Consider the following 52968-nt stretch of genomic DNA (forward strand, 5'->3'; position numbering starts at 1 on the left):
AGGTGTCCATCAGGGGGTAGGCGCGTAGCGCCGTGCGGCGAAGCCGCATACATCGAGAGGAGGTGCAGCGAAGCAAACCGTAGGCGATGCCCCCTGATGGACACCGTAGCGAGGGAACACTGAGCCTAAGCGAAGTGCCGTACGCCGGGGCTCAGCCTTTTTGGTTACTTTTTCGGCGTTTGGAAAAAGTGACCCGCCGTAAGGGCGGAACCCTGAGAAGCCGTTACCGCAGCAACGGATATACCCCCAAAACTCAAGCACAAACCCAAAACACCAAATCCCAGACAAACAAAAACGCCCGGCATTAAGCCGGGCGTCTTGTATTGACTTGATTAGCGAGCGCGGTAAGTAATACGCCCTTTGCTCAAGTCATAGGGCGTCAGCTCGACGCGCACTTTGTCACCGGTAAGAATACGAATGTAGTTCTTGCGCATCTTGCCGGAAATATGCGCGGTTACGACGTGCCCATTTTCCAACTCCACACGAAACATGGTGTTGGGCAGGGTGTCGACGACAGTGCCTTCCATTTCGAAGCTGTCTTCTTTCGACATGCAGTAAAGCCCTCGGTATCCAATGAATGGCCCGGTGCAACTGCGCCAGGCAAAAGCGGCGTGCATTGTGCCCGAAAAATGGGGTTTACGCCAAGGGGTTTAGGGTTTGCATTCAGTTCAGGATGACCCAGCGCTGATTAATGAGCAGTTCAATGGGCCGATATTGGGTCTTGTAGTTCATCTTTTTGCAGTTTTTGATCCAGTAGCCCAGGTAAACCGCCTCAAGCCCCAGGCGCTGGGCTTCGGCGATTTGCCAGAGGATGGCGTAGCGCCCCAGGCTGCGGCGTTCTTCCTGCGGCTCGTAAAAGGTGTAGACCGCGGACAGGCCGTTGGGCAGCAGGTCGGTGACGGCGACTGCAAGTAACCGTCCGTCGAGCCGGAACTCGTAGAAGCGTGAGAAGGGCAGGTCGCGTACCAGAAAAGTCGAGAATTGATCGCGGCTGGGCGGATACATGTCGCCGTCGGCGTGGCGCTGTTCGATGTAGCGCTGATAGAGATCGAAATATTCTTCGCTGAACGCCGGCTTGACCGGACGTACCTGCAAATCGATGTTGCGCTTGAAAATGCGTTTTTGTTGGCGGTTGGGGTTGAACTGCGCCACAGGAATGCGCGCAGGCACGCAGGCATTGCAGTTCTGGCAATGCGGGCGGTAAAGATGATCGCCGCTGCGACGAAAGCCCATTTCTGACAGATCTGCGTAGACATGCACATCCATGGGCTGGCTCGGATCGAGAAACAGGGTCGTCGCCTGTTCCTCGGGCAGATAACTGCAAGAGTGAGGCTGAGTGGCATAAAACTTCAAACGCGCCAACTCGGTCATGATCAACCCTCAAGGGTAAGCTGGTGAATTAAGTGTAAGCCACGCGCGCAAAAGTCGCTCAGCAAACCCAGGTCGCATGATTGGGTTGATCGAGGTGTCGGGCCAGATAGTCGGCGAATGCAGAACGGGAAATTGCCCGGGCGCCAAGGCTGTGCAGATGATCGGTAGGCATCTGGCAGTCAATCAATACGAAGCCCGCTTCCTTCAGATGTTGCACCAGCGTCGCAAAACCGTACTTGGACGCGTTGTCCGCGCGGCTGAACATCGACTCACCGAAGAATAGTTGCCCCATCGCCAGGCCGTACAGACCGCCGACCAGTTCGCCCTGATCCCAGACTTCCACCGAATGGGCAAAGCCGCGTCGATGCAGTTCGATATAGGCGTCCTGCATCGCTTCAGTGATCCAGGTGCCGTCGGCGTAATCCCGGGGAGCGGCGCACGCTCGGATCACGGCGTCGAAATCCTGATCGAAGGTCACTTGATAACGCTGTTTGCGCATCAATTTGCCGAGGCTGCGCGAGACGTGCAGTTCGTCGGGAAAAAGCACGGTGCGCGGATCCGGCGACCACCAGAGAATCGGCTGACCCTGGGAAAACCACGGAAAACAGCCGTGGCGATAGGCCTGGATCAGGCGATCGGCGGACAGGTCCCCGCCGGCCGCCAGCAATCCGTTGGGATCGCGCATGGCCTTTTCCAGTGGCGGGAAAGTCAGTGAGTTGCGTTGTAACCAAGTCAGCATGGCGTCCAGGCTTGCAGAAGGGGAGGGCGGTGGGCGCTGGGCCCGCGGTAAAGTGTGCCGGGAAATGAGGCGAATGTCCTCCATTGCGGTGCTGCGTTTGTGCCGCTGCAACTTGAGCATCCGGATGCGGTCGTAATCGGGCGTTGCACCGGTGCAGGCAAGGTTGCCGATGCCAATGTGTTGCACTCAGGGGAGATGAGGCGCGAATGCTTCGCTACGTTCATCAAATACACCTCATAAGCCTTTGTCACAAAAGGTAATGCATGCTCAAATTGAACGCCGGGTGTTGTGCGTTTGGCTATGCTTGAACCTGGGGCTTCGAAGCATGGCATCGAACGCGCAAACCCGTACAATGCCGGGCTGTTACAGAATATTCGCCGCGTGCCGTGTTTATAAAAGGCGGGGCGCAGTGTTAAAAGTAGTCTCCGTTGCGCCCGTCAATTTTTTTACCTGCCTGGATTGGGCAGTTTTTTATCGTCATTCAATAGATGGACGCGCCTCTGGCGCAGGAAAAGAAGCGTTTTGAAGAAATCCACGGAAGCACCAAAAACAGTCGTTCCGCTCTGGCGTCAACAGTTGCACTACCGGCTCAAGGAAGGTGCATTGATCGCCATCGGCGCCTTGTGCCTGTTCCTGATGATGGCCTTGCTGACTTACGGCAAGGACGATCCGGGCTGGAGCCACAACAGCAAGATCGATGACGTGCAGAATTTCGGTGGCCCGGCGGGCTCCTACAGCGCCGACATCCTGTTCATGGTGCTGGGTTACTTCGCGTACATATTCCCGTTGCTGCTGGCGATCAAGGCGTATCAGATCTTCCGTCAGCGTCACGAGCCGTGGCAGTGGAGCGGCTGGCTGTTTTCCTGGCGCCTGATCGGTCTGGTGTTTCTGGTGTTGTCCGGCGCTGCGCTGGCGCACATTCATTTCCATGCAGCCACCGGATTGCCGGCCGGCGCGGGTGGTGCGCTGGGTGAAAGCCTCGGTGACCTGGCCCGCAACGCCCTGAACATTCAGGGCAGCACGTTGCTGTTTATCGCGCTGTTCCTGTTCGGCCTGACGGTGTTCACCGACCTGTCGTGGTTCAAGGTGATGGACATCACTGGCAAGATCACGCTTGACCTGTTCGAACTGTTCCAGGGCGCGCTAAACCGCTGGTGGTCGGCTCGTACCGAGCGCAAGCAACTGGTCGCGCAGCTGCGTGAAGTCGACGATCGCGTGCATGACGTGGTTGCACCGACGGTCACCGACAAGCGCGAGCAGGCCAAGGTCAAGGAACGTCTGATCGAGCGCGAGCAGGCCCTCAGCAAACACATGTCCGAGCGTGAGAAACAGGTGCCGCCGGTCATCGCCCCGGCCCCGGTCAAGGCGCCGGAGCCAAGCAAGCGCGTGCAGAAAGAGAAGCAGGTGCCGTTGTTCGTCGACAGTGCCGTGGAAGGCACCTTGCCGCCGATCTCGATTCTCGATCCTGCGGAAAAGAAACAACTCAATTATTCGCCTGAATCCCTGGCGGCGGTCGGCCACTTGCTGGAGATCAAGCTTAAGGAATTCGGCGTCGAAGTCACCGTGGATTCGATCCACCCCGGTCCAGTCATTACTCGTTACGAAATCCAGCCTGCTGCGGGCGTGAAGGTCAGCCGAATCGCCAACCTGGCGAAAGACCTTGCACGTTCGCTGGCCGTGACCAGTGTGCGGGTGGTGGAAGTGATTCCGGGCAAGACCACGGTCGGCATCGAAATTCCCAACGAAGACCGGCAGATCGTGCGCTTCTCTGAAGTGCTGTCGACCCCTGAGTACGACAACTTCAAATCGCCGGTCACCCTTGCCCTGGGCCACGACATCGGCGGCAAACCGGTCATCACTGACCTCGCGAAGATGCCGCACCTGCTGGTGGCCGGTACTACCGGTTCCGGTAAGTCGGTGGGCGTGAACGCGATGATCCTGTCGATCCTGTTCAAGTCCGGCCCGGACGACGCCAAGCTGATCATGATCGACCCGAAAATGCTTGAGCTGTCGATCTACGAAGGCATTCCGCACCTGCTGTGCCCGGTCGTGACCGACATGAAGGACGCCGCCAACGCCCTGCGCTGGAGCGTGGCCGAGATGGAACGTCGCTACAAGCTGATGGCGAAGATGGGCGTGCGAAACCTGTCCGGCTTCAACGCCAAGGTCAAGGAAGCCCAGGACGCCGGCGAGCCGCTGAGCGATCCCCTGTACAAACGCGAAAGCATCCACGACGAAGCGCCGCTGTTGCAGAAGCTGCCAACCATCGTCGTAGTCGTGGACGAATTCGCCGACATGATGATGATCGTCGGCAAGAAGGTAGAAGAATTGATCGCCCGTATCGCCCAGAAGGCGCGTGCGGCCGGTATCCACCTGATTCTTGCGACCCAGCGGCCATCGGTGGACGTGATCACCGGTCTGATCAAGGCGAACATCCCGACGCGGATGGCGTTCCAGGTATCGAGCAAGATCGACTCCCGGACCATCATCGACCAGGGCGGCGCCGAGCAACTGCTCGGCCACGGTGACATGCTCTACATGCCGCCGGGCACCAGCCTGCCGATCCGGGTTCACGGCGCATTCGTGTCCGACGATGAAGTTCACCGGGTGGTTGAAGCCTGGAAACTGCGCGGCGCGCCGGAATACAACGACGACATCCTCAACGGTGTCGAAGAGGCGGGCAGTGGTTTCGAAGGCAGCAGCGGCGGCGGTGACGGCGACGATCCGGAAGCCGACGCGCTGTACGACGAAGCCGTGCAGTTCGTGCTGGAAAGCCGCCGTGCCTCCATCTCCGCTGTACAGCGCAAGCTGAAGATCGGCTACAACCGTGCCGCGCGCATGATCGAAGCCATGGAAATGGCCGGGGTCGTGACGTCGATGAACACCAACGGTTCCCGCGAAGTCCTGGCCCCTGGCCCGGTACGCGACTGATTCGATACCCTGATCCAAATGCAATGGACGGTGCATGAAGCGCCGTCCACTTTCCCACGAGTATTCAAGAGGACTCCCATGCGTCTTATCCGCATGTTGCTGCCGGTACTGGCTCTGACCACCCTCACGGCTCACGCCGATGACAAGGATGTGGCTCGCCTGACCCAATTGCTCGAAACATCCAAGACCCTGACCGCCAATTTTTCCCAGTTGACCCTCGACGGCAGCGGCACCCAGTTGCAGGAAACCACCGGCGACATGACCCTGCAGCGTCCGGGCCTGTTCTACTGGCATACCAATGCGCCAGCCGAGCAGACCATGGTGTCCGACGGCAAGAAAGTCACGCTGTGGGACCCGGACCTGGAGCAGGCCACCATCAAGAAACTTGATGAACGCCTGACCCAGACGCCGGCGCTGTTGCTGTCTGGCGACGTATCGAAGATCAGCCAGAGCTTTGACATCACCGCGAAAGAGGCCGGCGGCGTGATCGACTTCACCCTGAAGCCGAAAACCAAGGACACGCTGTTCGACAGTCTGCGCCTGTCGTTCCGCAACGGTCTGGTCAATGACATGCAACTGATCGACAGCGTCGGCCAGCGCACCAACATCCTGTTTACCGGTGTGAAGGCCAACGAAGCGGTCCCGGCCTCGAAGTTCAAGTTCGACATCCCCAAGGGTGCCGATGTGATCCAGGAATAAACACAGAGGTTTCAACGGTACGTGATGGATCTGTTTCGCAGTGCACCGATTGCCCAGCCACTGGCCGCCCGTTTGCGGGCGACCAATCTGGATGAGTACGTCGGTCAGGAACACGTGCTCGCTCGCGGCAAGCCTCTGCGCGAGGCGCTGGAGCAGGGTGCCCTGCATTCGATGATCTTCTGGGGCCCGCCGGGCGTGGGCAAAACCACGTTGGCGCGGTTGCTGGCGGAAGTCTCGGATGCGCACTTCGAAACGGTTTCGGCGGTGCTGGCCGGGGTCAAGGAGATCCGTCAGGCGGTGGAAATCGCCAAGCAGCAGGCCGGCCAGTACGGCAAGCGCACGATCCTGTTTGTCGATGAAGTGCACCGCTTCAACAAGTCTCAACAGGACGCCTTCCTGCCGTACGTTGAAGACGGCACCCTGATCTTCATTGGCGCCACCACCGAAAACCCTTCGTTCGAACTGAACAACGCATTGCTGTCGCGCGCGCGGGTCTACGTACTCAAGAGCCTCGACGAAGCGGCGTTGCGCAAGTTGGTGCACCGCGCGCTGACTGAAGAGCGTGGCCTGGGCAAGCGACATCTGACCCTCAGTGATGAAGGCTTCCAGATGCTGCTGTCCGCCGCCGACGGCGATGGCCGGCGTCTGCTGAACCTGCTGGAAAACGCCTCGGACCTGGCCGAAGACAATAGCGAGATGGGCACCGAGCTGCTGCAAAGCCTGCTCGGCGACACTCGCCGGCGTTTCGACAAGGGCGGCGAAGCGTTCTACGACCAGATTTCTGCGCTGCACAAATCGGTGCGCGGTTCCAATCCGGACGGCGCGCTGTACTGGTTTGCGCGAATGATCGACGGCGGCTGCGATCCGCTGTACCTGGCCCGGCGGGTGGTGCGCATGGCCAGCGAAGACATCGGCAACGCCGATCCTCGCGCCCTGAGCCTGTGCCTGGCGGCGTGGGAAGTGCAGGAACGCCTCGGCAGCCCGGAAGGTGAGTTGGCAGTGGCGCAGGCCATCACCTATCTGGCCTGTGCGCCGAAAAGCAACGCCGTGTACATGGGCTTCAAGACTGCGCTACGCGCCGCCGCCGAACACGGCTCGCTGGAGGTGCCGCTGCACCTGCGCAATGCGCCGACCAAATTGATGAAGCAATTGGGCTACGGCGACGAATACCGTTATGCCCACGACGAACCGGACGCTTACGCTGCCGGCGAAGACTATTTCCCGGAAGAACTCGACCCGATTCCGTTCTACCAACCGGTGCCCCGTGGCCTGGAATTAAAGATCGGCGAAAAGCTCAACCACCTCGCCCAACTTGATCGTTTAAGCCCCCGGCAGCGGAGAAAATAGTGGTTCCATTGATTGTTGCAGTCTCCGTCGGCGGGATTGCCGGCACTTTGTTGCGCTTCGCTACCGGCAATTGGGTCAACGCCAATTGGCCGCGGCACTTCTATACCGCGACGCTGGCCGTTAATATCGTGGGCTGTCTGCTGATTGGCGTGTTGTACGGCCTGTTTTTGATACGCCCGGAAGTACCGATCGAGGTACGTGCCGGGTTGATGGTCGGCTTCCTCGGGGGGCTGACGACATTTTCATCCTTTTCACTGGATACGGTGCGCCTGCTGGAAAGCGGGCAAGTGCCGCTGGCCCTGGGCTATGCGGCCATCAGCGTATTCGGCGGGCTGCTCGCGACCTGGGCTGGCCTGTCCCTGACCAAACTTTGATAACGAGAAACCGAGATGCTCGATTCCAAACTGTTACGTAGCAACCTCCAGGACGTAGCGGACCGCCTGGCTTCCCGTGGCTTTGCCCTGGATGTCGCGCGCATCGAAGCGCTGGAAGAACAGCGCAAGACCGTCCAGACCCGCACCGAAGCACTGCAGGCTGAGCGTAACGCGCGTTCCAAATCCATCGGTCAGGCCAAGCAGCGCGGCGAAGACATTGCGCCGCTGATGGCGGACGTCGAGCGCATGGCGGGCGAACTGAGCGCCGGTAAAGTCGAGCTCGACGCGATCCAGACCGAACTGGATTCGATCCTGCTGGGTATTCCGAACCTGCCGCACGAATCGGTACCGGTTGGCGAAGACGAGGACGGCAACGTCGAAGTGCGTCGCTGGGGCACGCCGACCGCCTTCGATTTCCCGGTTCAGGACCACGTGGCTCTGGGCGAGAAGTTCGGCTGGCTCGACTTCGAAACCGCCGCCAAGCTGTCCGGCGCACGTTTCGCCCTGCTGCGCGGCCCGATTGCCCGTCTGCACCGCGCACTGGCGCAGTTCATGATCAACCTGCACGTCACCGAGCATGGCTACGAAGAGGCTTACACGCCTTATCTGGTTCAGGCCCCGGCGCTGCAAGGCACCGGTCAACTGCCGAAGTTCGAAGAGGACCTGTTCAAGATCGCGCGCGAAGGCGAAGCCGATCTGTACCTGATCCCGACCGCCGAAGTGTCGCTGACCAACATCGTGGCCGGTGAAATCGTCGATTCGAAACAGCTGCCGATCAAGTTCGTTGCCCACACTCCGTGCTTCCGCAGCGAAGCCGGCGCGTCGGGTCGTGACACTCGCGGTATGATCCGCCAGCACCAGTTCGACAAGGTCGAGATGGTGCAGATCGTCGAGCCGTCGAAATCGATGGAAGCGCTCGAGAGCCTGACCGCCAATGCCGAGAAAGTCCTGCAACTGCTGGAGCTGCCTTACCGCACCCTGGCGCTGTGCACTGGCGACATGGGCTTCAGCGCAGTCAAGACTTACGACCTGGAAGTGTGGATTCCGAGCCAGGACAAATACCGCGAAATCTCGTCGTGCTCCAACTGCGGCGATTTCCAGGCCCGCCGCATGCAGGCGCGTTTCCGCAACCCGGAAACCGGCAAGCCTGAGCTGGTGCACACCCTGAACGGTTCCGGTCTGGCAGTCGGTCGTACCCTGGTGGCCGTGCTGGAAAACTACCAGCAGGCCGACGGTTCGATCCGTGTGCCGGACGTGCTGAAGCCGTACATGGGTGGCCTTGAGGTCATCGGCTAAATGAAATATCTGCCGCTGTTTCACAACCTGCGCGGCAGTCGTGTGTTGGTCGTCGGTGGGGGGGAGATTGCCTTGCGCAAATCCCGCCTGCTGGCCGATGCCGGTGCGCTGCTGCGGGTGGTCGCACCTGAAATCGAAGCGCAACTGCGCGAACTGGTCGCCGCCAGCGGTGGCGAATGCCTGCTGCGTGGCTACGCCGAAACGGATCTGGATGGCTGCGGGCTGATCATTGCCGCCACCGACGACGAAGCGTTGAATGCGCAGGTCTCTGCCGATGCCCATCGGCGCTGCGTGCCGGTCAACGTAGTCGATGCGCCGGCGCTGTGTAGCGTGATCTTTCCGGCAATCGTCGATCGTTCACCGCTGATCATCGCGGTCTCCAGCGGCGGCGATGCGCCGGTGCTGGCCCGGCTGATCCGCGCCAAGATCGAAACCTGGATTCCTTCGACCTACGGCCATCTGGCCGGTCTGGCCGCGCGGTTTCGCGATCAGGTCAAAGGCCTGTTTCCGGATGTGCAGCAGCGTCGCGGTTTTTGGGAGGACGTGTTCCAGGGGCCGATCGCCGACCGGCAGCTGGCAGGACAGGGCGCCGAAGCCGAACGTTTGCTGCAAGCCAAGATTGACGGCGAGGCGATGGTCACGACCGGTGAGGTGTATCTGGTTGGGGCAGGGCCCGGTGATCCGGATCTGCTGACCTTCCGCGCCTTGCGCCTGATGCAGCAAGCCGATGTGGTGCTGTACGACCGCTTGGTCGCTCCGGCGATTCTTGAACTGTGCCGCCGCGATGCCGAGCGGGTTTACGTTGGCAAGCGTCGCGCCGATCACGCCGTGCCGCAGGATCAGATCAACCAGCAATTGGTGGATCTGGCCAAGGCCGGCAAGCGTGTGGTGCGGTTGAAGGGCGGGGATCCGTTCATCTTCGGCCGTGGCGGCGAAGAGATCGAGGAACTGGCGGCCCATGGCATCCCGTTTCAGGTGGTGCCGGGGATCACGGCGGCCAGCGGTTGCGCGGCATATGCCGGGATTCCGCTGACTCATCGCGACTACGCTCAGTCGGTGCGTTTCGTCACCGGGCACTTGAAGGACGGTTCGACCGATCTGCCGTGGTCGGACCTCGTCGCGCCGGCTCAGACGCTGGTGTTCTACATGGGGTTGGTGGGATTGCCGATCATCTGCGAGCAGTTGATCAAGCATGGTCGTGCGGCCGATACCCCGGCAGCGCTGATCCAGCAGGGCACCACGGTCAATCAGCGGGTCTTCACCGGCACGCTGGCCGATCTGCCGCGGCTGGTGGCGGAGCATGAAGTGCATGCGCCGACGCTGGTGATCGTCGGCGAAGTGGTGCAATTGCGCGAGAAACTGGCGTGGTTCGAGGGCGCTCAGGGTCAAATCTGACGACTCTGAAAGGATCGTTCCCACGCGGTGGGAACGATCCTGCTCTCAACCTCTGCGCCAAACCCCTTTCCCGCCCAACCGGTCCCGGTCATGGGCAACACTGAAATCCTGCTCCGGCCCTTTCGGCACCACCCCGGTCGGGTTGATGGTCTTGTGGCTGCCGTAGTAGTGATTCTTGATGTGCTGGAAATCCACGGTCTCGGCAACGCCCGGCCACTGGTACATCTCACGCAGCCAGTTCGACAGGTTCGGATAATCGCTGATCCGCCGCAGATTACATTTGAAATGCCCGTGATACACCGCATCGAAGCGAATCAGCGTGGTGAACAAGCGCACGTCCGCCTCGGTCAGGTATTCGCCCGTCAGATAACGGTTGGCGCCCAGCACCTGCTCCAGATGATCCAGTTCGGCAAACACGTCATCGAACGCTTCTTCATAGGCTTTTTGCGAGGTGGCGAAACCGGCGCGATACACGCCGTTGTTCACGGCAGGGTAGATCCGCTCGTTCAGCGCATCGATTTCGCTGCGTAACGGTGCCGGGTAGAAGTCCAGATCGTTGCCGGTCAAGTCATCGAACGCACTGTTGAACATGCGGATGATCTCCGCCGATTCGTTGCTGACGATGCGCTTGAGCTTTTTGTCCCACAGCACCGGCACGGTGACGCGGCCGGTGTAGTCGGCGGTGTCGGCGGTGTAGCGCTGGTGCATGAAATCGAAATGGTCGAGTTTGTCGCCGGTCGAGCCGAGGTTCTGATCGAAGGTCCAGCCGTTTTCCAGCATCAGCCAGCTGACGACTGAAACGTCGATCAGGCTTTCCAGGCCCTTGAGCTTGCGCAGGATCAGCGTGCGATGCGCCCACGGACAGGCGAGAGAGACATAAAGGTGATAACGCCCGGCTTCGGCGGCAAAACCGCCTTCACCGCTCGGGCCCGGCTCGCCATTGCGAGTGACCCAATTGCGGCGCTGCGCCTGTTCGCGCTGGAACGCGCCGTCCTTGCTGCTTTCGTACCACTTGTCCTGCCAGCGGCCGTCGACGAGTAAACCCATGATCAAGACTCCAGAAACCAATAATTCGTTGGAGTTGAGTCTATTCCGATGAGTTCGAACAAAAAGCGCAAAGATCGGGCGTTAATGATCGGTTAAATCGATTTATCCCGCGCGGCCCAGTATTGCTCCGCGGTTTCAAAAGCCTGTTCACGGCTTTGGCCGAGGCCGCGCAGCGCCAACGCCATGGTCGAGATCAACGCCATTTGCGGGTAACTGTCGACCACATCGCCGCGCCAAACGGCCTTCAAATGCTCGATATCCAGCGACGCCGGTTTGACGTGACGCTGCGCCGACAGCTGCGGCCATTCCTCGTCCCAGCTCTCGCCGCCGGTGGTGCCGTACAAGTGGCTGTCGGCATCCGGGTTGATCTCGATCTCGCCGCCGTCGCCCTTGATCACGATCGCCGTGTCGCCGAGCAGGCCGCTGGCATCGCGGTGCACCGCCTGATAGCCGGGGTGGAAAATACTCTGCAGGCCGCAACGCGCGCCCAGCGGATTGAGAATCCGCGCCAGTGAGTGAATCGGCGAGCGCAGGCCGAGGGTGTTGCGCAGGTCGATCATCCGTTGCAATTGCGGCGCCCAGTCCACCAGCGGCATGAACGCCAGACCACCGTTGTCCAGCGCCGCGCCAACCTGTTGCCAGTTGCGGCACAGCGGAATGTTCAGCTCACCGAGCAATTGTTCGGAGTACAAGCGCCCGGCGGTGTGTGCGCCGCCGCCGTGCATGAAAATGCGCAGGCCGTTCTGCGCCAGGCACTTGGCGGCCAACAGATACCACGGCAGGTGACGCTTCTTGCCGGCGTAAGTCGGCCAGTCCAGATCGACGTTCAGCGCCGGGGCCTGCAAGCGCTCGCGAAGGGCCTCGGTGAAACCGGCCATCTCCTCGGCGCTTTCTTCCTTGTGCCGCAGCAACATCAGGAACGCGCCGAGCTGGGTTTCTTCGACCGCTTCGTCGAGGACCATGCCCATGGCTTGCCGGGCTTCCTCGCGGGTGAGGTCGCGGGCGCCGCGCTTGCCCTTGCCGAGGATGCGCACGAACTGGGCGAATGGATGCTCGGCGGGCGTTTCGAGGGTCAGCGCTGGATAGTCGGTCATAGGCAATTCGTCGGTTTGGGCAGGCCCGCCAGTTTCGCGGCGAGTTTGGCAGGGGTGCCTTTGAACAGTCGGTTCAGGTGCAGGCTGTTGCCTTTCTCCGCGCCGAGCTTGAGTGCGGTGTACTTGATCAGCGGCCGGGTGGCCGGTGACAGCTGGAATTCGGCGTAGAAGCTGCGCAGCAATTCGAGGACTTCCCAGTGTTCCGGGCTCAGTTCGATATCTTCGGCAGCGGCGAGGGCGCTGGCGACTTCGGCCGACCAGTCGTTGAGGTCGACCAGAAAGCCGTCCTTGTCCAGTTCAATGGCGCGGGCGCCGATGGTCAACGCATTCATAGCCAGCTGTTGACCTTGTCGTGGTGGATCGACAGCTCGACGAAGGCCGGATAATCGATGGCTTCGGCCCAGTCCGGAACCTGCACGGCACGGGCTTGCGCGTCTTCGGCCAGCACGAACAATTTCACCTGACGTATTTCCAGCGCACTGAACGGCGCGGTGCCAGGCTGCAGCGCATAAACGGCATCGCCAGACAGCAACAGTGCATCGGCAGAACCGAGCAGGCGCAGGCAACTGGTCAGGCGTTCGTCGCCGAACGGGGAGTGGGACAACACATGCAAAGTCGACATCAGAGGGTGATCACCTGGTCGTAACGGTCAATGAGGGCGGTGATTTGCTCGGCGGCCAAAGGCTGCGCCTCGTCCAGCGAACGATCGCCGAGGCCGCGAACACTGGCGCTGTCGGCGCAGTAGAACAGCTCTTCGACGCCAAACATCGGCAACGCTTGCAGGTTGGCGCTCAGGTCTTTCTGTTGCAGGGCCTTGGCGTTTTGCCCGGCTGCCAGTTGCAGCACGCCGTCGTCGAGAAACAGCAGACCGATCGGCAGATCGAAGGCGCCGCCGGCCAGCACGATGTCCAGCGCTTCGCGGGCGCCGGGACCGGACCACGGCGATTGACGGCTGATAATCAGAAGGGATTTGGCCATGTCATGCGCCTCCGAAACAGATGAGGCGGTCGGCATCCTGCACCGCGTCATGCAACTGACCGAGGCCGGACAATTCCCACGGCGCGCTGACGGCCACGGCATCACGCTGATAACGCCCGGCTTCCTCGGCATTCAACACGCCACGGCGCAGGGCGGCGGCGATGCACACCACGCCATCGAGGTTCTGTTCGCTGATGAAGGTTCGCCACTGTTTGGGCAGGTCCAGTTCGTCCTGCGGCGTGACCACGGCGTCGGACGCGTTGTGGACCCCGTCCTGATAGAAAAACAGCCGGACAATCTCATGCCCGCCGGCCAGCGCAGCCTGGGCGAACAGCAGGGCGCGGCGCGAGGAGGGCGCATGGGCGGCGGAAAACAGCGCAATGGCGAACTTCATGACGGACTCGATCAGCAAAACTGCGGCCATGATAAAGCTTTCTCGGCGGGGCGGCGAAGTGGATGTTTCCCGCGCCCGTCTCGATACGAGCAGGCGTCCGTCAGCGCGGCATGTAGCCCAGCTGCCAGCGCCGCGGAATTTTCAGGGTCAGCAGCCCCAGTACGGCGGCGAACATACCGCTGACCAACATGGCCTTGAGTCCCAGATGATGTTCCAGCGCTGCCCCCAGAATGGCGCCGACCAGCATTCCGCTCCACGGCACCAGTTGCACCCGCCAGCCGCTTCGCCGTTCGCCGAGCACCCAGCGGCCCAATCCACGGCCGAATCGGGACAGGGCGCCGGTGACGTACGTCAGCCCGACCGGCAGGCCGTTCACTTCTTCCACCGCCGCGTTGAGCATGCCCATCGCAATGATCGCCGCCAGCAGGGCCGGCAGTTGCGTGTCAAAGGGCCAGGCTGCCAAGCAGAGCAGAGCGGCGATGGACAACAACAAGGGCAGCGCCCGCCGACCACCCAGTCGGCTGACCACAACCCCGAGTGCATTACCGACAATGAACGTCGCGACCAGCAGGATCAGCCTTAATGTCAGTCCGCTGTCGCCATCACTGATCGCCACCGCCAGCCGCGTGGTGTTGCCGCTCATAAAGGAAACGAAATCGCCGCTGGCCATGAAGCCGATGGCGTCGGTCATGCCGGCCAGTACCGACAGGCTGGCAACCAGCGCCAGGCCCACACGGCCGCGCCATTTCTGTATGTGAAGATGTCCGGGGCTGGCGCGGTGGGTCGAGGTGGAAGGCAGCATCGAGGCAGCGTCCTTGAGCGGGGTTTACGGTTCTATGCCATACAGATCGCAATATTCCAGCCAGTCCATCCCGGCCATTTCCGCCACTTCACGATGCACTTCCAGGCGTTGCGCCTGATACTCCTCGGGCGTCGCGGCGGTGAGCTGCAACGTCAGTTCCCAGGCAAACAAACCTTGGCTTTCGGCCTCGGCTTCGAAGGCTTCGTGCAGGCGTTCTTCGCGGTACTGCGCCGGAGTTTCGCCCTTGGCTTGGGCCAGCAGCGGGTTGAGGTGGTCGAGGGCTTCGCGCAGCTCGGGGCGTGCATCGAGAAACAGTTTCAAGGCTTGTTCGTGTCGCTGGTCAGTAGGCGCCATGGGCTTTCCTTGTGAGGCTGGTCACCGTTAATGTGCCGCAGGCGCCGGCATGTGTCGCGTTTTAAATGCAGTAAAGCAGAACGATTTTTGCCGGTGCGGTGATACAGTCCGCTTTTTTCCGAATGAGCGAATGCAATGCGAATGCTGATGGTGGCACTGGCGGCAGCCCTGCTGGCCGGTTGCGCGGGTTCGGCGATGGAAGACGCCCGCACGCAAACCCCTTACAAGACCCTGAATTCGGACAAACCCGAAAAAGTCGTGGCCCAGTGCGTGCAATTTGCCTGGCAGGACGAAGCGGTGTTCGGCGTGGACGCGGCGGCGTATCTGCAACCGGGCAAGAAGGGCGGTTCCACGGTCTATACGCGCTCGGCGGAGTCGTTTGTCGACTTGAGCACGGATGCGTCCGGCACGGTGCTGAATTATTACGCGCAGAAGGATGATTTTGTGGCCAAGCGCCGCTTGGCGGCGCTGGCGACCTGTCTGTAACGGGCGGCTGGATGCGTTGATTTTGCGACCCTCACCAGCCTGCGGGCGAGGGTCGCTGAAATCAATCAATCAAGCGTTTCTGGAAGAAATGCCGCTTGTGCCCCAGCGGATAATCCACAATCTCGCCACACTCGCTATAACCCAGTTTTTTGTAGAACCCGGGCGCCTGAAAATCAAAGGTATCGAGCCAGATCCCCACGCAGTCTTTTTCCCGGGCGAATTCCTCGACCATGTTCATCAGCTTCGAGCCGATGCCCTGTCCCCGGCCTTGTTCCGGCACCGCCAGCAACTCGATAAACAGCCATCGATAGAACGTGTGCCCATAGAGGCCACCGAGGATCGCGTCGTTGTCGTCGCGCACCAGCAGCGCGACCGGTTCGTACAGCGACGGCCCGGCCTTGGCAATGTTGTAGGCACGCAGCGGCGCCAGGATGGCCGCGCGCTGTTCTTCGGTGGGGTCCTGCGACAGCTCGATCCGCAACGTCATGTTGTCTTCCTTGTAGTAATGAATCGGCAGCCTATCGCGCCACAGCCGATTGAAGCAATCGCTTGGAACCGTCGCTCCTGCGCCGCGGTCTAGCCCTTCAGGGCGTCCATCCGGTACGCGTTTGCCTGGGAGATTCCATGAACATTTTCGAAGCCCTGCGTGAAAGCCACGATCGTCAGCGGACCTACGCGAAATCGTTGATCAAGACCAGCGGTGACACCCCGGAAAGGGTTGAGGCCTACAAACAGCTGAAAGCTGAGCTGCAGGCCCACGAAACCGCCGAAGAGCGCCACTTCTATATCCCGTTGATGGAGATCGACAAGGGTGTCGACCTCAGTCGCCATGCCATTGCCGAACACCATGAAATGGACGAGATGATGGAAGAGCTCGACGAGACCGACATGTCCAGCCCGGCCTGGCTGGCGATGGCAAAAAAGCTCGCGGATAAGGTCCATCACCACTTGCAGGAGGAAGAGCAGAAATTCTTCCAGATGGCCGGCAAGCTGCTCGACGACAAGCAAAAGGAACAGCTCGCCGGGCAGTATGAAAAGGAGTTCAGAGCGCAGCTTCCCTGAACCGGTGAACGCAGGTGTTTGTAATGACGCGGTGTAGTCTTTTTGCCATGCGTTGAGTGAGCGTCGTCGCAATGAGCTGTGTTTATATACAGTGTTTTCGGCATTTTTGAAGTTTCGCCGAGGCCGACTGCGACAAAACCGCCGATGGACAAAAAATCCCCCTCCGTTAGCTTGAAGGCCTCTCCTCGGACTGGAGAGTTCTTAAATCAACGGAGTGAAAAACATGAACCAACCACAAGCTCAAACCCAACTGCGACACGGTCGCGTCATTTCCCCTGCAAGCCGCGGCGCGGTGGCCATCGAGCAAGGATTGCTCGGTGGCTGGCAGGTCAATGAAATGGAGGGCGGCAAGAACTTCCCGGCACTCGCGGCTGGTCCGTTCCCCGCGCCGTTCGAAAGCGACAACCCGAGCGTCGTACCGCCCGCTGACGGCTATATTCTCAGTGGCGGCAAGAACGACGCACGTGACTGTGTGAACTTCACCGCAGAAGAAATGAGCAAGAAACTCGGGCGCCCGTTCTCCTGGCCACTGCTCAATGTCACTCCCGGCCAGACCCTTGAGGTCAAATGGGAATACACCGCGCCGCACACCACTCGCGGTTACCGCTGGCTGATCACCAGAGATGGCTGGGACCCGAAACAACGCATCACCCGAGCGCAATTGGAAGCGCAACCGTTTGCCGAGGATTTCTATCCGCAAGTGCCGTACTACAGTCATGCGGCGGAATTGAAAGCCAAGGTCACCCACACGGTGCAACTGCCGGGCAACAAGCAGGGGCATCACGTCATCGTTCTGATGTGGATCGTCGCCAACACCGGCAACGCCTTCTATCAGGCCTTCGATGTGGACTTCAAATAAGTCCGCAACGTCCACCCACACGTTCTGAAGGATTAGAACATGTCAAACATTGACTTCACCCTATTGAATAACCAGGCCAGCGATGCGGCATCGCTGATGCCGAGCCTTGCCGGCAAGAAGATCCTCATGGGTTTCTGGCACAACTGGCCGGCCGGCCCGAGCGATGGTTACCAGCGCGGCCAGTTCGCCAACATCACCCTGGAAAACGTCCCGAAGGAATACAACGTGGTCGCGGTGGCCTTCATGAAGGGCAGCGGGATTCCGACCTTCAAGCCGTTCAACGTCTCCGATGCCGAGTTTCGCCGTCAGGTCGGCGTGCTCAACAGTCAGGGGCGGGCGGTGCTGATTTCCCTGGGCGGTGCCGATGCGCACATCGAGTTGCGCGCCGGTCAGGAGCAACCGCTGGCCAACGAAATCATCCGTCTGGTGGAAACCTACGGCTTTGACGGCCTGGACATCGATCTTGAGCAGAGCGCGATTGATTTCGCTGCCAACAAGACCGTCCTGCCGGCCGCGCTGAAACTGGTCAAGGATCACTACGCAGGCGAAGGCAAGCATTTCATCATCAGCATGGCGCCGGAGTTTCCGTACTTGACCGCCTCCGGCAAATACGTCGGATATCTGCAGGCGCTGGAAGGCTATTACGACTTCATCGCTCCGCAGTTCTACAACCAGGGTGGTGACGGGGTCTGGGTGCCGGAAGCCAATAACGGCAGCGGAGCGTGGATCGCCCAGAACAACGACGCGATGAAAGAGGATTTCCTCTATTACCTGACCGAGAGCCTGGTGACCGGCACTCGCGGTTTCACCAGGATCCCGGCGGACAAGTTCGTCATCGGCCTGCCGGCCAACGTCGATGCCGCCGCCACCGGTTACGTGATCGACAAGACCGTGGTCGGCAACGCGATGAAACGCCTGGCGGTCAAAGGGCATCCGATCAAGGGCCTGATGACCTGGTCGGTGAACTGGGACAATGGCACCAGCAAGGATCGCGTGCCGTACAACTGGGAGTTCTGTCGGCGTTATGGGCCGCTGATTCACGGCGCGCCCTCTGCGGCACAGGGTGCTGATGCAGCGACGGTGAACGTGGCACATCAGTAGTCAATGAAGGAAAGCCCGGTAGCGCTGCCGGGCTTTTTTTCGTCGGCGGTTCGCATCATTTCACCTACCATGGCCATCTTCCGATGACAAAAAAGGATCAGGCGTCATGTCTAACACAGCCGAGCGGGTCAACATCGTCGATACCCAGGTGTTGTCCCACGACTGGTATCTGCTGAAGAAAATCACCTTCGACTATCACCGCAACAACGGTGACTGGCAGCGCCAGACGCGCGAGGTCTACGACCGTGGCAATGGCGCGGCGATTCTGCTGTTCAACCGCGAGCAACGCACCGTGGTGCTGACCCGACAGTTCCGCCTGCCGGTGTTCGTCAACGGTCACGACGGTTTGCTGATTGAAGTGGCGGCCGGACTGCTCGAAGGCGCGGCGCCGGAGCAGCGCATCCGCGACGAGGCCGAGGAAGAAACCGGTTACCGCGTGCATGACGTGAAGAAGGTGTTCGAGGCCTACATGAGCCCCGGCTCGGTGACCGAGAAATTGCACTTTTTCATCGCCGAGTACGATGCCTCGTCAAAGGTCAGTGAAGGGGGCGGTCTGGAAGAAGAGACCGAAGAACTGGAAGTGCTGGAGTGGCGTTTCGACGACGCGCTGGCGGCGTTCCAGCGAGGCGAGATCTGCGATGCCAAGACCATCATGCTGCTGCAATACGCGGCGATGAATAACCTGTTTGGCAGTTAAAACAAGTCACCGGTTTTACCAATGTTCGACCACTGGCCACCCTCCAGGGTCAGCAGACGCTCCTTGGCTTCCAGGCCTCCGGCAAAACCGGTCAGTTTGCCTGAGGCGCCGATGACTCGATGGCACGGCGCAATGATCGAAATCGGATTGCGCCCGTTTGCCGCGCCGACCGCACGCACCGCACTCGGGTGGCCGATCTGTTCGGCAATCTGGCTGTAGGTGCGGGTTTCGCCAAACGGAATGGTCAGCAACGCGGCCCAGACCTTTTTCTGGAATTCGGTGCCGGCAAAGTCCAGCTCCAGATCGAACGCGTTTCGCGTTCCTGCAAAATATTCTTCCAGCTGTCGCGCGGTTTTCAGCAACAGCGGATTGTCCGGTGCCTCGCTCATCGGCCCCAGGCGCACCCGGTTCGGTTTGTCGTTTTCCCAGAGGATGGCGGCCAGACGTGAGCCGTTCGCGACCAGCTTCAACTCGCCGACGGGCGAGGGCAGGGTGATGAACGTGTAAGCCATGGGAAAAACTCCGGTACGGGGGCGAAAACTGCGCCCAGCATACTGCCGGATCAGGGAGGCGCAAACCGTAATCGCGACCATACTGGCTGATGCTCTTGAAGCGCTTTCCTACCTTATAAAAAGAAGAGACCGACTCATGAAGTACGAACCTTTTGCCAAATCGCTGATTGCGACCTCATTGGCGCTCAGCTGCCTTATGGCCCATGCGGCTTCGGTTGCCCCGGTGGCCGCCGAAAACGGCATGGTGGTCACCGCGCAGCACCTGGCCACTCACGTGGGTGTCGACGTGCTGAAAAGTGGTGGCAACGCGGTGGATGCGGCGGTCGCCGTGGGTTATGCACTGGCAGTGGTTTACCCGGCGGCGGGCAACCTCGGTGGCGGTGGTTTCATGACCATTCAACTGGCGGACGGACGCAAGACCTTCCTCGACTTCCGCGAAAAAGCCCCGCTGGCCGCGACGGCCAACATGTACCTCGACAAGGACGGCAACGTCATCCCTGATCTGAGCACCCGTGGCCACCTCGCGGTCGGCGTTCCGGGCACCGTGTCCGGCATGGAGCTGGCACTGAGCAAGTACGGCACCAAACCGCGCAAGGAAATGATTGCCCCGGCCATCAAACTGGCTGAAGAAGGGTTTGAACTGGAACAGGGCGACGTCGAGCTTTTGGAGTACGCCACGGACGTGTTCAAGAAAGACATCAAGGATTCCGGCGCGATCTTTCTGAGCAACGGCGAGCCGATGCAGGTCGGGCAGAAACTGGTGCAGAAGGACCTGGGTAAAACCCTGCGCACCATTTCCGAAAAAGGCGCCGACGGTTTTTATAAAGGCTGGGTGGCCGACGCCATCGTTACCTCCAGCCAGGCCAACAAGGGCATCATTACCCAGGCCGACCTCGACAAATACAAGACCCGCGAACTGGCCCCGGTGGAGTGCGACTATCGCGGCTATCACGTCGTATCGGCACCGCCGCCAAGCTCCGGTGGCGTCGTGATCTGCCAGATCATGAACATCCTCGAAGGCTATCCAATGAAGGATCTGGGCTTCCATTCGGCCCAAGGCATGCACTACCAGATTGAGGCGATGCGCCACGCGTACGTGGATCGCAACAGCTATCTGGGCGACCCGGATTTCGTGAAGAATCCGATCGAACACCTGCTGGACAAGAACTACGCGACCAAGCTGCGCAACGCGATCCAGCCGCAGAAGGCCGGTGTGTCGGCAGAACTCAAACCCGGCGTCGCGCCCCATGAAGGCAGCAACACCACGCACTATTCGATCGTCGACAAGTGGGGCAACGCGGTCTCGGTCACCTACACCCTCAACGACTGGTTCGGCGCGGGTGTGATGGCGAGCAAGACCGGGGTGATCCTCAACGATGAAATGGACGACTTCACTTCCAAGGTCGGCGTACCGAACATGTACGGCCTGGTGCAGGGTGAGGCCAACGCCATTGCTCCGGGCAAGGCGCCGCTGTCCTCGATGAGCCCGACTATCGTCACCAAGGACGGCAAAGTGGTGATGGTGGTCGGTACGCCGGGTGGCAGTCGCATCATTACCGCGACGTTGCTGACCATGCTCAACGTCATCGACTACGGCATGGGCCTGCAGGAAGCGGTCGACGCGCCACGTTTCCACCAGCAGTGGATGCCGGAGGAAACCAACCTCGAAGACTTCGCCGCCAGCCCCGACACGAAGAAGATTCTCGAGAGCTGGGGCCACAAGTTCGCGGGTCCGCAGGACGCCAACCACATCGCTGCGATTCTGGTCGGTGCACCGTCGCTGGGGGGTAAACCAGTCGGAAAGAACCGCTTCTACGGCGCCAACGATCCACGGCGCAACACCGGGTTGTCATTGGGTTACTGAGCGGAGTAAAAAGGGGGCGGGCACAGGTCCGCCCCTGTCCAAGGACCGATCAAGGAAGGCTCACCATGACCACCGCATTGCTGATCATCGATGTCCAGCGCGCCCTGTGCGCGGGCGAATACGAGTGCCACGACGCCAAACGGGTAATCGACACCATCAACGGCCTCAGCGCCCGTGCGCGCCAGTCGGGTGTGCCGGTGGTGCTGATCCAGCACAACGAAAAGGACAGCCCGTTCGCCCACGGCGCCGAAGGCTGGCAATTGGCTGAAGGCCTGAACACTGCACCTGGCGATCTGCGCGTCGACAAGACCGCCAACGACTCGTTCTACCAGACCAATCTGCAGAAACTGATCCCCCGGGAAGACTTCGACCGCCTGGTGATCTGCGGCATGCAAACCGATTACTGCGTCAACGCCACCGTGCGTCAGGCCCACCAGTTGGGCTACGACGTGGAGCTGGCGGCCGACGCCCATACGACGGTCGACAACGGCAACATGAGCGCCGAAGACATCATCGCCGAACACAACAAGGACTGGGCGCACCTGACCGGTTCCGTGGCGCGGATCGATGTGAAGCCGGCGGCCGGGATCACATTCTGACTCTTTCTTGCGCTAGAGCCCGGTTGTCCGCCAGCAACCAGTGAAAAATCCAGAGCATCGATAGCCCGAGCCCGGCATACTGCCGCCGCCTCAGGAATGGAATCTGTCGATGCTCGCTTTCAATCTCCGTCACGCCTTGCTGCTGACGTGTCTCGTATTTGCTACCACGTCCCACGCTGCCAGTTTTGACTGCGCCGGCGCTTCCAGCCCCGTTGAAAAGGCCGTTTGTGCGGATCCGTATACCTCGAGTCTCGATGAGAAACTCGGGGCGCTCTGGCGGACAACGTTGGCGCAGGTGGCTGACCCGCAAGCGCTCAAGGCTGATCAGCGTTCATGGTTGAAACAGCGCAATCAATGCGCTGCCAATAGCTCCTGCCTGCGCCGTGAATATTTGATGCGTCTGAAAGCGCTTGAATACGTGGCCAAGCCTTTCAGCTGGGATGCCACCTGGCAGATGATTCCGTGGGGCGTTTCATCGGCGGCAGAAGTCATAACCAAGCGTGTGGACGCCACGCATATTGCCTTTGATGTTTCTGCGTCAAATGGTGGCAACTCTGGTGACATGGACGGTGTGGCCACAATCGACGGTGCCGTAGCGCATTTCGCTGAAGGCAACTGCACCCTGAAATTCAGCGCCCTCAACGGTTTGCTGGATGTTGATTCCGATGGCGGTGAGGGGGCTTGTGGTGGCGGGATGGGCGTTTACTACGATGGAAGGTATGTGGCATCTGACCAACCGATCGCGATTGAATACGACTTGCTGAGCCTTGGCGTCGTGCGTACGCAGCAAGAAGATCAGGCATTACGCACGTTGCTCAAAAATGACTATCAGACGCTGCTGCAAAATAGCGGCTCAATGGCAGCCGGCGAGACCTCTAGTGATGTGCCGGGGGGTGAGGTCAATGAGTTCTGGCTGCGAGGTCTGGCTTCCAGCAACGCGGCGATTCTGATGAGCGCGCCGGGAGGCCGAGTTTGGCTGGTGCTATTGGTTTTCGATGAGCAACGCAAAGTCAGGGCGCGGTATTACACCAACGTTCCCAAATGGAAAAAGCGGGTGCCTGATGTGCTGCTGGCGTGGCATGAACGCTTGGCGGGAGAGGCGACACTGCCCCTGGACCTGATGCCCTGACTCTCACGTTCAGGTCGCAAACATCAACCTGCGAACATCACTCACCGGCTCGGACACGGCACCGCTCAACACCAGCCGCGTAATCGTCTGCGCCGCCACCGCATAATCCTCATCCTGCGGCACCTCCCGCCCGGTGATGCGCCCCATCTGCCAGCCAATGTTGGTGTAGGTGCGCGTCGCCGACCAGATGAACAACATCAAATGCTCGGGATCGACCGGCGCCAGCAGACCACGGTCGATCCAGCTGCGCAGGCACTCGACATTCCGCCGTGCCTCACCGTGCAATAGGTCGCGGCATTCGTCGGGCAACTGACGGCCGCCGAGCAGCAACTCACTACTGAAAACCTTGGCGATCGCCGGATGCTCGCGGGCGATGCGGATGCGGGCGGCAACGTAGGCGCGCAGGCCAATCAGTGGGTCGTCGCTTTCGCGCAGCACCGCCGAGGCTTCCAGCAACGGTTCGACGAAGCCGATCAGCACTTTGCCGTAGAGGTTTTCCTTGCTCTGGAAGTAGTAATACAGGTTGGCTTTGGGCACACCGGCGCGTGCGGCGATGTCGCGGGTCTGGGTCGCGTCGAAGCCGTTGGCGGCGAATTCTTCACTGGCGGCGGCCAGGATCAGTTGCTGGTTGCGTGCGCGGATGCTGCTCATGGACGGCATGGAGGTCTGGCCATTTCGGGTTCGAAATATACAAAACTATATAGCGATTAAGCCAGCGAACTCGTTTCTCGGCGCTATGCTGGTTTCAATTTCAATAACGTCAGGAAAAGGCCAATGACTCTCCGGGCCCTGCGCGCCACGACGACTCACCTCGACGCGGTGGCGAAGCTGTTCGACGCCTATCGCGGCTTTTATGGCCAGCCGTCGAACCTCGAGCAATCGCGAGCCTTTATTGCCGAGCGCATGGCCGGCAATGAATCGGCGATTTTTCTGGTGGAGGATGAAAGCGGTGAGGCGCTCGGATTCGTCCAGCTGTATCCGACGTTTTCCTCGATTGATGCCCATCGCACCTGGCTGCTCAGCGACCTGTTCACCACGCCGGCCGCCCGTGGCCGTGGAGTGGGGCGGCTTTTAATGAACACCGTCCGCGACTTCGCCGTCGAAACCGGCGCCAAGGGACTGGTGCTGGAAACCGCCACCGATAATTTCAGCGCCCAGGGTTTGTACGAATCACTCGGTTGGGTGCGCGATACGGGCTATTACACGTACACCCTCGATTTGCGCCAAAGCTGAGCTGGCGCACTCTTTTTCAGGTTTTTCCCGAATCAGGTCTTTTCCTGAACGTAGACGATCACTAGAATCCGCCCCGGTGCTCCGCAATGGAGGCTCTTTGATATCACTTTTAGGGAAGACATCATGCAATTCGGGAAAATCCTGGCGCTGGGTCTGGTGCTCGCGCTGGGCGGCTGTGCCAGTTTCACCCAGGACGAAGTGGCTCCGGTCACGCTGCCATCGATGGCCAGTTATGCCAACAAGCCAAACATCTATGTCGATTTCGACTTTTACCAGGGCGAGCCGAAAAGCGCTTCCGCCGTGGAAATGCCACAAGCTCGGGACATGCTCAAACCGCAATTGCAAACCGTCCTGAAGGATTCGGGTTTGTTCGGTCGTGTGACCTTCGACCAGTTCGAGAAGCAGCCAGGTGACTACAGCCTGCGTCTGAAAATGTACAACCATCCACCGAATGGCGGTCAGCTGGTGCTGGCGTTCATCAGTGGTCTGAGCATGACGATCATTCCAGCCTATGCCACCGACCAGTACACCATGAGCCTGGAAACCCTCGATCAGCAAGGCCAGCCGCTGTCCACCGCGAGTAACCACGACGCGGTCGGCACCTGGATGGGCATCTGGTTCCTCCCGCTGGCGTTCAATACGCCGAAAGCGGCGGTGACCGATACATTCACTCGGCAGGTCAATGCGTTGCTCAAGGAATGGGCCGATAGCAACCGTCCGAAGTATTCGGGTATCTGACTCACTCCAGCGAGTGGGCAAAAAAAGAGCCGCAATCGCGGCTCTTTTTTTTGCCCTTACTTCAGGGCCTGAATGAACTGTGGATCGCTGTACAGATTCTTCAGCAAGTCCTGCAGCATCGGGTTGTAGGCGTTGGTCGCGTTGGGAATCGCGATAAAGCCGAAAAAGCTGCTGTTCCACTGATGGCTGACATCTTTGGTGGCGTCGTACACCACATCGTTGCCATTGCGCAGGGTGAAGCGCGCAGCGATGGTGCCGTCTCCTGTGCCCATGCCGGCGTTCAACTGGTTTTTCACCACCAGCACTTGCAGATGACGGGTCGCCTGCGGGTCGAGCAGACCGGCCTTGCGCAGTTCTTCGGTGATCGCGTCCTGGATATGCGCCGGGATGCTGCCTGTCGGCGACTTGATCGGGTTGGCGCGGACCATCAACGAGCCTTCACCCGACTCGGCGGTAACCTGTGGATTGCTGATCGCGTGCAGCGGCGGGGTTTGCTTGAGCTTCTGAACGTTGTCGAAGCTTGGCTCGTAACGGGCCATGGTCATGCCACAGCCTTGCAGGAGCAGGGCAAACAACGGGATCAACAACAGCGATTTTTTCACGGCAGTTCCTTGCGCGTAGAGAAGAGGGGGGCGAATTATGGGCAGAGTGCCATCATTGAGCAACTCTGATTGCCGTCTCTCATTCACGTTGCCGCAACAAGCCTTCGATCTGCGCCAGTTCCCAGGTACTCAACAGACTGACCGGATCGGTGCCGAAGCGCTGCCGGGTGTCGAGCGTCCATTCGCGACCGTCCGGGCACAGACAATCAGCGCAGTGATGCAGGCGCTGGCCGTCGAAGTCCAGTTGCAAGCGCCAGCCTTCAATGTCGACCGCAACCTGATCCGCTCGCGCGTCCATCACCCGCAAGGCACACACGCCCAGCGCGGCATCGCGCAAGCGCTGGCACACTTCGCGGCTGGTCAATTCGCTCGGCATCCGAGGCTCCACTGGCAAAAACTGCGCGCCAGCATAAAGCGCGTGCCGACGGTTGTCAGCGATGACTGGCCCACGCCGGTGCATTTGCGTAACATCCGCAACCCTCTTTTTCCGCGGCGCTCTTTTGCGCCAATGCATGCGGCCGCGCCCGTCGGCCACTCTGTCAGGTAAGCCATGAAACCGATTCGTCTGCGCGCCGATGTCCTGGCCGGACTCACCACCTCGTTTGCCCTGTTGCCCGAATGCATTGCGTTTGCGCTGGTGGCTCACCTCAATCCGCTGATGGGCCTGTACGGCGCCTTCATCATTTGCACGCTGACCGCGCTGTTCGGTGGCCGGCCGGGCATGGTCTCCGGAGCGGCGGGTTCGATGGCGGTGGTGATCGTTGCGCTGGTGGTGCAGCACGGCGTGCAGTACCTGTTGGCGACGGTTTTGTTCGGCGGCTTGATCATGATGGCGTTCGGGCTGTTGCGGCTGGGCAAACTGGTGCGCATGGTGCCGCACCCGGTGATGCTCGGGTTCGTCAACGGTCTGGCGATCATCATTGCGCTGGCGCAACTTGAGCATTTCAAGAGCGGCGAACAGTGGCTCAGCGGCGCGCCGCTGTACCTGATGACCGGGCTGGTGCTGCTGACCATGGCCATCGTCTACATCCTGCCGCGCCTGACCCGCGCGGTGCCGCCGGCACTGGTGGCGATCCTCGGCGTAGGCTTGCTGGTTTATCTGCTTGGCCTGCCGACCCGCACCCTCGGCGACATGGCGCACATCGCCGGCGGCCTGCCGAAATTTGCGCTGCCGGACATCCCGTGGAATCTCGACACACTGCGCATCATCGCGCCCTACGCGATTCTGATGGCGCTGGTCGGTTTGCTGGAAACCCTGCTGACCCTCAACCTCACCGACGAAATCACCGAAACCCGTGGCTACCCGGATCGCGAATGCGTGGCGCTGGGGGCGGCAAACGTGGTCTCCGGTGCATTCGGCGGTATGGGCGGTTGCGCGATGATCGGCCAGACCGTGATCAACCTCAGTTCCGGCGGACGCGGACGGTTGTCTGGCGTGGTAGCGGGTGTGTTGATTCTGCTGTTCATTCTGTTTCTGTCGCCGCTGATCGAGCGGATTCCGCTGGCGGCGCTGGTGGGGGTGATGTTCGTGGTGTCGCAGCAGACGTTTGCCTGGGCTTCGTTGCGGGTGCTGAACAAAGTGCCGCTCAACGATGTGCTGGTGATCATCGCGGTAACGACCATCACGGTGTTTACCGACCTGGCCACGGCCGTGCTGTGCGGGATCATCATCGCCGCGCTGAATTTTGCCTGGCAGCAAGCGCGCGAGCTGTACGCCGATGAGCATCTGGAAGCGGACGGCAGCAAACTCTATCGCCTGCACGGCACGCTGTTTTTTGCCTCGACCACGCCGTTCCTCAATCAGTTCGACCCGGCCAGTGACCCGCAACGGGTGACGCTGGATTGCCGGCACCTGAGCTTTGTCGATTACTCGGCCATCGCTGCGCTGAAAACCCTGCGCGAACGCTACGCCAAGGCGGGCAAGCAGTTGCAGGTGTTTCACCTGTCCGAGCGCTGCAAGAAATTGCTGAAACGCGCCGGGGTCGATCACGACTGAGATCGACCCCGGTCACTGGTCAGGCATCGATAGCAGGGAAATCGATGTCGGTGAGTGCCGCGTTGTTCAGGTAGTTGGTGAGGGTTTGCACAGCGACGAGGGCGATCACTTCGATGATCTTCTTGTCGTCGATGCCGGCAGCGCGGGCGGCGGCAATCTGTTCATCGCTCAGATGACCACGGGTTTCGGTCAGTTGATGGGCGAGGGTGGCAAAGGCATTGAGCCGGCCATGACGCGCTTCGATGATTTCTTCTGCTGCCAGCCCGGCCTTGCTGGCGAACAGAGTGTGCGCCGCCAGGCAATAGTCGCAACCGTTGACTTGCGAGGTGGCCAGGTACACCGCCTCTTTTTCCTTGGCACTCAGGGATGTCTTGCCCAAGGTTGCCGAGATTTGCACGTAGGCATCCAGCGCGACAGGTGCGACGGCCAGGGTCTTGAACAGGTTGGGCAGGAAGCCGATTTTTTTCTGTACGCCTTCAAGCACTGGGCGAGTGGCGTCGGTGGCGGTTTCGAGGCTGAGAGGGGCGATGCGGCTCATGGTGATTCTCCGAAAGTCCGGTGCGAAGTGCGCCGGGGATGGAGGTCATGTTATTGAGCGCGGCTGGTGCTTTGGGTGCAAATCGTCGAGGATATGCGACAGATCGTCCAAACCTGTCCTTGCGAGAATCAGTCATGGATCGCCTTTCTACGTTGCTCAGCCATTTCGGCGTCAATGCCGGCACCTTTCACAGCGGCACGTTCTGTGGAGTGAGCGCCTACGGCGGCGACCAGGTGTGCGGGCATGTGCACCTGTTGCAGGCGGGGGAGTTGTTGCTCAAACCGGGCAATGATCCTGAAGTCTCGCTCAATGAACCGACCCTGATCTTTTTCCCGCGCCCCATGGCCCATCGCTTGTTCGCCAACGAAGTCATGGGCACGCAACTGGTGTGCGCTTCGCTGACCTTCGACGGCGGCGCGGGTAACGCGCTGGCGGCAGCGCTGCCGGATTATCTGGTGCTGAAACTCGCCGACCTGCCGGAAATGGCCAGCACCCTGGAGTGGCTGTTCAAGGAAGCTTTCGACGGCCACTGCGGGCGCGAAGCGGTGATGGACCGATTGTTCGAGTTGCTGGTGATTCTGTTGTTGCGCCATCTAATCAGCAGTCGCAACCAGCAGCCGGGCATGATGGCCGGGCTGGCCGATCCGAAGATTTCCCGAGCCTTGAACCTGATGCACGAGCAACCGGCCAAGGCCTGGAGCGTCGCCGAACTGGCGAGCGCCGCCAACCTGTCCCGCGCCGGTTTCGCCGACCACTTCCGGCGGGTGGTGGGGCAGACGCCGGTGGATTATCTGGTGAACTGGCGGATCAGCCTCGCGCAGAAACGCCTGCGCGAGGGACGACCGATCGCCCTGATTGCCGAAGAAGTCGGTTATGAAAGTCCTTCGGCGCTGGCCCGGGCGTTTCGACGCAAGACCGGGCTCAGTCCGCGGGAATGGAAGGCTGGCGCGAGTTGAAGACTATCTGGCGAATTTCTTTGCCCCGGCCACGCACAGGATCACCCCCAGCGTAACCACCAGCATGCCCACGCTGACATGCTCATGGAGCAAGGTCGCGGCCAGTGCCAGGCCGAAAAACGGCTGCAGCAATTGCAGCTGCCCGACCGCCGCAATCCCGCCCTGGGCCAGACCGCGGTACCAGAACACAAAACCGATCAGCATGCTGAACAGCGAAACGTAAGCCAGGCAAACCCATGCCGACACGCTGATACCGCTGAACGAGGCGGGCGCCAGCCACACGCTCAGCACGGCCATCACCGGCAACGACAGCACCAGCGCCCAACAGATCACCTGCCAGCCGCCAAGAGTTCGTGAAAGTTTTGCGCCTTCCGCGTAACCGAGGCCGCAGGCGAGAATCGCCGCCAGCATCAGCAGATCGCCGGTGGGCGAGGCAGTCAGGCCTTGCGAGATCGCGAAGCCGACCACCAGCGAACTGCCCAGCACCGAAAAAATCCAGAACACCGGACGCGGCCGTTCGCCACCGCGCAACACACCAAAAATCGCCGTCGCCAGCGGCAGCAATCCTACAAACACAATTGAGTGCGCCGACGTCACGTATTGCAGCGCCAGGGCCGTCAACAGCGGGAAACCCACGACCACGCCCAGCGCCACGATCAACAACGAGAACCACTGATCCCGCGTCGGACGTGGTTCGCGAAACAGCCACAGCAAGCACAACGCCAGGGTGCCGGCGATGGTCGCGCGGATGACGGTGAGAAACACCGGGTCGAACTCCAGCACCGCCAACCGCGTGGCGGGGAGCGAGCCGCTGAAGATCACGACGCCGATGAAGCCATTGATCCAGCCGCTGGTTTTTTCCAGGGCCGGGGTGCCGAGGTGGGTGGTTCGTTCCATGGATGTGGCGCTCGGAGGTGGGTTGCGTTGGATCGATCCTAGGGCTGAGAATCAGCACAATCAAAAAATTGTCATGGATACAAGCCGACATGCCGCGCTCCCGCTACAAGACCCTCGTCGACACCTATGCTGCCGATATCCGCGCCGGCCGCCTGTTGCCCGGCACGCGGCTGCCGACTCACCGGCAATTGGCAGCCAGCGAAGGGCTGGCGCTGGTCACGGCCTCGCGCGTATACGCCGAGCTCGAGGCCATGGGCCTGGTCAGCGGCGAAGCCGGGCGCGGCACGTTCGTGCGGGAAACGTCGTTGTTGCCGGGGCAGGGCATCGACCAGAAAGACGTCGCGGTGGGCATGATCGATCTGAACTTCAACTACCCGTCATTGCCGGGGCAGGCCGAGCTGCTGCGCACCGCGTTGCGGCAGCTGGCGTTGTCCGGCGACCTTGAAGCGCTGCTGCGCTATCAGCCCCACGCCGGTCGCCAGCATGAACGGGCCTCGGTGGCGCGGCACCTGCAAACACGGGGCTTGAGTGTCGAGGCCGAGCAGGTGCTGATCGTCAACGGCGCGCAGCAAGGGTTGGCGGTGACGCTGATGGCGCTGCTCAAACCCGGCGATGTGGTTGCCGCCGACGCCTTGACCTATTCGGGATTCAAAGTGCTGGCCGAAGCGCTGCACCTGGAAGTGGTGGCGATTCCCGTGAAAGAGCAGGGCCCCGATCTGGCGGCCCTCGACAGACTTTGCCGCCAACGACCGGTGCGTGCGGTGTACAGCATGCCTACCCTGCACAACCCACTGGGCTGGGTGATGCCTTTGGAGCAACGTGAGGACTTGATCGCGATTGCCCGCCGGCATGATCTGACAATCATCGAGGACGCGGCCTACGCCTTTCTGGTCGATAACCCGCCACCTCCCTTGGCGGTTCTGGCACCGGAGCGCACGGTCTACGTCTCAGGCCTGTCGAAAAACATTGCCACCGGCCTGCGTGTCGGCTTCATCGCCGCGCCGGTCGAACAGGTGGCGGCGCTGGAGCGGATCATCCGCGCGACCACCTGGAACACCCCCGGGGTGATGACCGCCATCGCCTGCGGCTGGCTCGACGACGGCACCGTCAATTTGCTCGAAGCACAAAAACGCAGCGACGCCCAGGCCCGGCAAGCCCTGGCCGCGCAGATTCTCGAAGGACTGTCGACTGTCGGCCATCCCTCTTCGTATTTCCTTTGGCTGCCGCTGCCGGAAGATGTTCGGGCCGACCATATCGTGGTGGAGTTGATGCACGAACAGGTTTCCGTCACGACCGCAGAACCCTTCACCGTTTCAGCCCATGTGCCCCATGCGATTCGTCTGGCGTTGGGATCGGTGGACATGCTTGCCCTGCGTCAAGCCTTGCTCAAAGTCCGCCAGGTCGTGGGCGCCTACCTGTAGCGCAAGTGACCGCGCAGGATTACCCTTGGCGCCGCCGAAGCTCTGGAAATCCCTGATGAAAAACGCTGCAGTGACTTTCGCCCTGATCCTCAACGCTGGCCTGCTCAGCACACCCGTTCTGGCCGCTGGTGACGCCGAGGCCGGCGCAAAAATCTTCCCGCGCCTGTGCGGCGGCTGCCATCAGGTCGGTGAATCTGCCCGCCCGGGCTTCGGCCCCGAACTCAACGGCATCATCGGCCGCCCGGCGGGGACGTCGGCGAATTACGTGTACTCCGACGCCATGAAAAACTCCGGCCTGACCTGGGATCGTGAAACGCTGACGAAGTATCTGAAGGATCCGAAGGGGGTGGTGCCGGGGACGCGGATGATCTTTTGGGGGCTGAGTGACGAGGAGAAGATTGATAATTTGTTGGCGTATCTGCAGACGTTTTCTCAGTAATGAAGCGCCTGTGCGGGAGCTGCACATTTGAAGGGGCGGGGCGTTAGCCTTGCACGCGCCCCAATTTTTCCGTGGCAATGAGTCATGCCAGGTTCAAGGATTGGCGAGTGCGGGCGATAAGTCTGATGTCCAATCCCTCGAACTTTCCCCACCATGAAAAAATTGCTCGTTGTTATTGGCGCACTCTTGCTGTTATGTGGATGCGTCACCAAGAACTTCAGTGTCGAAGATCGTCAACAGATCAAGACACTGAAGGTGCTACCGGTATTTGTTGCCGTCGATAACTTCAAATACACCAGCATGACTCAAGCCTGGAGCGCGGGACTGGGGGCCGGTGCCGGGGCGGCCACCGGGATGGCGGCCGGTGCATCGACGACACAAGTCAATGCATTGGCAGGCGCGGGGTCCGTTGCGGGGACAAAAAATGGTGATGTGCTGACGGGGGATATTTCCCGGGCAATCCTCAACAACATGAAGGCCAATGATATCGACCTGGCCAAACTGGTCCGCCAGAGTTTCGTTGACCGGGTTCAGCAGGAGCGGCTGTTCACAATAGTCGGAGAAGGCGAGCAGGCCGACGCCGAAATCGAAATCATGATCGGACAGTGGGGGCTGTGCCTCAAAAACTTCAGCGAGGTGCTGTATCCGGTGATCGGCGCCAACGCCCAGATCAAGCGCAAGGGTTCGGCGGTCTGGCGAAACTTTGAAACGATCACGGTATTCAATGATGCCAACAACCTTGCCTATCTACCGGAGCAATACGCGAAAGATCCGGAAGTCCTGCGCAAGGCATTTACCCATGTGTCTGATCTGCTGATGGCTGAACTGGTCAAAGATATGAAGCAATAAAGCGGTTTACTTCAGCGCCAGCCTCAATCGCGCAGTCACATCTTTGATCGACGCCCCCTGAATCGCAGGGGGTGTCGGGCTTTCGCCAAACTCTCGCCAGATAAACAACATCAACTCGGCGCCATCGGTGGCAGTCTGCGCATTCTCCAGACTGCCGAATGCCATGTGGTGATTGAGTAGCCAGTGTTCGGTTTCGTGGAGGATGAATCGTGGCGGGATCGAGTGCGCATCAGCCATTTTCGCTCACCTCGATGAGCGAAGCCTGGCAGGCCACTTGATTGCGACCTGCCGCTTTTGCCTTGTACAACCGCTGATCGGCACGTTTGACCAGTGCTGTCGGGGTGTTGTCGGCCGGGTCGGCCAGGCCGACACCAATGCTTACGGTAACGAGCCCGACCAGCGGAAATGTCGCTTCGGCAATGGTGGTCCGGATCTTCTCGGCGACCACTTCCGGGGTGTCCGGTTTGGCGATTTCCGGCAGCAGCACGGCAAACTCCTCACCGCCATAGCGTGCGACAAAATCGGTGGCCCGGGTGCTGATCTGTATGAGTTGCGCCAGTTGTCGCAGCACGTCATCTCCGACCGCGTGGCCGTGGGTATCGTTGATGCGTTTGAAATGATCGACGTCGATCAGCAACAACGCAAACGGCCGTCCGGTACGGCGAAACAAAAGACTGTACTCGGTGAGCTTTTCGTCAAGCCGGCGACGGTTGAACGCGCCGGTCAAACCATCATGAGTCGCCAGACTCAGCAGTTCGGCATTGGCCTGGGTGAGGGCAGCGGTACGTTGTGCGACCGTGGCTTCCAGCGAAGCGTTGGCTTCCTGCAACTCGCGCTCCTTGGCCAGCAGCGATTGGGTCATCGTGTCGATGGACTGGCCGAGCTGGGCGATTTCCCGAACCGGATGCTGCAACTGAAAACGCGTCCCCGGCTGATTGTTCTGCACCTGTTGAGCCGAGCGTGCCAATTGCTCGATCGGGCGACTCAGGTACAGCGCCAGATAGTAGGCGACCAGTGCAAACACCACCGCAGCCATCACCCCCAGCAGCAGCAATTTATAGAGCAGCAGGCGCGCCGGTTGCAGCGCGGTGTCCAACGGCTGGCGCACGGCAATCGACCAGGATAACGCGGTGCTCAAGGGCGTCGGCACCGTCACCGCACTGGTCAGGTAACCGTCGCCGACGGTCCAGCCCGGCGAGTCGGGATTGTTCGCTGCCAGTTGCTGGCCAACCAGCGCTTCCGGATACAGCACCTTGCCGTCGTGATCGACGATCAATGCCTCGATGTCCGGCGCGACGCCTTTGTGCGAAAGCGCCGCCGATTCGACGATGCGTGTCACCCAACTCCAGTGCGCGTGGGCGCCGAGCACGCCGATCACCTGGCCGTCGGCATTGTGAATCGGCGCGGCGAAATCGATGAAGCGCAGCGGTTCGCCATTCGCCAGTGCCGGCAACATTTTTGCCAGCAACACGGCTTCGTGTGGGTCGCCGGTGTATTCACCGCGCAAACCCGCCTGGAACCACGGACGCTGTTGGACAGACTGGCCCACCAGCAATCCGTTGACGGCCTGATGCACCTGACCGTTGGCGTCGGCGATGCCCATCCACGCATATTCGGCGCGGGCCTGGGTGCGCAGCTGCATCGATTTGAGGATCGCCGGGTTATCCAGATCACCACGCTCCAGATGCGGCGCACGACTGAGCAGATAAACCTCCAGTTGTCGCTCACGCAATTGCTCACCCAGCAATGCTGCGGCCGACCGTGCGGTGCTCAACAGGGCATTGCCGCTGGCCTGTTTCATTTGTTCGGTGGCGATGTGGCCGACATAGAAGCCAACGCTCAACAGCGTCAGCAGGGACAAACCGGCAAACCAGAGAGTCAGGTGGCTACGCAGACTGGCTTTGAGCATGGAGAAATGGCTGTCTTTATTGGAGTGGCGCCATGGTATGCGACATCGCGGACGGGCTGCCAGCAAGGCGTTTAATGAAAGTCTGCCGAGGCCGATATCAATGAGCCACTGTGTTCGGTAAAGTGTGCGCCGCCCGAGAGACGGATCCCGGGCGTTTACCCATGGAGTCTTGCAGTGAAATACCTCAGCAAAGTAGTCGCCGCCGCCCTGATCGGTGTGGTTCTGGCAGGTTGCACCGGCACCCCGATGAACACCAGACATTACGACAGCAGCCAATACACCGTGATTGGCCACAGCGAAGCCACTGCCACCGGCCTGATGCTGTTCGGCGTGATCCCGATCCGGCAGAACAGCCGTTTCGTCCGTGCGCAAGAGGCCGCCATCCAGGCCAAGGGCGGCGATGCCATGATCAACACTCAGATTCAGGAAAACTGGTTCTGGGCATGGGTCCTGAGCGGCTACACCACCAAGGTCTCCGGTGACGTGGTCAAACTGAAAACCGTGCAATAAGCACCGGTTGGACGTGAAAAAGCCCGGCTGATCAGGCCGGGCTTTTTGTTTGTACAGCGCTAGAGCGTTTGATTCAGGCGACGCGGCGTTCTTGCAGGCGATCAGCGCCACCTTCGGCAACGCGGCGTTCCAGCAGACGATCCGAGCCACCTTCAGCAACGCGGCGTTCTTGCAGACGATCAGCACCACCTTCAGCAACGCGGCGTTCTTGCAGACGATCAGCACCACCTTCAGCCACGCGGCGTTCGATCAGACGATCAGCGCCACCTTCGGCAACGCGGCGTTCGATCAGACGATCAGCACCACCTTCAGCCACACGGCGTTCGATCAGTCGATCAGCGCCACCTTCAGCCACACGGCGTTCGATCAGACGATCCGAACCACCCTCTGCCAAGCGACTTTCAATCAACCGATCCGAACCGCCTTCGGCGATCATGGTGTGGGCGGGTTTGGCTGCAAAAGCGTTGACTGCAAGAACCGAGAAAGCGATGCCGAGAAGGATTTGGCGTTTCATGATCGTGTGCTCCAGGGGTGTTGTTTGTTGGGTATGGAGCCGATGTTACGCCGCGGATTTTTTATGAGAACTTCATTGAACTGATGGTGACTATCGACGCCAGCAATGAATGCCGTTATCGCTGCATGTGCCTGATTTCATTGGCCAACTCGTAGGCTTGCTCACGGAGTTCGGCAAATTTTGCATTCAGTTCGCCATAGCCGCGCTTCCAGGCAAATGCACCGTTGATGCTGGTTTGTCCGAGCACGACATCATTGAAGGACCCCATCCCGCCATAGGCCGAGAGCAGCCACGTGATTCCGGAATAATCGGAGTCCAGCAATCGTGCGCGAGCTTTTCGCATCCACGCGCTCCAGTGCGCTTCTCCGTCGCTTTCCAGAACACTGATTAGCTCATTCAGTACCTTGATCAGCGTTTCGGTTTTCGGGCCCATGTTCAATGAGTGCTCCTTTTGATGAGGCGTAGATATTCAACCAGTGACGACTTCAAGACGCCGAAGAGTGAGCGTTGCGCAAAGAGCGATCAAACAAGCTGACGCTTCACGTCCAGCGCGATCGAGGCAAAGCCTTTACCTGTGCCCGGATTAGATGTCGAAGTATTTTGCATCGACGAGACGTCCTCCCAGCGATCCACGGATTCAATGTGTTCATGGAAGGCGTCCGTATCGATTTCAAATGCGATGAAACATTCGTTTTGATCCAGCAAAAGTCCGAACAGGCGAGGCATGCCGGGAAAGTCGATTTCCAGTTCCAGCACGATGGACGACGACCAGTCGATGCCTTGGTACTCTGCGTATCGGGCCAGGGCGACAGGTACACCCTGTTTGCGCCATTCACTGGCGCAAAGCATCAAACGATGCGCAACGACTGCGTTTTGCTCCTGCACGTTGAGCTGTTTTTTCTTCAGTAGTCGTTCAATGTCCATGGGAAACCTGAAATTCGCAGCGTCGGGCTAAGAGCTTACCCAGCAAACGCAAAAAGCGCGCGCAAAGAAAAGCCCGGCTGATCAGGCCGGGCTTATCTTTATGCGCTGCTTACTTATGCAACGCGGCGTTCGATCAGACGATCAGCGCCACCTTCAGCAACACGACGTTCGATCAGACGATCCGAACCACCTTCAGCGACGCGGCGTTCGATCAGACGATCCGAACCACCTTCAGCCACACGGCGTTCGATCAGACGATCCGAACCACCCTCTGCCAAGCGACTTTCAATCAACCGATCCGAACCGCCTTCGGCGATCATGGTGTGGGCAGGTTTGGCTGCAAAAGCGTTGACTGCAAGAACCGAGAAAGCGATGCCGAGAAGGATTTGGCGTTTCATGATCGTGTGCTCCAGGGGGGTTGTTTGTTGGGTATGGAGCCGATGTTACGCCGCGGATTTTTTATGAGAACTTCATTGAGCTGATGGTGACTATCGACGCCAGCAATGAATGCATGTCGGTTTTGTGAGGGATGTTTTCGTGTTCGTTCATTGCCGTCACGTCGTTGCCTCAAACGACCTAGTCTGCTACCGATACAGTTGAATGACTGTTGCCTGTTGCTTTGCCGATCGGGGGATGAACGCGATCATGCTGAGTATTCCCAATGTTTAACCAGGTGAAATTTTGCACATAGAAAAAATCAAGTTCAGTGCGTTACGAGGTGTCATTTTTCATGTCGGTAATGACATGTTCGGAGCCGATGCCGGGTTTCTCGATTTGCCAAGCGCTCATTTGGAACAGATCAATGTTTTCGGAGGACGAAACGGGTCGGGCAAGTCGACGCTGCTAGATGTGGTGCGGGCCCTATCCGAGCCTCGATTGTTTCAAACGCTTAAGCGCTCAGCGTTGAATCAGCAAGTCTTTCACGGCATGGACCTCACTTTCAGGGGAGGGAACACGAAATACCCTAAGTCTCCTTCTCCACTGGTTCTGCACGTGGAGTTTGAGTCTTCCCGCACACCACCGGTTCTGGCATTGCGCGTACTTGATCGGGCCAATCACGATGAAATAATTCTGGACGAGCTCTATTCAAGGATCCTTCCTGCAGGAATGACGATCACCGAGGTGAATAAAGTTAACCAGATCGTAGACAGAATGGGGGTTGTTATCGGCTATTGGCGCGGGCCTGAACAGGTTTGTTTAAGCAAAGACTTTGTCGTCGCGTTGAGAAGTATTCTGTCCGAGTTGGCCGGGGTCGACGAGGTGGAGCTCTCGTCTGCCGCTGACTTGCGAAATACCGCTTCTGTGAATTTGAGGCTTTCTGCCGATCCGACCATTGCTCAAGCGGTTCCGTTTGAATATCTGCCGTCAGGCTGGAAGGCTGCCTCAGGTTTGCTGGCATGGGTCAAGAAGCAAAACAATGGCGCTATTTTGGTTATCGAGGAGCCAGAAACTCATTTGCATCCGCGCCTTCAACGCGTACTGGCAATGAAGCTGGCCGCACTGGCCAGGAAAAAGGATCTGCAATTGCTGGTCTCATCGCATTCCTCGGTATTTCTCAGCCCGGAGGTTTGGAAATCTACGGATAGGAAGCCAGCAGTTGACGTTGCGCATTTTCATGTCGACGGCCAGCACATCCGTGCCTTGCATGGCCCTCGTGTAGAGAACTCACCGCAGCAGTTATTGAACGAATTGGGTGTGCGCGCCAGCGATCTCTACCAGGCGAATTTCGTGATTTGGGTAGAAGGTCCGTCGGATCGCATCTACATAAAGTACTGGTTGGAGCGTTGGTGTCAGACGAACAGGCAAAAATCCCCCTTGGAGAATGTCCACTATTCGTTTGTTTTGTACGGTGGCTCTGTCCTTTCTCACTATCAGGCGAATGAAATTCTGAAGGTCGGCCAAACCATTTCCATGCTGAGCATCAACAGGAACTCGTTCGTGGTTGTTGATTGTGATCATGACTTCAAATTTGACCAGGGCGTGCGTGTTCGTACCCGGGATGAGTCTTCGAAATACAAGATTCTCGATGCACTGAGTGAGGACAGAACCTGGATTACCCATGGTTACACCGTGGAATGGTACTTACCGCGCAAGTTCGGCAAGTATTTGATCAGAAAAAAGGACGGGACCATCGCGATCGGTACGGCGCTGACCAAAGTCGAGCTCGCAAAAAAATATGTGAAGGCTACGGCGAGTAGCGGTTTTCGCAATCTCTTCAAACGTAATCAAGCCAACCCGATCAACGAGATCGCAAAGATCTTCCAACTTATCAACGATGCCAATAAGTGAATGTCGGATGGGCTAGCCTGAAAGCCGACTAGCGCGCCAGCGGCCGAATGCACAGCTCTCCGGTGGCGCGGGTCAGGGCCAGATCATGCAGCGCATCGCGGGTCAGACCGGTGCGTGCCTTGGCCAGCCACACCGGGCAGTTCGGATCTTGACGGTAGGGTGTGAAGTCGGCGTATTGCTGCAGCAGACGGGTTTGCAACTCGTCCAGGCGTGGGCGAATCTGCTTGCCCAGATCCGGGCGCGGCGTGTCCGGCGCGGCACCGGCCGCTTGCCATTGTGCGAGCAAACCGTATTGCACCAGTTTGTTGGCCTCCATTTGCGCGGCGATCAGTTGCGCGACGTCTTCCGGGTCGAGCTTGCGTTCGGTGGCCAGTTTGCGGGCGTTGTCGATCACCTGCGCCTCACGGGGGCTGTCCTGGATCGGCTTGCCGCTGTCCCATTTGGTCAGGGCGACGAGGTCGCCGATGTTCAGGCGTTCGTTCAGGGTTGCCACTAAAGGTTGCAAGGATTCGGGTACGGCACCCGTTGTGGCGGCTTGCGTGGTGTTAGTGACCAGTACCAGGAGCGTGCAGGCGAGCAGGCGTGGAGAGTGAAGCATGATAAATTCTCGAACTTTGTAGAGTTGGAAGAGCGTCATGGTCGAGTATTGGCATGGAGTCAGCCGGTGTTGAAAGTACTTTTTATTTGTAGCCAGAATCGTTTGCGCAGTCCGACCGCCGAACAACGGTTCGATGATTGGCCCGGCGTGGAAACTGCGTCGGCGGGTACCGATCGCGAGGCGGATGTCCCGGTCAGCCCTGAACTGCTGCATTGGGCTGACCTGATTTGTGTGATGGAGCCAGCCCATCGCAAAAAACTTTCCAGTCGATTCCGCTCGGCGCTGGCGAACAAGCACGTTGTTTGTCTGCACATACCGGATGAGTACGAGTATATGGATCCTGAGCTGATCAAATTACTGGAAGAGAGCGTTATTCGGTATTTACCCGCTTGAATTTCAGTTCAGGCACCCATGCATACCGAGCTTCGTCATGACGACCGCAGAAACCCAATGATGCTAAAAGCCAATCTTCATGCACTCATGGCAAGTGATCGCGCACGCATGCAAATTCTTGAGATTGTAAGAGGATTGCAGTTGCGTGATTGCTGGGTCGCCGCCGGATTCGTACGTAGTCTGGTCTGGGATCATCTTCATGGGCGGGCGTTCTCTGCGTTGCCTTCTGATGTAGACGTCATTTGGTACGACTCGGATGACGCAAGTCCAGAGCGTGACGCGCAGTTGGAGTCATTGCTAATGACGCTGGACAGCAGCATAAGTTGGTCGGTCAAGAATCAGGCAAGAATGCATCAGCGTAACGCAGATCAGCCCTATGCTTGTGCAACCGAAGCAATGATGTTCTGGCCTGAGACGGCCACAGCCATAGGCGTCAGACTTGGTGCCAACGGCGTTATTGAAATAGCTGCACCCTTGGGCCTGCAGGATCTGTTTTCCCTCGTTGTCCGCCCTACGAGCAGGTTCCTCGCCGAGAAGCATTCGATCTATCTGGAGCGTGTCCGCGCCAAATCCTGGCATCTTGATTGGCCGCTTTTGCAGATCATGATTGAACGATGAACTCAGCTTCGTCCGCTTTTAATCAGACAGAAAAACCTTCACCGCTATTACCTCCGACAAGTCTCAAAACATCTAGCGTAATATCCAGGCAATCCTCCACCCGAGACGGACCTCAATGCAAACCCCCGCTCAATCCCCCCTCTGGAAAACCTACCTGCTGTTCCTGGCCCCGATGGTGCTGTCGAACTTCCTGCAATCGATGTCGGGCACGGTCAACAGCATCTACATCGGCCAGATGCTCGGTACGCAGGCGCTGGCGGCGGTGTCGGGGATGTTTCCGATCATTTTTTTCTTTATCGCGCTGGTCATCGGCCTGGGTGCCGGGGCAGGGGTGTTGATCGGTCAGGCGTGGGGCGCGCGTGAGTCGCACATGGTCAAGGCGATTGCCGGGGCGACGCTGTTGCTGGGGGTATTGATCGGGCTGGTGGCGGCGGTGCTGGGCAGTGTGTTTGCGCGTCAGGCCTTGCAGGGTTTGGGCACGCCGGCGGATGTGCTGGACGATGCGGTGGCCTATGCCCGGGTGATGATGTGGACCTTGCCGTTTGTGCTGGTGTACGTGCTGTTCACCCAGTTGTTACGCGGGGTGAGCGACACACTGTCGCCGATGTTGGCGCTGCTGCTGTCGACCGTTGTCGGGCTGGCGCTGACTCCGGCGTTCATTCGCGGCTGGATCGGCTTGCCGCAACTGGGCATCCAGAGCGCGGCGGTTGCAGGTCTGGCCGGTACGCTGGCGTCGATGGCGTGGCTGTCATGGAGCCTGATTCGCAAGGGCCATCCGCTGGCGCCGGATCGTGAGTTCTTCGCGGCGCTGCGACTGGACGGCGCAATTCTCGGCAAGGTGTTGCGTATCGGCCTGCCGACCGGGGTGCAGATGATTGTGCTGTCGCTGTCGGAGCTGGTGATTCTGGCGCTGGTCAACCAGCACGGCTCGCAGGCGACAGCGGCGTATGGCGCGGTGACGCAGATCGTCAACTACGTGCAGTTCCCGGCGCTGTCGATTGCGATCACCGCGTCGATCCTCGGCGCTCAGGCGATCGGTGCCGGGCGGTTGGAGCGAATGGGCCCGATCCTGCGCACCGGGTTGTGGATCAACGTGTGCCTGACCGGCGGCTTGATCCTGTCGGGTTACCTGTTGTCGCACTGGTTGCTGGGGCTGTTCCTGACCGAAGACTCGACCCGGGCGATGGCCGAGCACCTGTTGCACATCATGTTGTGGAGCCTGTTGATCTTCGGTTTCCAGGCGATCATCGGCGGCATCATGCGCGCCAGCGGCACGGTGCTGGTGCCGGTGGGCGTGGCGATCATCTGTGTGCTCGGTGTGCAGTTGCCGGCGGCCTACTGGCTGGACGGGCAGTTCGGTCTGCAGGGTGTGTGGATGGCGTTTCCGATCGCGTATCTGGGGATGCTGGTGCTGCAGACGCTGTATTACACACGGGTCTGGCAGCATCAGAAGATCGAGCGACTGGTGTGACGGGCCGGGCGGGCCTTGGTGGGCCTTGGCGGGGCTGGCGCAAGTGCCGGATGTTTGCTTAAGTCATTCGAGCCCCATCGGGCGCCGGAGCATTGCATGTCGATTCGATTGTTGTGGGCTGCCGCGTGTTGCCTGATCGTCGTCCCTGCTGCGCAGGCGGTGGAGTACACCCGGGTCAACACCACCGCCAGCCAGATCAGTTTCACCTACAACCAGATGGGCTCGCGGATGTACGGCACGTTCGGCAAGTTCGATGCGACGCTGGATTTCGACAGCGACAATCTCGCCAATGCCCGCACCACGCTGCACATCGACCTGACCAGCATCGACGCCGGCAGTGAGGACGCCAACACCGAGCTGGTGAAACCGGCATGGTTCGACACCGAGAAATTCCCGGTGGCTGTGTTCGAATCGACCCGCTTCAGCCCGGCCGGCGACAACCGTTATCTGGTCGACGGCCATCTCACGCTCAAAGGCATCACCCGTGAGGTGCAGGTGCCGGTGCAACTCAAACCCGACAGCAGCATCGGCATTTTTGACGGCGAACTGGTGCTCAAGCGCGACCAGTTCGGGCTCGGTGCAGGGGAGTGGGCGGACACCGTGGTGTCCAAGGACATCGACATCAAGTTCAAGGTCGTTGCCCCCGCGCAGTGACCGGCCTCAGTACGCTCGCCAATGCCCTGGCATCCAACGCCATTGGTTGCCGGCCCAGCGGTAATGCCCGGCGACCCAGTGATAACCCGGCGCAGGCATGACCGGAACCACCTCAACGATCGGTGGTGGCCGATGCGGGCGAACCGGTTCGACGACACAGCCCGACAGGGTGATCGCTACCAGCGCGGCAGCGAGCAAGGATTTGATGGTTTTCGCGGAACGCAGAACGTTCATGGCAACTCCTCAAGGCGTGCGTCGGGAATGAACGCAGCTGAAAAATTGGACGCCAAATCGGCGAAAGATCCGTTCTCGGGCAGATGAAATTTTTGTCAGGCGTGCACAAGGTATGATGTCGCGGTTCGCCGGTCGCTCAACTCGCCCGGCAACCTGTGTTTTACCGTTGGAGTCCGCCCGCCATGCCCCGCATCACCCACTACAAATCCCCATGCCCCGAAGGCGTCAGCAGCCAGATCCTGCAGATGGTGGTCGACTATCTCACCGACATCAGCGCCATCGGGCTGGGTCCGAGTAACCTGCTGTACAACGTTTATCAGTACGCGGTCGGCTACGAGGTGCATCTGTATCTGGAGGCGTTGAACGGCGAGAAGGGCACCGAGGTGGAATTGCTGGTGGCCACCGACGACGATGATCCGGAGCAGGTGATCGGCTTCCTGTTGTATCTGCCAGTGCAGGGTGATTGGGAGGCGTGCAACGTGGCCTATCTGGCGGTGCGCGAGGGGCATCGGCGTCAGGGCGTGGCCCGTTCGTTGATCGCGGACATGGTGGCGCGTTACCCCCATGCCGAACTGACCTGCAGCGTCGGCAAGGTGCCGTATTTCGAAGCGCTGGGTTTCGAGGTGCTGGGCCAGCTCGAAACGCAGGTGCTGATGAGCACTCGGCATTACCGCAGCAACGGGTTGCGCGGGTTTATCGACACGACGCCGATCTACCGTTCGCTGGAAGTGCAGCAGATCCACACCTACCTGCTGCAAAAGCACGGCAAGCGAGCGATGCTCGATGCCGAGAAACAGCGCGATCGGCATCTGGATCAGGTCACCCGCCGCACCGAAGAATTTGTTCGTCAGCGCCTGACCGTTCACTGATCCCTTCTCTTTGAAACGACGAAAGCCCTTGTTGCGATCAGCGCAGCAAGGGCTTTTTTGTGCCGGTGATTTCAGGGCAGTTTCACGTTCATGGTGATTCGCGCCGTGAACACTTTCTTGCCTTCGGCGTCGTGAACATCCACTGGGACGATCTTGTCGCCTTCGGTCTGCCAGTCCAGCCCTTCGCCATTGGCCACGGCGGTCACGTCGGTCTTGGCCTTGGCCAGGTATTCGACGGTCATGCCCTTGGGAATCCAGCGTGCGCCGGCGGGAATCGACACGTCGGTCATCATCCCGGCTGCCAGTTCAGCGGCGTTGCACAGGGCGATGGCGTGGACGGTGCCGAGGTGGTTGGTGATCTCGCGGCGAAACGGCACCTGCACCTGCGCGGAACCTGCCCGCAACTCGGTGACCAGTGGGTTGATGGTGCTGAAATAGGGAGCGACCTGGCAGGCCATCTGGCTGAACGCCTGGGAACCGACACTGTTGAACATGCTGAGAAACTGACTCATGGGTGGAGCCTCGCGGTTAGGGGATATACAGAATCATGTTCCGTAACAGAATATTGTTCTGTAACGGAACGGTATTCTGTCTGCGGGAAATCTGTCAACCTGTGCGCGTTTCGATCACCGGCACGGACGTGCCCTTTACCCGGATTTTCAAGGCCCATGGACACCGCAGATCTTCTCGAACGCAGCTACCCCGGCCGCCGCGCCGAACTCAAGCGCGACATCTTTCGCAAGGCCCTGCGCCTGTTCAACGAGCAGGGCATCGAGGCCACCACCATCGAAATGATCCGCGCCGAATGCGACACCAGCGTCGGGGCGATCTACCACCACTTCGGCAACAAGGAAGGGCTGGTGGCCGCGCTGTTCTTCACTGCGCTGGAGGACCAGGCGCGCCTGCGCGATGCCTATCTGGCCGACGCGACGACCACCGAAGAGGGCGTGCAGGCGCTGGTCTACAGCTACGTGGATTGGGTCGAGAACCAGCCGGAGTGGGCGCGGTTCCAGTATCACGCGCGCTATGCCGTGACCCGGGGCCCGCACAAGGACGAACTGGCCGAGCGCAACAAGACCCGCAACCTCGGCTTGCGTACCTGGCTGAGCGAGTCCGGGCGCGCGGCTGAACTCAACGAGTGCCCGGCCGAGTTGTTGCCGTCGCTGATCGTCGGTCAGGCCGACAGCTATTGCCGCGCGTGGTTGTCCGGGCGAGTGCAAGGCAGTCCGAAGGCCTATCGCGAATTGCTGGCTCAGGCCGCGTGGCGTTCGATCCGCCGTGAACCCGAACGCTGATTTTCCGAGACAAAAAAAGAGCCTCAAGACTCTTTGATGGGGAGGAAGTAGAGCCCGCGAGGCTCAAGATGCGCATGAAGCCAGGTGCAGGCTTGATTGGGGTTCAGAGCACCCGCACCTACGCAACGGCTTGGCGGACCAAGCGACTGCGTAGTTCCATCGTAGGAAGGTGGGGGGATGCGCTCAAGTACCGTCAGTCACCTGCCAGGATGGCGCGGGCGGCGGCTCTTTCGACCATCGCAATGATGGTTGCCAGCAGCTCGTCACGGGCCTGTTCGGCGCTGATTTCGTTGGTGGCGGCGGCTTGCGACAGGGCTTCGGCGGCGCCGAGCATGGCACGTAATCCTGCCTGACCGATCTCTGCGCCGTCAGCGAAAGGCGACAGCACGTTGCGGCATTTCTCCAGAAAGATCGCCTCGTATTCGCGCTTGATCTTCTCCAGTTCCGGCGTGCTCGCCAAAGCGGCGATCACTCCCGGAATCTCGTTGCCCTGGGTCAGCACGCAATCGACATACGCCGTGGCAATCACCGTCGCAATGCCGTTCAAGGTTGCTTCGGCGTTGGCCAGCGCGGCGTCCATCAGCGCCGTCTGGCGTCGGTCGAAATCCTGATACAGCGCCGCGAGCAGGCCGGCGCGGGTGGTGAAATGGTCGTAGACCACCGGTTTGGTCACGCCGGCCTTTTCCGCCAGATAACCGAGGGTCAGGGCATCGGTGCCTTCTTCGCGAATCAGTTGCCAGGCCATGTCGAGCAACTGGCGCTGGCGATCTTCCCGGGACAGGCGTCGACGGGGTTGTGTGTGTTCGGGGATTTCAGTGGTTGACATTGCTTATATACCAAACGTAACTTACTGAAGGTAACTTGCTAGTAGTAGCTTACCAATCGTAGCTTTTCGCAAGGGTAAGCCCTTGGTCAGCAATCACCAACCGGAGATTTCCCCATGCACGCATTGATTGTTGTAGATCACGATGATCCACGTTCGCTGACCCGCGCGTTGGCGCAACAGATTGCCAAAGGCCTGTCGGAAAGCGATCCATCCAGCACCTTCGAAATCGCCGACCTGCACGCCGAAGAATTCGACCCACGCTTTGGCGTGGCCGACTGGGCAGTGCATCACCGCGAATCCGCCCCACCCGCTGATGTACTGGCCGAGCAGGCACGCATCGACCGCGCCGACGTGCTGGTGCTGGTCTATCCGGTGTTCTGGTGGTCGATGCCCGCTTTGCTCAAAGGCTGGATCGACCGGGTATTCAGCAATGGCTGGGCGTACGATTTCGACGGCGACAAGACGCTGAAAAAACTCGGACGATTGCGCGTACACCTGGTCGGACTCGGCGGAGCGGATGTGCGCACTTACGAGCGCCACGGCTACGGCGCGGCGATGAAGACGCAGATCGATCACGGCATTTTCGACTACTGCGGGGCGACAGTGGCGGGCTCGGCGTTGTTGCTGGAGTCCGAGTCGAGCGATCCTGCGGTGCAGCTGCAGGCGGCGCGCGAAATGGGCCTCGGACTATTCCGCTGAAACCGGCGAGGAAGTTATTCAGTGCGCTTGAAGACTAGCGCCTTCAGACCGCTTTCCGGGTCGATATCCGGAAACTCCGGTGGATTCTCCAACCGCTGCTCGAAGCGCAGGCTCGGTGCCTCTTGGGTCACACCATCAATCAGGAAGTCCGAACCGAACGAAGGATCGTTCATGCACGCCAGCACCGCGCCCTGCGCCGTGAGCAATTCCGGCAGACGACGCAGCACGCGCTGGTAATCCTTGGTCAGCAGAAAACTGCCTTTCTGGAACGACGGCGGGTCGATGATCACAAGGTCATACGGGCCGCTGTTGATCACCTTGCCCCAGGACTTGAACAGGTCGTGGCCGAGGAAACTCACCTTGCTCAGATCATGCCCGTTCAACCGGTGATTGTCGCGGCCCCGGCTCAGCGCGGCGCGGGACATGTCGAGGTTGACCACATGGCTGGCGCCGCCCTCGATGGCCGCCACCGAAAAACCGCAGGTGTAGGCGAACAGGTTCAGCACCCGTTTGCCCGCCGCCTGTTCGCGCACCCAGTTGCGCCCGTAACGCATGTCGAGGAACAGCCCGGCGTTCTGCTTGCGGCCCAGATCTACGCGGTATTTCAGGCCGCCCTCGACGATGGTCATTTCGTCGATTTCTTCACCCAACAGCCATTCAGCGGTGCTCTGCGGCAGGTAACGATGCTGGATCAGCAGAGTGTGGGCACCGGACTGCTGCCATGGCGCCGAAGCGGTGATTTCCAGCAACAGACGCTTGAGGTCTTCCAGCTGCGAAGTCTCGGGCTCCTTGAACAACGACACCAGCACCACGCCTTGCAGCCAGTCCACGGTGACTTGCTCCAGCCCCGGCCAGCAACGCCCACGCCCATGGAACAGGCGCCGGGTTTCGGCCGGGGCCGACGTCAGCGCGTTGAGCAGGTGGGTATGGAGAATGGCGAGGGCTTGAGGGTTCATCAATCAGGATCGGCCAGCAAAAGGGCGCGCATTTTAACCGCAATAACGCGTCGGTGACTGCCCGTCGAACGGGTGTTATCGAAAAGAGCTGTATCAAAAATGAATTTCTGTAGAAGGCGCTGCTCATACCAGATAAGCAGCGGGATCAAGCCGCTAAATCGTTCATGCAATTCAGGGAGTGCCAGTTCATGTGTCCAATTTCGACGTCGAGCGCGCACCTTCCTGGCGGATTGATTCTGGTAGTTGAGGACGATCCGTTGATTCTGGAGTTTCTGTGCGAAATTCTTCAGGAGGAAGGTTTCAAGGTCGAGCCGCAGAACAGTGCCGATGCGGCCTCGCAATATCTGGAAGAGCACGCGCCGGAAGTGGCGCTGCTGCTTACCGACATCACCATGCCCGGCACCCTTAACGGCGCGGACCTGGCCAATCTGGTCGGCGATCGCTGGCCGGACAAACCGGTGATGGTCATGTCCGGTTATGAAACGCCGGAAACCTCAGGGGTGAAACATCCGGTAGCGTTTATCAAGAAGCCTTGGGCAATCGGCCAGTTGCTCGATTGCGTGGACAGTGCGTTCAAATCCAGGGCGCCGCGTCTGCACTGAAGCGTCCTGCAAGTGCTACATTGCCGGGCATCGTTGCCCGGCCCCTTGCGAGGAAGTGATCTTTTGTCAGCTCACGAGACTGTTTTCAACCGCGCGTTCGGCGCGTTCCTGTTCGACATGGACGGCACCGTCCTCAACTCCATCGCCGCCGCCGAGCGGATCTGGTCCGCCTGGGCCGTGCGGCACGGGGTGAACGTCGAAACGTTCCTGCCGACCATCCATGGCGTGCGCGCCATCGACACCATCACGCGTTTGAACCTGCCGGGCGTGGACGCCGAGGCGCAAGCGGCGTTCATCACCAAGGCGGAAATCGAAGACGTCGAAGGCATTGTCGAAATCCCCGGTGCAGCGGCATTTCTCAAGTCGTTGCCGGCGGATCGCTGGGCCATGGTGACCTCGGCGCCACGGGATCTGGCGTTGCGGCGGATGACGGCGGCGGGGATTCCTGAACCGGCGGTGATGATCACCGCTGAAGACGTGAGCGCCGGCAAACCGGATCCGGCCGGTTATCGACTGGCGGCCAAACGCCTGGGCCTGGAACCGGCGGACTGCCTGATTTTCGAAGACGCCACCGTCGGCATCCAGGCCGCTGAAGCCGCCGGCGCGCCGTTGATGATCATCACCACCACTCACCAGCATCCGCTTGAAACCACCCACGCGACCATCGCCAGTTACCGCGACATTGCGCTGAGCATCGACAGCGACGGCCAGCTGCGCCTGCAACCTCAATAAACCCCGGGCACCAGTCGCCAGCTGCGCGCGCAATAAGCGTCGTATTCGGCGCCGAACTGCGCACGCAGCAGGGCCTCTTCGGCGTGGATGCGGGCGATCAGCGGGATCAGCGTCAGCGCCGCCAGCAGCAGGCCGACCACCGAACGAAACGCCAGCGCCCAGCCGATCGCATTGATCACCAGCCCCAGATAACTGGGGTTACGCAAATGTCGATAGATGCCGTCGGTAACCAATCGGTGCCCCGGCTGAATCGCCACCAGCCCGCTGAACCGATGACCCAACACAAACACCGGCCATAAACGCAATCCGCCGCCGACGATAAACAACAGCGCTCCCAGCCAACGGGTGCCTTCGCGGCCGATGGTCCAAAAGCCGATGCGGTCGCAGTAAGCCGGCAGAAAGGCACTGACCAATCCGATTACGGCGAACGCCGGAATCACCCAGCGATTGGCCCGGTCCTCGCGCTCGCCGGTGCTCAGATTCACTTCCGTGAACAGCGACGCCACCACCATGGCCAGCGTGGCCAGGGCCACCACGACCAATGCGCCGTGAGAAAAAAACACCGCCACGCCACCGATGCCCCACATCGCCAGGCCCAGATAGGCGAGGGTGGCGAGCACGGCGACCACGGTCATTTGCGCAGACATTTTCATAGGCACCTCACGGGCTGTTCCGTTCAGTGTAGATCCCGGCACGATCCCCGGCGTTTAGCCGCTGGCAACGGCGTATGGAGGATCAACGGCGTGCGGGATTTCACTGGAGGTGGCGTATCTTGACCTCCCGGCGCTGGCGGGGGCACGGGATGTGGTGATCATTGTTTGTGGCGGGGTAAGTATCAGTGCGCAACTGGTGACGGGGTGGGCGCGGTTGGGGGCTTGAGCGCAAGCGGAAGGTATTCACCTTCGACCAATAGTCAGCACCACCGCCATTCCCGCGAGAGAGGTCTATCCTAGGCGAAGCCCTTTTTCGTGCCTACGGTGACCCGCGATGATCAATCTGGCCACGGCCCATCTGCTCACGGACTACAAGACCTGGGCCAATCAGCGTCTGTTCGACAGCCTGCAAGCGCTGCCGGCGGGGGAGACGACGAGGGAGCGCAAGACGGTTTTCAAAAACATGATCGGTACGCTGAACCACATCTACGTGGTCGACCGGATCTGGCAGGCGCACCTCGAAGGGCGCGAGCACGGTTTCACGACGTCCCATGATCTGGTGCACGCCGACCTCGGCGAGTTGCGCCAGGCCCAGCAGGAAGTCGATGGCTGGTATCGCACCTGGAGCGCGCAGCAGACCGAAGCCTCGCTGAACCGCTCGATCGATTTCAAATTTGTTTCCGGCGATGGCGGCACCATGAACGCCGGGGCGATCCTGATGCACGTGATCAACCACAACAACTACCACCGTGGCTGGGTGGTGCAGATGTATTTCGAGATCCCGCAGATGCCGCCGATGACCGACCTGCCGGTGTACCTGCGCGAGGTCGATCCGGGGTTCAAGCCGATCAGTGCGCCTGTGGCGGAAGCGGCGCCGACATGTGATGGGCAATCAGCGAGCGCAACCAGCGTTCCGCCGGATCGTTGTCGTTGACCCCGTTCCAGACCATCGACAGCTCCGAAGGCACGATGTCGAACGGCGGGTCGTCGGCGCGCAGCACGCTGCTGCCTTCGACCAGCGCACAAGCGGCGAAATCCGGCACGGTGGCGAGCATGTCGGTGCCGGCCAGAATCGCCCGCAGCGGAGCGAATTGCGGCACTGCCAGCACGACACGACGTGCACGGTTGATTCGCGCCAGATCGCTGTCGATGGCACCGCCCAGATCGCCGGAAAACGACACCAGCGCATGGGGCCGTTCGCAGTAGTCGTCGAGGGTCAGCGCGCCGGGACGATCATCGCCGCGCAGGATCTTGCAGCGCAGGTCCCGCAGTTTTTTGCGTTTGGCATTGGCCGGCAGCTCAGTGGTGTAACTGACGCCGACGGAAATCTCCCCGGACGCCAGCATCGACGACATCAGCAGGAAATTAACCCGGCGGATGACGACCACCACGTCCGGCGCTTCCTCGCGCAATTGCTTGAGCAGCGGCGGCAGCAGGCCGAACTCGGCATCGTCCGACAGACCGATGCGAAACACGTCGCGGCTGCTCAGCGGGTCGAAATCCTTGGCCCGGCTGACCGCGCCGGAAATGGTGTCCATCGCCGGCTGCAATTCCTTGAGGATCGCCAGCGCCCGCTGGGTCGGCTCCAGCACGCGACCGTTGCGCACCAGCAACGGGTCGTCGAATAGGTCGCGCAGTTTCGCCAGTGACGCACTGACGGCGGGCTGGCCGAGGAACAGCTTTTCCCCGGCGCGGGTCAGGTTCTTTTCGAACATCAGGGTTTCGAAAATCACCAACAGATTCATGTCCACGCGACGCAGGTCATTGCGGTTCATGCCGGAAGACTCGCTGGTTTTTTGAGTCTTTTCAGTAAAGCAGCAAAGTCTTGCGCTGTCGGGTCACTGGGCGGGATCGACGCCGGTCAATACCTTGCGAAACGTTTCCACCAGCGGCCGCAGGTTGATCCGGTGCCAAGCCGCCCACAACGGCGTGGTAAACGCCAGCCACGGCACTTCCCGCAGCACCACGCCCGGCGGTGCGTTGTGGCTCAGGCCTTTCTGGATCATCGCGATCCCCAGACCCGAAGCGACCAGCCCCAGCGCGGTAAACGGCTCGGTGGCCTGCATCCGCACATCCGGGGTGAAGCCTGCACGGATGCAGGCGCTGACGAACTCATCGTCAGCGCCTTGGCGTGGCTGCACGCCGATCCATTCCTGATCGGCCAGATCCGCCGGGGTCAGCGATGCCAGTTGGTTCAGCGGGTGATGTTCGGGCAGCGCCAGCAACATCGGGTCGTCCAGCACCTGGAAGCCCAGCAGGTCAGGGTCGTCGATCGTCGGCGGCTCACTGACCAGCGCGATATCGAGGCTACGCTGACGCAGGCCTTCCAGTTGTTCGGCAGAACTCAGGTTGTACAGCGCGACATGCACGTTAGGCCGGTCGACCCGCAGTACGCGCAAGGCATTGGGCAAAACCCCGGCGTGCATCGCGTTCTCGATGTAGCCGATGCACAGGCCGCCTTCTTCGCCACGGCCCAGGCGTTTGCCGAGGGATTCCAGGCGATTGGCGTGGGTCAGCAGGGCGCGGGTTTCGGCGAGAAAGGTCTGGCCGTCGCGGGTCAGGCGTATGCGCTGCTGGCTGCGTTCGAACAGGGTCAGGCCCAGGCGTTCTTCGAGCTGGGCGATCTGTCGGCTCAGGGGCGACTGGGAAATGTGCAGGCGCTCGGCGGCGCGGCCGACGTGTTCTTCCTCGGCGACGGCGACGAAGTAGCGCAATTGGCGGATGTCGATCATGTCAGACCTTCAAGGACTCAAGTACTGCGGATTATGTCTTGGACGGTCTGAGTGGCGCAATCTAGGATCTGCTCAACGGTCAACACCGACCACGAACTACGAGGACAGCATCATGAGCTTGAAAGACAAACTCCCCGGCCAACTCGGCTTCGGCACCGCGCCACTGGGCAACATGTTCCGCGCCATTCCTGAAGAGGAAGCCCAAGCCACCGTGCACGCAGCGTGGGATGCCGGCGTGCGTTACTTCGACACCGCGCCGTTCTATGGCTCGGGCCTGTCGGAAATTCGCCTCGGCGAAGCACTGTCCCGCTACAAGCGCGACGACTATGTGCTGAGCACCAAGGTTGGCCGGGTGATTCTCGATGAAGTCGAAGACGCCGCCGCCCGGGATCTGGGCGAGAAAAGCGGGGTGTTCGAACACGGCCGCCCGAACAAGATCGTCAACGACTACAGCGCCGACGCCACCTTGCGTTCGATCGAAGACAGCCTCAAACGTCTGAAAACCGATCGCCTCGACATCGTCTGGGTCCACGACATCGCTCAGGATTTCTACGGCGATCAATGGCTCGAGTACTTCAATCAGGCCCGCACCGGCGCCTTTAAAGTCCTGACCCGTCTGCGTGAAGAAGGTGTGATCAAGGGTTGGGGCCTGGGCGTGAACAAGGTCGAGCCGTGCGAGTTGACGCTGGAC

The 52968-nt window shown here is 60.1% G+C and carries 64 protein-coding genes and 3 pseudogenes (1 of these 67 only partly in view); 35 read left to right on the forward strand and 32 right to left on the reverse strand.

Features of this window, described 5'->3' with window-relative positions; all coding sequences use genetic code 11:
• Positions 1 to 332 precede the first annotated feature (332 nt).
• The 3 genes from infA to aat form a co-directional block, all read right to left on the reverse strand.
• Positions 333 to 551 carry a translation initiation factor IF-1 gene (gene infA, locus BMZ46_RS23755; protein ID WP_002553999.1) on the reverse strand — a complete coding sequence of 73 codons (219 nt, stop codon included), beginning with the start codon at positions 549 to 551 and terminating at the stop codon, positions 333 to 335.
• A 112-nt stretch (positions 552 to 663) separates the two neighbouring features.
• On the reverse strand, positions 664 to 1371 hold the full coding sequence (locus BMZ46_RS23760; RefSeq protein WP_007958178.1) for an arginyltransferase: 708 nt from the start codon (positions 1369 to 1371) through the stop codon (positions 664 to 666).
• Between the two features lie 58 nt (positions 1372 to 1429).
• A complete protein-coding gene (aat, locus tag BMZ46_RS23765; protein ID WP_074689308.1) occupies positions 1430 to 2110 on the reverse strand; it encodes a leucyl/phenylalanyl-tRNA--protein transferase in 681 nt (226 codons plus the stop codon).
• A 522-nt stretch (positions 2111 to 2632) separates the two neighbouring features.
• Between aat and BMZ46_RS23770 the strand changes: the two genes are divergently transcribed.
• The 6 genes from BMZ46_RS23770 to cysG all read left to right on the forward strand — a co-directional run bounded on the left by BMZ46_RS23770 (position 2633) and on the right by cysG (position 10152).
• Complete coding sequence (locus BMZ46_RS23770) at positions 2633 to 5041, forward strand: DNA translocase FtsK (RefSeq protein ID WP_011334945.1); 2409 nt, start codon at positions 2633 to 2635, stop codon at positions 5039 to 5041.
• A 78-nt stretch (positions 5042 to 5119) separates the two neighbouring features.
• Complete coding sequence (gene lolA, locus BMZ46_RS23775) at positions 5120 to 5740, forward strand: outer membrane lipoprotein periplasmic chaperone LolA (protein WP_011334944.1); 621 nt, start codon at positions 5120 to 5122, stop codon at positions 5738 to 5740.
• Positions 5741 to 5764: 24 nt separating this feature from the next.
• Positions 5765 to 7087 (forward strand): replication-associated recombination protein A, encoded by a 1323-nt coding sequence (locus BMZ46_RS23780; RefSeq protein ID WP_007958186.1) that lies wholly within the window; start codon positions 5765 to 5767, stop codon positions 7085 to 7087.
• Entirely contained in the window at positions 7087 to 7461 is a 375-nt protein-coding gene (gene crcB, locus BMZ46_RS23785) for a fluoride efflux transporter CrcB (RefSeq protein WP_007958188.1), read from the forward strand. Before BMZ46_RS23780 ends, crcB begins: the two co-directional genes overlap by 1 nt.
• Positions 7462 to 7476: 15 nt before the next feature.
• Entirely contained in the window at positions 7477 to 8757 is a 1281-nt protein-coding gene (gene serS / locus BMZ46_RS23790; protein ID WP_074688938.1) for a serine--tRNA ligase, read from the forward strand.
• Positions 8758 to 10152, forward strand: coding sequence for a siroheme synthase CysG (gene cysG / locus BMZ46_RS23795; RefSeq protein ID WP_074688936.1), 1395 nt, complete (start codon positions 8758 to 8760; stop codon positions 10150 to 10152).
• Between the two features lie 45 nt (positions 10153 to 10197).
• Here cysG and BMZ46_RS23800 read toward each other — a convergent pair whose 3' ends face one another.
• The 8 genes from BMZ46_RS23800 to BMZ46_RS23835 form a co-directional block, all read right to left on the reverse strand.
• Entirely contained in the window at positions 10198 to 11199 is a 1002-nt protein-coding gene (locus tag BMZ46_RS23800; protein ID WP_074688934.1) for a glutathione S-transferase family protein, read from the reverse strand.
• Between the two features lie 92 nt (positions 11200 to 11291).
• Positions 11292 to 12293, reverse strand: a complete 1002-nt coding sequence (locus BMZ46_RS23805; protein ID WP_074688932.1) for a glycosyl transferase family protein — start codon at positions 12291 to 12293, stop codon at positions 11292 to 11294.
• Positions 12290 to 12625: a TusE/DsrC/DsvC family sulfur relay protein gene (locus tag BMZ46_RS23810; RefSeq protein WP_039767398.1), complete on the reverse strand. Its 336-nt coding sequence runs from the start codon at positions 12623 to 12625 to the stop codon at positions 12290 to 12292. The genes BMZ46_RS23805 and BMZ46_RS23810 overlap by 4 nt, the downstream gene beginning before the upstream one ends.
• Complete coding sequence (tusB, locus tag BMZ46_RS23815; protein WP_039767396.1) at positions 12622 to 12915, reverse strand: sulfurtransferase complex subunit TusB; 294 nt, start codon at positions 12913 to 12915, stop codon at positions 12622 to 12624. Before tusB ends, BMZ46_RS23810 begins: the two co-directional genes overlap by 4 nt.
• Positions 12915 to 13271, reverse strand: a complete 357-nt coding sequence (gene tusC / locus BMZ46_RS23820; RefSeq protein ID WP_039767393.1) for a sulfurtransferase complex subunit TusC — start codon at positions 13269 to 13271, stop codon at positions 12915 to 12917. The genes tusB and tusC overlap by 1 nt, the downstream gene beginning before the upstream one ends.
• A gap of 1 nt (position 13272) precedes the next feature.
• Positions 13273 to 13665: a sulfurtransferase complex subunit TusD gene (gene tusD / locus BMZ46_RS23825; RefSeq protein ID WP_074689306.1), complete on the reverse strand. Its 393-nt coding sequence runs from the start codon at positions 13663 to 13665 to the stop codon at positions 13273 to 13275.
• A gap of 100 nt (positions 13666 to 13765) precedes the next feature.
• Positions 13766 to 14467: a YoaK family protein gene (locus tag BMZ46_RS23830; RefSeq protein WP_074688930.1), complete on the reverse strand. Its 702-nt coding sequence runs from the start codon at positions 14465 to 14467 to the stop codon at positions 13766 to 13768.
• Between the two features lie 24 nt (positions 14468 to 14491).
• Complete coding sequence (locus BMZ46_RS23835; protein ID WP_064597709.1) at positions 14492 to 14821, reverse strand: DUF6388 family protein; 330 nt, start codon at positions 14819 to 14821, stop codon at positions 14492 to 14494.
• Between the two features lie 135 nt (positions 14822 to 14956).
• Between BMZ46_RS23835 and BMZ46_RS23840 the strand changes: the two genes are divergently transcribed.
• Positions 14957 to 15307: a hypothetical protein gene (locus BMZ46_RS23840; RefSeq protein ID WP_074688928.1), complete on the forward strand. Its 351-nt coding sequence runs from the start codon at positions 14957 to 14959 to the stop codon at positions 15305 to 15307.
• A gap of 61 nt (positions 15308 to 15368) precedes the next feature.
• On the opposite strand, the gene BMZ46_RS23845 is transcribed toward BMZ46_RS23840, so the two are convergent.
• Positions 15369 to 15794 (reverse strand): GNAT family N-acetyltransferase, encoded by a 426-nt coding sequence (locus BMZ46_RS23845; RefSeq protein WP_074688926.1) that lies wholly within the window; start codon positions 15792 to 15794, stop codon positions 15369 to 15371.
• Positions 15795 to 15931: 137 nt separating this feature from the next.
• Between BMZ46_RS23845 and BMZ46_RS23850 the strand changes: the two genes are divergently transcribed.
• From BMZ46_RS23850 to BMZ46_RS23865, 4 genes and pseudogenes are all read left to right on the forward strand, one after another.
• Positions 15932 to 16369 carry a hemerythrin domain-containing protein gene (locus BMZ46_RS23850; RefSeq protein WP_039767386.1) on the forward strand — a complete coding sequence of 146 codons (438 nt, stop codon included), beginning with the start codon at positions 15932 to 15934 and terminating at the stop codon, positions 16367 to 16369.
• Between the two features lie 223 nt (positions 16370 to 16592).
• The gene (locus BMZ46_RS23855; protein WP_039767385.1) at positions 16593 to 17228 is read left to right on the forward strand and encodes a lytic polysaccharide monooxygenase auxiliary activity family 9 protein; all 636 of its coding nucleotides are present in this window, start codon (positions 16593 to 16595) and stop codon (positions 17226 to 17228) included.
• Positions 17229 to 17267: 39 nt separating this feature from the next.
• Positions 17268 to 18293: pseudogene (locus tag BMZ46_RS23860) on the forward strand (chitinase); the annotation flags it as partial.
• Between the two features lie 142 nt (positions 18294 to 18435).
• Complete coding sequence (locus BMZ46_RS23865; protein WP_074688922.1) at positions 18436 to 19026, forward strand: NUDIX domain-containing protein; 591 nt, start codon at positions 18436 to 18438, stop codon at positions 19024 to 19026.
• Here BMZ46_RS23865 and BMZ46_RS23870 read toward each other — a convergent pair.
• Positions 19023 to 19538, reverse strand: a complete 516-nt coding sequence (locus BMZ46_RS23870; RefSeq protein ID WP_074688920.1) for a methylated-DNA--[protein]-cysteine S-methyltransferase — start codon at positions 19536 to 19538, stop codon at positions 19023 to 19025. The two genes, BMZ46_RS23865 and BMZ46_RS23870, sit on opposite strands and share 4 nt — an antisense overlap.
• Positions 19539 to 19674: 136 nt before the next feature.
• Between BMZ46_RS23870 and ggt the strand changes: the two genes are divergently transcribed.
• From ggt to BMZ46_RS23885, 3 genes are all read left to right on the forward strand, one after another.
• Positions 19675 to 21402, forward strand: a complete 1728-nt coding sequence (ggt, locus tag BMZ46_RS23875) for a gamma-glutamyltransferase (protein ID WP_039767376.1) — start codon at positions 19675 to 19677, stop codon at positions 21400 to 21402.
• Positions 21403 to 21467: 65 nt separating this feature from the next.
• Positions 21468 to 22001, forward strand: coding sequence for a cysteine hydrolase family protein (locus BMZ46_RS23880; RefSeq protein WP_039767374.1), 534 nt, complete (start codon positions 21468 to 21470; stop codon positions 21999 to 22001).
• Positions 22002 to 22110: 109 nt separating this feature from the next.
• Positions 22111 to 23130, forward strand: a complete 1020-nt coding sequence (locus BMZ46_RS23885) for a lysozyme inhibitor LprI family protein (protein ID WP_074688918.1) — start codon at positions 22111 to 22113, stop codon at positions 23128 to 23130.
• 9 nt (positions 23131 to 23139) lie between these two features.
• On the opposite strand, the gene BMZ46_RS23890 is transcribed toward BMZ46_RS23885, so the two are convergent.
• On the reverse strand, positions 23140 to 23781 hold the full coding sequence (locus tag BMZ46_RS23890; protein WP_074689303.1) for a TetR/AcrR family transcriptional regulator: 642 nt from the start codon (positions 23779 to 23781) through the stop codon (positions 23140 to 23142).
• A 123-nt stretch (positions 23782 to 23904) separates the two neighbouring features.
• Between BMZ46_RS23890 and BMZ46_RS23895 the strand changes: the two genes are divergently transcribed.
• Both BMZ46_RS23895 and BMZ46_RS23900 read left to right on the forward strand, forming a co-directional pair.
• A complete protein-coding gene (locus BMZ46_RS23895) occupies positions 23905 to 24363 on the forward strand; it encodes a GNAT family N-acetyltransferase (protein WP_074688916.1) in 459 nt (152 codons plus the stop codon).
• Between the two features lie 123 nt (positions 24364 to 24486).
• A complete protein-coding gene (locus tag BMZ46_RS23900) occupies positions 24487 to 25101 on the forward strand; it encodes a hypothetical protein (protein ID WP_074688914.1) in 615 nt (204 codons plus the stop codon).
• 56 nt (positions 25102 to 25157) lie between these two features.
• On the opposite strand, the gene BMZ46_RS23905 is transcribed toward BMZ46_RS23900, so the two are convergent.
• Positions 25158 to 25703, reverse strand: a complete 546-nt coding sequence (locus BMZ46_RS23905; protein ID WP_039767367.1) for a hypothetical protein — start codon at positions 25701 to 25703, stop codon at positions 25158 to 25160.
• A 79-nt stretch (positions 25704 to 25782) separates the two neighbouring features.
• Positions 25783 to 26079, reverse strand: a complete 297-nt coding sequence (locus tag BMZ46_RS23910; RefSeq protein WP_074688913.1) for a DUF7693 family protein — start codon at positions 26077 to 26079, stop codon at positions 25783 to 25785.
• Positions 26080 to 26253: 174 nt separating this feature from the next.
• On the opposite strand from BMZ46_RS23910, the gene BMZ46_RS23915 reads away from it, so the two are divergent.
• A complete protein-coding gene (locus BMZ46_RS23915) occupies positions 26254 to 27699 on the forward strand; it encodes a SulP family inorganic anion transporter (protein WP_074688911.1) in 1446 nt (481 codons plus the stop codon).
• Between the two features lie 19 nt (positions 27700 to 27718).
• Here the strand turns inward: BMZ46_RS23915 and BMZ46_RS23920 are convergent, their stop codons facing one another.
• On the reverse strand, positions 27719 to 28237 hold the full coding sequence (locus BMZ46_RS23920) for a carboxymuconolactone decarboxylase family protein (protein WP_074688909.1): 519 nt from the start codon (positions 28235 to 28237) through the stop codon (positions 27719 to 27721).
• A gap of 134 nt (positions 28238 to 28371) precedes the next feature.
• Here BMZ46_RS23920 and BMZ46_RS23925 point away from each other — a divergent pair, with 134 nt between their 5' ends.
• Positions 28372 to 29193 (forward strand): AraC family transcriptional regulator, encoded by an 822-nt coding sequence (locus BMZ46_RS23925; protein ID WP_074688907.1) that lies wholly within the window; start codon positions 28372 to 28374, stop codon positions 29191 to 29193.
• A 3-nt stretch (positions 29194 to 29196) separates the two neighbouring features.
• On the opposite strand, the gene BMZ46_RS23930 is transcribed toward BMZ46_RS23925, so the two are convergent.
• Positions 29197 to 30090 carry a DMT family transporter gene (locus BMZ46_RS23930; protein WP_074688905.1) on the reverse strand — a complete coding sequence of 298 codons (894 nt, stop codon included), beginning with the start codon at positions 30088 to 30090 and terminating at the stop codon, positions 29197 to 29199.
• Between the two features lie 89 nt (positions 30091 to 30179).
• On the opposite strand from BMZ46_RS23930, the gene BMZ46_RS23935 reads away from it, so the two are divergent.
• The 3 genes from BMZ46_RS23935 (at position 30180) to BMZ46_RS23945 (ending at position 32799) form a co-directional block, all read left to right on the forward strand.
• Positions 30180 to 31511, forward strand: a complete 1332-nt coding sequence (locus BMZ46_RS23935; RefSeq protein WP_074688903.1) for an aminotransferase-like domain-containing protein — start codon at positions 30180 to 30182, stop codon at positions 31509 to 31511.
• A gap of 55 nt (positions 31512 to 31566) precedes the next feature.
• Positions 31567 to 31950 carry a c-type cytochrome gene (locus tag BMZ46_RS23940; protein WP_074688901.1) on the forward strand — a complete coding sequence of 128 codons (384 nt, stop codon included), beginning with the start codon at positions 31567 to 31569 and terminating at the stop codon, positions 31948 to 31950.
• A gap of 153 nt (positions 31951 to 32103) precedes the next feature.
• Positions 32104 to 32799: a hypothetical protein gene (locus BMZ46_RS23945; protein ID WP_074688899.1), complete on the forward strand. Its 696-nt coding sequence runs from the start codon at positions 32104 to 32106 to the stop codon at positions 32797 to 32799.
• A 6-nt stretch (positions 32800 to 32805) separates the two neighbouring features.
• Here BMZ46_RS23945 and BMZ46_RS23950 read toward each other — a convergent pair whose 3' ends face one another.
• A complete protein-coding gene (locus tag BMZ46_RS23950) occupies positions 32806 to 33036 on the reverse strand; it encodes a hypothetical protein (RefSeq protein ID WP_074688897.1) in 231 nt (76 codons plus the stop codon).
• Entirely contained in the window at positions 33029 to 34708 is a 1680-nt protein-coding gene (locus BMZ46_RS23955; protein WP_074688895.1) for a sensor domain-containing diguanylate cyclase, read from the reverse strand. The genes BMZ46_RS23950 and BMZ46_RS23955 overlap by 8 nt, the downstream gene beginning before the upstream one ends.
• A 174-nt stretch (positions 34709 to 34882) precedes the next feature.
• Here BMZ46_RS23955 and BMZ46_RS23960 point away from each other — a divergent pair, with 174 nt between their 5' ends.
• The gene (locus BMZ46_RS23960; protein ID WP_074688893.1) at positions 34883 to 35218 is read left to right on the forward strand and encodes a hypothetical protein; all 336 of its coding nucleotides are present in this window, start codon (positions 34883 to 34885) and stop codon (positions 35216 to 35218) included.
• Between the two features lie 73 nt (positions 35219 to 35291).
• Here the strand turns inward: BMZ46_RS23960 and BMZ46_RS23965 are convergent, their stop codons facing one another.
• From BMZ46_RS23965 to BMZ46_RS23980, 4 genes and pseudogenes are all read right to left on the reverse strand, one after another.
• Positions 35292 to 35732 (reverse strand): hypothetical protein, encoded by a 441-nt coding sequence (locus BMZ46_RS23965; protein ID WP_039767350.1) that lies wholly within the window; start codon positions 35730 to 35732, stop codon positions 35292 to 35294.
• Between the two features lie 115 nt (positions 35733 to 35847).
• Positions 35848 to 36165: a DUF6966 domain-containing protein gene (locus BMZ46_RS23970; protein ID WP_011334909.1), complete on the reverse strand. Its 318-nt coding sequence runs from the start codon at positions 36163 to 36165 to the stop codon at positions 35848 to 35850.
• 89 nt (positions 36166 to 36254) lie between these two features.
• Positions 36255 to 36656 (reverse strand): hypothetical protein, encoded by a 402-nt coding sequence (locus BMZ46_RS23975; RefSeq protein WP_074688891.1) that lies wholly within the window; start codon positions 36654 to 36656, stop codon positions 36255 to 36257.
• Positions 36657 to 36772: 116 nt separating this feature from the next.
• Positions 36773 to 37054, reverse strand: a pseudogene (locus BMZ46_RS23980) (hypothetical protein); the annotation flags it as partial.
• 283 nt (positions 37055 to 37337) lie between these two features.
• On the opposite strand from BMZ46_RS23980, the gene BMZ46_RS23985 reads away from it, so the two are divergent.
• On the forward strand, positions 37338 to 38945 hold the full coding sequence (locus tag BMZ46_RS23985; RefSeq protein WP_039767345.1) for an ATP-dependent nuclease: 1608 nt from the start codon (positions 37338 to 37340) through the stop codon (positions 38943 to 38945).
• A 28-nt stretch (positions 38946 to 38973) separates the two neighbouring features.
• Here BMZ46_RS23985 and BMZ46_RS23990 read toward each other — a convergent pair whose 3' ends face one another.
• Positions 38974 to 39543 (reverse strand): chorismate mutase, encoded by a 570-nt coding sequence (locus BMZ46_RS23990; RefSeq protein WP_074688887.1) that lies wholly within the window; start codon positions 39541 to 39543, stop codon positions 38974 to 38976.
• A 66-nt stretch (positions 39544 to 39609) separates the two neighbouring features.
• On the opposite strand from BMZ46_RS23990, the gene BMZ46_RS23995 reads away from it, so the two are divergent.
• The 4 genes from BMZ46_RS23995 (at position 39610) to BMZ46_RS24010 (ending at position 42679) form a co-directional block, all read left to right on the forward strand.
• Positions 39610 to 39936 (forward strand): low molecular weight protein tyrosine phosphatase family protein, encoded by a 327-nt coding sequence (locus BMZ46_RS23995; protein ID WP_039767343.1) that lies wholly within the window; start codon positions 39610 to 39612, stop codon positions 39934 to 39936.
• 57 nt (positions 39937 to 39993) lie between these two features.
• Positions 39994 to 40554: a nucleotidyltransferase family protein gene (locus tag BMZ46_RS24000; RefSeq protein ID WP_074688885.1), complete on the forward strand. Its 561-nt coding sequence runs from the start codon at positions 39994 to 39996 to the stop codon at positions 40552 to 40554.
• 115 nt (positions 40555 to 40669) lie between these two features.
• Positions 40670 to 42025: an MATE family efflux transporter gene (locus BMZ46_RS24005; RefSeq protein WP_074688883.1), complete on the forward strand. Its 1356-nt coding sequence runs from the start codon at positions 40670 to 40672 to the stop codon at positions 42023 to 42025.
• A 96-nt stretch (positions 42026 to 42121) separates the two neighbouring features.
• On the forward strand, positions 42122 to 42679 hold the full coding sequence (locus BMZ46_RS24010) for a YceI family protein (protein ID WP_074688882.1): 558 nt from the start codon (positions 42122 to 42124) through the stop codon (positions 42677 to 42679).
• Positions 42680 to 42685: 6 nt separating this feature from the next.
• Here the strand turns inward: BMZ46_RS24010 and BMZ46_RS24015 are convergent, their stop codons facing one another.
• Complete coding sequence (locus tag BMZ46_RS24015) at positions 42686 to 42913, reverse strand: YXWGXW repeat-containing protein (RefSeq protein WP_039767335.1); 228 nt, start codon at positions 42911 to 42913, stop codon at positions 42686 to 42688.
• Positions 42914 to 43095: 182 nt separating this feature from the next.
• On the opposite strand from BMZ46_RS24015, the gene BMZ46_RS24020 reads away from it, so the two are divergent.
• Complete coding sequence (locus BMZ46_RS24020) at positions 43096 to 43782, forward strand: GNAT family N-acetyltransferase (protein WP_074688880.1); 687 nt, start codon at positions 43096 to 43098, stop codon at positions 43780 to 43782.
• Between the two features lie 71 nt (positions 43783 to 43853).
• Here BMZ46_RS24020 and BMZ46_RS24025 read toward each other — a convergent pair whose 3' ends face one another.
• Positions 43854 to 44294: a hotdog fold domain-containing protein gene (locus BMZ46_RS24025; RefSeq protein WP_074688879.1), complete on the reverse strand. Its 441-nt coding sequence runs from the start codon at positions 44292 to 44294 to the stop codon at positions 43854 to 43856.
• A 156-nt stretch (positions 44295 to 44450) separates the two neighbouring features.
• On the opposite strand from BMZ46_RS24025, the gene BMZ46_RS24030 reads away from it, so the two are divergent.
• Positions 44451 to 45077 (forward strand): TetR/AcrR family transcriptional regulator, encoded by a 627-nt coding sequence (locus BMZ46_RS24030; RefSeq protein WP_074688878.1) that lies wholly within the window; start codon positions 44451 to 44453, stop codon positions 45075 to 45077.
• Between the two features lie 193 nt (positions 45078 to 45270).
• On the opposite strand, the gene BMZ46_RS24035 is transcribed toward BMZ46_RS24030, so the two are convergent.
• Positions 45271 to 45903 carry a TetR/AcrR family transcriptional regulator gene (locus tag BMZ46_RS24035; RefSeq protein ID WP_039767324.1) on the reverse strand — a complete coding sequence of 211 codons (633 nt, stop codon included), beginning with the start codon at positions 45901 to 45903 and terminating at the stop codon, positions 45271 to 45273.
• A gap of 114 nt (positions 45904 to 46017) precedes the next feature.
• Here BMZ46_RS24035 and BMZ46_RS24040 point away from each other — a divergent pair, with 114 nt between their 5' ends.
• Entirely contained in the window at positions 46018 to 46602 is a 585-nt protein-coding gene (locus BMZ46_RS24040) for an NAD(P)H-dependent oxidoreductase (RefSeq protein ID WP_074688876.1), read from the forward strand.
• Between the two features lie 14 nt (positions 46603 to 46616).
• Here BMZ46_RS24040 and BMZ46_RS24045 read toward each other — a convergent pair whose 3' ends face one another.
• Positions 46617 to 47558, reverse strand: a complete 942-nt coding sequence (locus BMZ46_RS24045) for a class I SAM-dependent methyltransferase (RefSeq protein WP_074688874.1) — start codon at positions 47556 to 47558, stop codon at positions 46617 to 46619.
• Positions 47559 to 47746: 188 nt separating this feature from the next.
• On the opposite strand from BMZ46_RS24045, the gene BMZ46_RS24050 reads away from it, so the two are divergent.
• Positions 47747 to 48160, forward strand: a complete 414-nt coding sequence (locus BMZ46_RS24050; RefSeq protein ID WP_074688872.1) for a response regulator — start codon at positions 47747 to 47749, stop codon at positions 48158 to 48160.
• 63 nt (positions 48161 to 48223) lie between these two features.
• On the forward strand, positions 48224 to 48892 hold the full coding sequence (locus BMZ46_RS24055; RefSeq protein ID WP_074688870.1) for an HAD family hydrolase: 669 nt from the start codon (positions 48224 to 48226) through the stop codon (positions 48890 to 48892).
• Here BMZ46_RS24055 and BMZ46_RS24060 read toward each other — a convergent pair.
• The gene (locus tag BMZ46_RS24060) at positions 48886 to 49545 is read right to left on the reverse strand and encodes a methyltransferase family protein (protein ID WP_074688868.1); all 660 of its coding nucleotides are present in this window, start codon (positions 49543 to 49545) and stop codon (positions 48886 to 48888) included. The genes BMZ46_RS24055 and BMZ46_RS24060 overlap by 7 nt on opposite strands.
• Before the next feature lie 88 nt (positions 49546 to 49633).
• On the opposite strand from BMZ46_RS24060, the pseudogene BMZ46_RS29625 reads away from it, so the two are divergent.
• Positions 49634 to 49771, forward strand: a pseudogene (locus tag BMZ46_RS29625) (pyridoxal-5'-phosphate-dependent protein subunit beta); the annotation flags it as partial.
• A gap of 108 nt (positions 49772 to 49879) precedes the next feature.
• A complete protein-coding gene (locus tag BMZ46_RS24065; protein WP_039767301.1) occupies positions 49880 to 50479 on the forward strand; it encodes a DinB family protein in 600 nt (199 codons plus the stop codon).
• Here BMZ46_RS24065 and BMZ46_RS24070 read toward each other — a convergent pair.
• Positions 50394 to 51320, reverse strand: a complete 927-nt coding sequence (locus BMZ46_RS24070) for a LysR substrate-binding domain-containing protein (RefSeq protein WP_039767299.1) — start codon at positions 51318 to 51320, stop codon at positions 50394 to 50396. The two genes, BMZ46_RS24065 and BMZ46_RS24070, sit on opposite strands and share 86 nt — an antisense overlap.
• Before the next feature lie 63 nt (positions 51321 to 51383).
• On the reverse strand, positions 51384 to 52277 hold the full coding sequence (locus BMZ46_RS24075; protein ID WP_039767297.1) for a LysR substrate-binding domain-containing protein: 894 nt from the start codon (positions 52275 to 52277) through the stop codon (positions 51384 to 51386).
• Between the two features lie 112 nt (positions 52278 to 52389).
• Here BMZ46_RS24075 and BMZ46_RS24080 point away from each other — a divergent pair, with 112 nt between their 5' ends.
• A protein-coding gene (locus BMZ46_RS24080) for an aldo/keto reductase (RefSeq protein ID WP_074688866.1) crosses the window boundary here: on the forward strand, positions 52390 to 52968 show its 5' portion. It continues 444 nt past the right edge of the window; the window shows 579 of its 1023 coding nt (coding positions 1–579); its start codon is at positions 52390 to 52392; the stop codon falls past the right edge of the window.

This window comes from Pseudomonas sp. NFIX49 (assembly GCF_900115915.1).
Lineage (GTDB): Bacteria > Pseudomonadota > Gammaproteobacteria > Pseudomonadales > Pseudomonadaceae > Aquipseudomonas > Aquipseudomonas pharyngis.

Bases quoted from the DNA above. Each gene is read 5' to 3' on its own strand.
- BMZ46_RS23780 (WP_007958186.1), top strand. From the start codon at position 5,765: ATGGATCTGTTTCGCAGTGCACCGATTGCCCAGCCACTGGCCGCCCGT.
- BMZ46_RS23870 (WP_074688920.1), bottom strand. From the start codon at position 19,538: ATGGCTTACACGTTCATCACCCTGCCCTCGCCCGTCGGCGAGTTGAAG.
- BMZ46_RS24010 (WP_074688882.1), top strand. From the start codon at position 42,122: ATGTCGATTCGATTGTTGTGGGCTGCCGCGTGTTGCCTGATCGTCGTC.
- BMZ46_RS24015 (WP_039767335.1), bottom strand. From the start codon at position 42,913: ATGAACGTTCTGCGTTCCGCGAAAACCATCAAATCCTTGCTCGCTGCC.
- BMZ46_RS23900 (WP_074688914.1), top strand. From the start codon at position 24,487: ATGCAATTCGGGAAAATCCTGGCGCTGGGTCTGGTGCTCGCGCTGGGC.
- BMZ46_RS24060 (WP_074688868.1), bottom strand. From the start codon at position 49,545: ATGAAAATGTCTGCGCAAATGACCGTGGTCGCCGTGCTCGCCACCCTC.
- BMZ46_RS23955 (WP_074688895.1), bottom strand. From the start codon at position 34,708: ATGCTCAAAGCCAGTCTGCGTAGCCACCTGACTCTCTGGTTTGCCGGT.
- BMZ46_RS23915 (WP_074688911.1), top strand. From the start codon at position 26,254: ATGAAACCGATTCGTCTGCGCGCCGATGTCCTGGCCGGACTCACCACC.
- BMZ46_RS23975 (WP_074688891.1), bottom strand. From the start codon at position 36,656: ATGGACATTGAACGACTACTGAAGAAAAAACAGCTCAACGTGCAGGAG.
- infA (WP_002553999.1), bottom strand. From the start codon at position 551: ATGTCGAAAGAAGACAGCTTCGAAATGGAAGGCACTGTCGTCGACACC.
- cysG (WP_074688936.1), top strand. From the start codon at position 8,758: ATGAAATATCTGCCGCTGTTTCACAACCTGCGCGGCAGTCGTGTGTTG.
- BMZ46_RS23850 (WP_039767386.1), top strand. From the start codon at position 15,932: ATGAACATTTTCGAAGCCCTGCGTGAAAGCCACGATCGTCAGCGGACC.
- BMZ46_RS23965 (WP_039767350.1), bottom strand. From the start codon at position 35,732: ATGAAACGCCAAATCCTTCTCGGCATCGCTTTCTCGGTTCTTGCAGTC.
- BMZ46_RS23890 (WP_074689303.1), bottom strand. From the start codon at position 23,781: ATGAGCAGCATCCGCGCACGCAACCAGCAACTGATCCTGGCCGCCGCC.
- BMZ46_RS24020 (WP_074688880.1), top strand. From the start codon at position 43,096: ATGCCCCGCATCACCCACTACAAATCCCCATGCCCCGAAGGCGTCAGC.
- BMZ46_RS23865 (WP_074688922.1), top strand. From the start codon at position 18,436: ATGTCTAACACAGCCGAGCGGGTCAACATCGTCGATACCCAGGTGTTG.
- BMZ46_RS23760 (WP_007958178.1), bottom strand. From the start codon at position 1,371: ATGACCGAGTTGGCGCGTTTGAAGTTTTATGCCACTCAGCCTCACTCT.
- BMZ46_RS24040 (WP_074688876.1), top strand. From the start codon at position 46,018: ATGCACGCATTGATTGTTGTAGATCACGATGATCCACGTTCGCTGACC.
- BMZ46_RS23855 (WP_039767385.1), top strand. From the start codon at position 16,593: ATGAACCAACCACAAGCTCAAACCCAACTGCGACACGGTCGCGTCATT.
- BMZ46_RS23880 (WP_039767374.1), top strand. From the start codon at position 21,468: ATGACCACCGCATTGCTGATCATCGATGTCCAGCGCGCCCTGTGCGCG.
- BMZ46_RS24025 (WP_074688879.1), bottom strand. From the start codon at position 44,294: ATGAGTCAGTTTCTCAGCATGTTCAACAGTGTCGGTTCCCAGGCGTTC.
- BMZ46_RS23935 (WP_074688903.1), top strand. From the start codon at position 30,180: ATGCCGCGCTCCCGCTACAAGACCCTCGTCGACACCTATGCTGCCGAT.
- serS (WP_074688938.1), top strand. From the start codon at position 7,477: ATGCTCGATTCCAAACTGTTACGTAGCAACCTCCAGGACGTAGCGGAC.
- BMZ46_RS23830 (WP_074688930.1), bottom strand. From the start codon at position 14,467: ATGCTGCCTTCCACCTCGACCCACCGCGCCAGCCCCGGACATCTTCAC.
- BMZ46_RS23920 (WP_074688909.1), bottom strand. From the start codon at position 28,237: ATGAGCCGCATCGCCCCTCTCAGCCTCGAAACCGCCACCGACGCCACT.
- BMZ46_RS23885 (WP_074688918.1), top strand. From the start codon at position 22,111: ATGCTCGCTTTCAATCTCCGTCACGCCTTGCTGCTGACGTGTCTCGTA.
- BMZ46_RS23895 (WP_074688916.1), top strand. From the start codon at position 23,905: ATGACTCTCCGGGCCCTGCGCGCCACGACGACTCACCTCGACGCGGTG.
- BMZ46_RS23800 (WP_074688934.1), bottom strand. From the start codon at position 11,199: ATGGGTTTACTCGTCGACGGCCGCTGGCAGGACAAGTGGTACGAAAGC.
- lolA (WP_011334944.1), top strand. From the start codon at position 5,120: ATGCGTCTTATCCGCATGTTGCTGCCGGTACTGGCTCTGACCACCCTC.
- BMZ46_RS24045 (WP_074688874.1), bottom strand. From the start codon at position 47,558: ATGAACCCTCAAGCCCTCGCCATTCTCCATACCCACCTGCTCAACGCG.
- aat (WP_074689308.1), bottom strand. From the start codon at position 2,110: ATGCTGACTTGGTTACAACGCAACTCACTGACTTTCCCGCCACTGGAA.
- BMZ46_RS23845 (WP_074688926.1), bottom strand. From the start codon at position 15,794: ATGACGTTGCGGATCGAGCTGTCGCAGGACCCCACCGAAGAACAGCGC.
- BMZ46_RS23940 (WP_074688901.1), top strand. From the start codon at position 31,567: ATGAAAAACGCTGCAGTGACTTTCGCCCTGATCCTCAACGCTGGCCTG.
- BMZ46_RS24050 (WP_074688872.1), top strand. From the start codon at position 47,747: ATGTGTCCAATTTCGACGTCGAGCGCGCACCTTCCTGGCGGATTGATT.
- tusB (WP_039767396.1), bottom strand. From the start codon at position 12,915: ATGTCGACTTTGCATGTGTTGTCCCACTCCCCGTTCGGCGACGAACGC.
- tusC (WP_039767393.1), bottom strand. From the start codon at position 13,271: ATGGCCAAATCCCTTCTGATTATCAGCCGTCAATCGCCGTGGTCCGGT.
- tusD (WP_074689306.1), bottom strand. From the start codon at position 13,665: ATGAAGTTCGCCATTGCGCTGTTTTCCGCCGCCCATGCGCCCTCCTCG.
- BMZ46_RS24075 (WP_039767297.1), bottom strand. From the start codon at position 52,277: ATGATCGACATCCGCCAATTGCGCTACTTCGTCGCCGTCGCCGAGGAA.
- BMZ46_RS23810 (WP_039767398.1), bottom strand. From the start codon at position 12,625: ATGAATGCGTTGACCATCGGCGCCCGCGCCATTGAACTGGACAAGGAC.
- BMZ46_RS23945 (WP_074688899.1), top strand. From the start codon at position 32,104: ATGAAAAAATTGCTCGTTGTTATTGGCGCACTCTTGCTGTTATGTGGA.
- BMZ46_RS23835 (WP_064597709.1), bottom strand. From the start codon at position 14,821: ATGGCGCCTACTGACCAGCGACACGAACAAGCCTTGAAACTGTTTCTC.
- BMZ46_RS23930 (WP_074688905.1), bottom strand. From the start codon at position 30,090: ATGGAACGAACCACCCACCTCGGCACCCCGGCCCTGGAAAAAACCAGC.
- BMZ46_RS24065 (WP_039767301.1), top strand. From the start codon at position 49,880: ATGATCAATCTGGCCACGGCCCATCTGCTCACGGACTACAAGACCTGG.
- BMZ46_RS23950 (WP_074688897.1), bottom strand. From the start codon at position 33,036: ATGGCTGATGCGCACTCGATCCCGCCACGATTCATCCTCCACGAAACC.
- BMZ46_RS24030 (WP_074688878.1), top strand. From the start codon at position 44,451: ATGGACACCGCAGATCTTCTCGAACGCAGCTACCCCGGCCGCCGCGCC.
- BMZ46_RS24035 (WP_039767324.1), bottom strand. From the start codon at position 45,903: ATGTCAACCACTGAAATCCCCGAACACACACAACCCCGTCGACGCCTG.
- BMZ46_RS23840 (WP_074688928.1), top strand. From the start codon at position 14,957: ATGCGAATGCTGATGGTGGCACTGGCGGCAGCCCTGCTGGCCGGTTGC.
- ggt (WP_039767376.1), top strand. From the start codon at position 19,675: ATGAAGTACGAACCTTTTGCCAAATCGCTGATTGCGACCTCATTGGCG.
- BMZ46_RS23925 (WP_074688907.1), top strand. From the start codon at position 28,372: ATGGATCGCCTTTCTACGTTGCTCAGCCATTTCGGCGTCAATGCCGGC.
- BMZ46_RS23805 (WP_074688932.1), bottom strand. From the start codon at position 12,293: ATGACCGACTATCCAGCGCTGACCCTCGAAACGCCCGCCGAGCATCCA.
- BMZ46_RS24000 (WP_074688885.1), top strand. From the start codon at position 39,994: ATGATGCTAAAAGCCAATCTTCATGCACTCATGGCAAGTGATCGCGCA.
- BMZ46_RS23910 (WP_074688913.1), bottom strand. From the start codon at position 26,079: ATGCCGAGCGAATTGACCAGCCGCGAAGTGTGCCAGCGCTTGCGCGAT.
- BMZ46_RS23970 (WP_011334909.1), bottom strand. From the start codon at position 36,165: ATGGGCCCGAAAACCGAAACGCTGATCAAGGTACTGAATGAGCTAATC.
- BMZ46_RS24005 (WP_074688883.1), top strand. From the start codon at position 40,670: ATGCAAACCCCCGCTCAATCCCCCCTCTGGAAAACCTACCTGCTGTTC.
- BMZ46_RS24070 (WP_039767299.1), bottom strand. From the start codon at position 51,320: ATGAACCGCAATGACCTGCGTCGCGTGGACATGAATCTGTTGGTGATT.
- BMZ46_RS23990 (WP_074688887.1), bottom strand. From the start codon at position 39,543: ATGCTTCACTCTCCACGCCTGCTCGCCTGCACGCTCCTGGTACTGGTC.